Below are 46,479 nucleotides of genomic sequence, written 5' to 3' on the forward strand. Positions count from 1 at the left end.
TTCGGCGCGCCCCCGCGGGAGCAAGGGTGTAGCGAGGGTACCCGTAGCGAAGCGAAGGGCCGGATGCAGGGACACGGGTTTTGCCCACTTTTGCCTTCAAAAGTGGGTCGCCGTAAAGGGCGAAACCAGCCAGTGGCGCCACTGCAGGGAACGGATATGCCCATCGACTTCAGTGCCAGCGCTTTGGTCTGGCGCGTAGCGAGCTGATCCGTTCGCGGTGGTGACGCGAACTCACCGTTGCTTGTTTTACCTGACATGCTGAAGTCGCCAGCTTTTACGGTCGCTTCGCGACCGATCGCAGCCTGGCGGCAGCGGCTACACCATCAGGCAATCAAGACAGTTATTCCCACAATGGGCATCGCTTACTTCGCCTTATCTTTCATGAACAACCTGATCAACGGAACCAGACTGCTACCCAGGCGAATCATCCGGCTCAGGCTGCCATTTTTCGCACCTTTGCCCGTCAGGAATCCCAGCACCACCACCGCACCGATCCCCCACAAAGGCGCATGCTTGATCCCCAATCCACCCTGCAGGCTGCTACCCATGGCCCGCAAGCGCGTCAGGGGATTGAGCAGTTGCCCGGACTCATGACGGATCTCCTGCCGATGCAACTCCAGACGCAGGCGTACCAACGCCTTGCGCAATTCGCGCCGGTCATTGGTTTTCGGAAGTTCAGGCAGGCTCATGGCAACAGGCGCTCCCGGTCCTTGGCCAGTTCTTCCAGGGTCGAACTGAACGGTGACGATTCATCGTGCACAGCAGCCTTCAGGCGCAAGGCGCAGAACAGTGCCGCCACCCCATAGAACACGCACAGCCCGATCACCCCGGCCAGGCGATAGCTGTCCCACAGCAGCACCAACACCAGCGCCGACAGGGCGACCAGCAACAACAGGGCGAACACCAGGGCAAGGCCTGCGAACAGCAACAGGCTCAGGGTGCGCGCTTTCTGTTCCTGCAACTCGATGCCGAACAGTTCGACGTGACCATGCAGCAGCCCGAGCACCGCGGCGCCCAAGCGTTTGCTCGACGCACCGCTGGCGCCGATCGATTCACTTTCCATCGCCAGGACCTCAGCGCCGATTGGCCAGCAGACCGATCAGAAAACCAACCCCGGCGGCGATCCCGATCGATTGCCAGGGATTGCTCTGCACATAGTCTTCGGTAGCGGTCAGGGCCGCCTGGCCACGTTCACGCATCGAGTCCTGGGTCAGTTGCAGGGTTTCCCGGGCACGCAGCAGGCTGTCGTGGACCTGGCTGCGCATTTCGTCTGCCTGGTCACCTGCCAGGGTGGCGGTGTGCTCAAGCAACGTTTCGGTATCGCGTACCAGGGCCTGGAAGTCAGCCATCAATATTTCTTGAGCAGTCTTTGCCGATTTGCTGGCCATGGGGCTCTCCCTAAGGGTGTGTGGTTAATTCGAGTGACGGGTGCCAGCGAAGGTTCAGTGCAAATCGCTGGTACAGCTTTTGCTTTTCCCTGGTGCGCCGGGGCCGGTGCCTGCGCCGAATATGGGCGCGCGCGATTGCTGGTCCTGTAAACCTTAACCCAATCCACGACAAACCCAAGGAAAAACTCCAGTTATCAGCAGGATCGGCCAGGGAGGTGGCATAGCGATGATCCAGGCTGGTGCAAAAAGGAGTACCTGTGCGCTGTCCTGGTGCCATTTCGAAAGGCCTGCCGACTCCATGGATAATCTGCAAAGCGCGGTGGACACTCTGGTCCACGGCTCCAACACGCTGTTCATTCTGCTGGGCGCGGTCATGGTCCTGGCCATGCATGCCGGCTTCGCGTTCCTTGAAGTGGGCACCGTGCGCCACAAGAACCAGGTCAACGCCCTGTGCAAGATCCTCAGTGACTTTGCCGTCTCGACCCTGGCCTACTTCTTTGTCGGCTACTGGATCTCCTACGGTGTGAGTTTCCTGCAGCCGGCAGCGGTGCTGGCCAGCGACCATGGCTACAGCCTGGTGAAGTTCTTTTTCCTGCTGACCTTCGCCGCCGCGATTCCGGCGATCATTTCCGGGGGTATCGCCGAGCGGGCACGCTTTGCCCCGCAACTGTGCGCCACGGTGCTGATCGTGGCGTTTGTCTACCCGTTTTTCGAAGGCATTGTCTGGAACGGCAACCTGGGGATCCAGGCCTGGCTGCAGGCGCAGTTCGGTGCCGGCTTCCATGACTTTGCCGGCTCCGTGGTGGTGCACGCCATGGGCGGCTGGCTGGCCCTGGCCGCGGTGCTGTTGCTCGGCCCGCGCAATGGCCGCTACCGCGACGGCAAGCTGGTGGCGTTCGCCCCGTCCAACATCCCGTTCCTGGCCCTGGGGTCGTGGATCCTGATCGTCGGCTGGTTCGGCTTCAACGTCATGAGTGCCCAGACCCTGCAAGGGGTCAGCGGCCTGGTGGCGGTCAACTCGTTGATGGCCATGGTCGGCGGCACGGTGGCGGCCTTGCTGGTCGGTCGCAACGACCCGGGCTTTGTCCATAATGGTCCGCTGGCCGGGCTGGTGGCGGTGTGCGCCGGTTCCGACCTGATGCACCCGGTCGGCGCCCTGGCTACCGGTGCCATCGCCGGCGCCTTGTTCGTCTGGTGTTTTACCGCGGCGCAGAACGCCTGGAAGATCGATGATGTCCTGGGCGTGTGGCCATTGCATGGTGTGTGTGGTGTATGGGGTGGCATTGCCTGTGGAATCTTCGGCCAGACCGCCCTGGGCGGGCTGGGCGGTGTCAGCCTGATCGTTCAGCTGATCGGCAGCCTGGCGGGGGTGACGGTGGCATTGATCGGCGGCTTTGCCGTGTACGGCACGATCAAGGCGCTGCATGGCCTGCGCCTGAGTCAGGAGCAGGAGTACTACGGCGCCGACCTGTCGATCCACAAGATCGGCGCCACCAGCCAGGACTGACTGCGATGGTCAGCGCCCGGCGACCAGCCGTGCTTCGCAGGCATGCAGGGCCGACAGCGGGCCGCTGAGCAATACCGCGTCGCCGGCATGCAGGCAGGTGTCGGCGCTCACATCCAGCTCGGCACCGTCGCGTTGCACCGACTGCAGCTCGACACCCAGTTCTTCAAGGTCCAGGTCTGCCAGCGAGCGTCCGCAGGCGAAGGCCTCGGCGCCGAGGTTCACGGCATGCATCATGGCTTTGGGCTGGCCTTCGCTGTCCACTGGGCTGGTTTCGGCGCCCTGGTAGAAGGCCTGCAGCATGCGGTAACGGGTCTGGCGCACCTCGTCGATGCGTTGCTGCACCAGGTTCATGGGCAGGCCCAACATGACCAGGGCGTGGGAGGCGAGCATCAGGCTCGACTCCAGCAGCTCCGGCACCACGGCGCTGGCGCCGGCGGCGAGCAGCCCTTCGCGCTGGCTGTCGTCGCGGGTGCGTACCAGGATCTGGATCCGGGTGTGGCGCTCGCGCGCGGCCTTGAGTACGTCCCGGGCGATATCCGTCCCGTCGACGGCAATCACCAGCAGGCGCGCGCGCTCAAGGCCGACGGCGCTGAGCAGCTCGCCCCGGCGCGAGTCGCCGTAATGCACGCAGCTTTCGCCGGCGGCGGCTTCCTGGACACGTACGGGGTCATCGTCCAGGGCAACGAACGGAATGTCTTCGCGGCGCAGGAAGCGCCCGATCGACTGACCCACCCGTCCATAGCCACAGATCACCACATGACCATCGAGCGAGGCGCTCTGGGCTTCGATGGCTTCCAGCTGGACTTCCTGGTTGGGCTTGCGGTGCAGGCGTAAGGCAATCCCGGGGGCGGCGCGCAGCAGCAGCGGGGTGACCAGCATCGAGCAGAACGTGGCTGCCAGCAGGAGGTTGCCGATGGCCTCGGGCAATAGATGGGTTTGTTGCATCTGGGCCATCAGGGCAAAACAGAACTCGCCCCCCTGGGCCAGGGCCAGGCCGCTGCGCCAAGCCGTCTCGGCGTCGCTGCCGCGCACCCGGACCAGGGCCGCGACCACGCAACCCTTGACCACCAGCAGGCCCAGGGTGAGGGCGAGAATTTCCAGGCCGTGGCTGGCAAACAGCTGCAAATCGATGAGCATGCCGATACTGACGAAGAACAGGCCCAGCAGGATGTCGCGAAACGGGCGGATATCCGCTTCGATCTGGTGGCGGTAGTTGCTTTCACCCAGCAACATGCCGGCCAGGAACGCGCCCAATGCCGGCGACAGGCCCAGCAAGTGGGTCAGCCAGGCGGTCAGCAGGACGATCACCAGCGCCAGCAACACAAACAGCTCCGCCGAGTGGGAACTGGCCACTTCATGGAACAGGCGCGGCAGCAACCAGCGGCTGGCCAGCAGCAGGCCGACGAAGAGGATCACGGTCTTGCCCAGGGTCAGCGGCAGGGCCCAGTACCAGGCCTGGCCGCTTTCACCGGCAAACACCGGGACCAGGGTCAGCAGCAGCACTGCGACCACGTCCTGGAACAGCAATACGCCGATGGCGTTCTGCCCATGGCTGCTGAAGATTTCACCCAGGCTGGTCAACTCCTTGCTGACGATTGCCGTGGACGACAGCGCAAGCCCGGCACCGAGCAGCAGGGCGGCATTGGCCGGCATGCCCAGCAGGGCCAGCAGCCCGGCCAGCAGGATGGCCGAGCAGATCACCTGCAGACTGCCCAGGCCAAACACCACATTGCGCAGGGCGAGCATTTTCGACAGGGAGAATTCCAGCCCCAGGGAAAACAGCAAGAACACCACACCCATTTCCGCAAGGTCCGGTAGCTCTTCGCTTTCGTTTACCCAGTTGAGGGCCGTCGGCCCGACAAACAGGCCGACACACAGATAGCCCAGCACGGGCGGCAGCTTCAGACGCCGGAAGAGGGCGATGACGACCAGCGACGAGGCCAGGATGATCAGCAGGTTGGCAAACACAACGTACTCCATGTAGGAAAACTGCAGAAAACCAGCAAGTTTGAACGATAGCTGCTGTGTGAGTGCTGACCAGGATCAGAAGACAGGCAGGGCCGGGCAACTTTTTTCCCGCGCTCGACGGCCTCGGACAGCAGACCTAGAATAATGGTCCCCTGTGACTGTTGCCGGTACCCGTCGATGCTTCCTGAATGCCAATTGTTCGGCACCCTGGGTTGCCACTTGTGTGAAGTGGCCGAAGCCGTGTTGATGCCCTTTGTCGAGCATGGCCTGATGGTCGAGCTGGTCGATATTGCCGATGACGAGGCACTTGTACAGCGCTACCAACTGATCATCCCTGTGCTGCGTCGCTGTGATACCAGGGCGGAACTGAATTGGCCGTTCGATGCCGAGCAAGTGGTGGCGTTCCTGCGTTGAGCGGATAGGCCTGCGCATGATTTCCTGATGTGGCGGCGGTCCATGGGCATGGACAATCCCGGGTTCCTGTAATCATGCCAAGGATGGACCATGTACCTGACCGAACACTTCACCCTGTCCGAAATGACCGTGTCGGAGAGCGCCGCGCGCCTGGGTATCGACAACACCCCGGATGCCGCCGCCCTGGCCAATCTCCATCGCCTGTGCACCGTGTTGGAAAGCGTGCGCCTGTTGGTCGACAAACCGGTGCTGGTCAGCAGCGGTTATCGTAGCCGCGCGTTGAACAGTGCCATCGGCGGTTCGCTCGAGAGTGCCCATATCCAGGGGCTGGCGGCGGACATCAATGTACCGGGATTGTCAGCCGCCACCTTGGCGCAACGTGTGGCCGACAGCCCGTTGAGGTTCGATCAGTTGATTCTCGAGTACGACCAATGGGTGCACCTGGGCCTGTCCACGACCGGTGAGCGGCGACAACTGCTGACCATCCGCAGGGGGTCGGGCTACCTTCCCGGGCTGGTCTGACAGCGCTGTTGGATTGACGTGTCCGGTCACTCTGAATATGCTGTATATAAATACAGTATGTGAGGCAGGGTTTGCCTCAAGGGTGCGGAACATGGTCAACGTCGAACAACTGAAGTACAGCGTCAATCGAATGTCCACCGACAGGGTGAGCGAGGCGGTGCTCGAGTTGCGTCTCGATGGCCTGGTGCTGGAGGGCAAGACACCCTTCAGCAAGCTGCACTTCAACACCTGCTTCGCCGAGATCGAAGCCTTGTTCCAGCGTGCCGGTTATCACCGGCCGCTGGATGTGGTGGGCTACCAGGGCTTGATTTATGCCTTGTACGATCCCGGTCGTTGGGAGGCCGTGGACGTGCTGCGCTGGCTCAAGGAGTTCACCGAAGCCGCCGCAAGCCGGGCTGGCTGAGGCGCGGAGCTTGGGGGATAATGCCGGGTTTACTCCTCAGAGCGTTCCCATGGCCCTTGCCCCTTTCAACCCGGCCCAGCATCAAGCCAGTACTGTTTGCCTGCCGCACGGCAACTGGGCGACCGTGCTCGACTGTTTGAGCGAGCATTTCAAGGCCATCGGGCGTGAGCAATGGCTTGATCGGATCGTCCGGGGGCGGGTGCTGGATGCCCAGGGCCAGCCGATCAGCGCGACGCTGGCGTACAAGCCGGGATTGCGCATCCACTATTTTCGTGAAGTCCCCAACGAGAAGCCGATTCCGTTCCAAGAGCAGATCCTGCATATCGACGAGCACCTGGTGGTGGCCGACAAGCCACATTTCTTGCCGGTGACGCCGACGGGGGAGTATGTCGAGCACACCTTGTTGCGCCGGCTGATTCGCCGTCTCGACAACCCGCATCTGGTACCCCTGCATCGCATCGACCGACACACCGCTGGGCTGGTGCTGTTTTCCGCCAACCCCAGGAGCCGCTCGGCCTATCAGTCGCTGTTCCCCAACCGCCAGATCGACAAGCGTTACCAGGCCATTGCCTGGGCATTGCCGCAGCTCGAGTTTCCATTGGTGCACAAGAGCCGCATGGTTCACGGCGAGCCGTTCTTTCGCATGCATGAAGTGGAAGGGGCGAGCAACAGCGAAACCCTGGCCGAGGTGCTGGAGAAAAATGGCGAGCTCTGGCGCTATGGCCTGTCGCCGGTGACCGGCAAGACCCACCAGTTGCGGGTGCACATGACCGCGTTGGGCGCGAGCATTTGCAACGATCCCTTCTATCCACAAGTGGTGGAAGACGCGGATGACTACAGCAAACCCTTGAAGCTGCTGGCGCACAGCTTGCGCTTCAAGGATCCGCTCGATGGTCGGGAGCGTTACTTCGAAAGCAGCCTGACCCTCGACTGGTAGTCGGAAGGAGCGACTGTCCTTGTGGGGGGGCGGCAGCGCCGGCGATGGGGCCCGTACAACCCGTACATCAGGCGAGGCCTTGAATGCGACCGCTTCGCGGTCGATCGCAGGCTTCGCCGGCTCCCACAAAGGCAACGCCCCCACATTGCTCAGCGGTTGAAACGCTCCACCAGCGAGTACTGGCTGGTCGCGGTGCGGGTCAGCTCTTCACTGAGCAACGCCGAATGCTGTGCCTGTTCGGACGTCTGGTCGGCCAGCTGGGCGATGGTGCTGATGTTGCGGCTGATCTCGTCGGCCACCGCGGTCTGTTCCTCGGTGGCGGCCGCGATCTGGGTGGCCATGTCGGTGATATTGGCCACCGCTTCACTGATACCGACCAGCGCCTGGTCAGCTTCCATCACCCGTGCCACACCTTCCTCAGCCTGGCGATGGCCGGTCTCCATGGTCTGCACGGCATTGCTGGCGGTCTGCTGCAGCTTGGCGATCAGGCTGTGGATCTGACCGGTCGATTCGCTGGTGCGCTGGGCCAACTGGCGCACTTCGTCGGCCACCACGGCAAAGCCGCGGCCCATCTCGCCGGCACGCGCCGCTTCGATGGCTGCGTTGAGGGCCAGCAGGTTGGTCTGGTCGGCGATGCCTTTGATCACATCGACCACGCCACCGATTTCATCGCTGTCGCGAGCCAGCTGGGTGACGGTCAGCCCGGTTTCGCCCACCGCTGCCGACAGCCGCTGGATCGCTTCGCGGGTCTCGCCGGCGATATCGCGGCCTCGACCGGTCAGGCGGTTGGCTTCCTGTGTGGCGTCAGCGGTGCGCTGTACGTGGTTGGCCACTTCCTGGGTGGTGGCGGCCATCTGGTTGACCGCGGCGGCGACCTGTTCGGTCTCGACACGCTGGCGCTCCAGCCCCGAGGAGCTGTTGTGGGCCAGGGTGTCGGACTGCCGGGCCTGGTCGTTGAGGTGTTCGGCGGTGTCCTGCAGGCGGGTGAGGCAAGTCTTCATCCGCGCGTCCTGGCTGAGCATGGCCATTTCCAGGCGCGCCTGGACACCTCGGCTGTCGGTGTACATTTGTGCGATCAGCGGGTCGGAGGTGCTTTGTTCGGCCAGGCGCAGCAGGCGCTTGAGGCCGCGCTGTTGCCAGCTAAGGCCGAGCAGTCCCAGCGGTACCGACAGGCCGGCGGCCAGGGCGAAGCCCCAGGAATGACCGAGCCAGTTGCCGATCAGAAAGCCCATCTGGCTGATCAGGATGAACGGCAGCCAGTCCTGTACCACCGGCAGCCACTTGTCGCGCCGCGGAATGGCCGACTTGCCCTGGTTGATGCGCTGGTACAGGGCCTCGGCCCGACGGATCTGCTCGGCGGTTGGCTTGACCCGCACCGATTCGAAGCCCACCACCTGGTTGTTCTCGAACACCGGCGTGACATAGGCGTTGACCCAGTAATGGTCACCGCTCTTGCAGCGGTTCTTGACGATTCCCATCCACGGCAGGCCCTGCTTGAGCGTGGCCCACATGTGCGCAAACACCGCGGGGGGGACATCCGGATGGCGCACCAGGTTATGCGGGGCGCGCATCAGTTCCTCGCGGGAAAAACCGCTGATCTCGACGAAGGCATCGTTGCAATAGGTGATGACACCCTTGGTATCGGTGGTCGAGATCAAACGTTGTTGAGCAGGAAAAGTCCGTTCGCGCTGGGTAATCGGCTGGTTATTACGCATGAGCTGTTCAATCCGCAAGGCTTTGAGGGGTTATCGGCAGCGTGGGGTTTTTGTTGAACGATTATTTAACGACGGCTTACCCCGGAACGAGCATGGGGTAGGTAAAGCTGGTGAAGTGCACCAGGTTCAGGCCGAAATGGCACAACACGGCCGCGAACAGGCCGCCAAAACGATAGGCCAGGCCGTAGCCGATGCCGGCCAGGGTCGCCAGAGCGAACCACTGCCAACCTGCGCCCAGGTGGGCAAGGCCGAACAGGGTGGCTGCCAGCAGCAGCGCCAGGTGCTTGTTGTTGGTCAGACGTTCGAGCCCGCCCTGGATATAGCCGCGAAACAGCAACTCTTCGGTGAGGCTGACCAGCAACAGGTTGTTCAGCGTCCAGAGCCAGGCCTGCTCCGGCCACTTGGGGGCCCAGACGATCATCCCCATCAGCCAGGCGCCGCCCAGGCAAGCGGCTATGACGCCTGGCAGGGCCAAGGCCGTGCCTGCAACCAGGCGCTTGCCGCCCAGCGTCAGCACCCAGGGGCAGGCCAGCATCAGCCAGAAGCCGATCAATGGTTTGTCCAGGTTCAGGTACAGGGAAAAGGGCAGGGCACCGTCGCTGAGGACGGTTTTATCAATCACTTTGGCGCCGTGGAAACCCGGCAGCCAGTGCAGCGCCAGGGCCAGGGCCAGCAGCACGAACAGCCCGTGACCGAAGCCTTGCTGCCAGCGGCCGGGGCGATTGACCAGAAGCCCCGCGCAGAGCAGGGCAATCAGGCTGGGCAGTACCAGCAGGCCAAGGCTGCCATGGATGAGCGCAACGCTGTAGCCAAGGCCCAGCAGGGCCAGTCCAATCCATTGGGACACCAACATGGAAAATCCTTCAGCAGTGAAAACCTGAAGCCTACGACTTCCCAAGCGGTGTCCGAGACACGCGGATTGCTCAGGCTGCGATCAATTGTCGCAAGACATAATGCAGGATTCCGCCCGACTTGAAGTATTCCACTTCATTGAGGGTGTCGATCCGGCACAGCACTTCGATCAGCGCCTGGCTGCCATCCTGGCGACTGATCTTGAGCGTCAATGGCATGTGCGGCGTGATGCGTGCCTTGCTCAGGCCCAGGATGTCGATGCGCTCGCTGCCGTCCAGGGCCAGGGTCTTGCGGGTCTGCCCGGCCGTGAACTGCAGTGGCAGCACGCCCATGCCCACCAGGTTGGAGCGGTGGATGCGCTCGAAGCTTTCCGCCAGCACCGCCTTGATGCCCAACAGGTTGGTGCCCTTGGCTGCCCAGTCGCGGCTGGAGCCGGTGCCGTATTCCTGGCCCGCGATCACCACCAGTGGCGTGCGGTCGGCCTGGTAGCGCATGGCGGCGTCGTAGATCGCCATTTTCTCGCCAGTAGGCGCATACAAGGTATTGCCGCCTTCCTCGCCACCGAGCATTTCGTTGCGGATGCGGATATTGGCGAAGGTGCCGCGCATCATCACTTCATGGTTGCCCCGGCGCGAGCCGTAGGAGTTGAAGTCGCGCGGTTCCACGCCCTTGTCTCGCAGGTAGCGGCCGGCCGGGCTGTCGGCCTTGATGTTGCCGGCCGGGGAAATGTGGTCGGTGGTCACCGAGTCACCGAGCAGGGCCAGCACCCGGGCGCCGTGAATGTCGTCGATGACCGGTAGCGGACCGGTGATGTCGTCGAAGAAAGGCGGATGCTGGATGTAGGTCGAATCGTCCTGCCAGACATAGGTGGCTGCCTGGGGTACAGCGATCGCTTGCCACTGGGCGTCTCCGGCGAAGACCTCGGCGTATTCCTTGTGGAACATCGCGGTATCGACGCTGGCAACGGCCGCGGCGATTTCCTGCTGGCTCGGCCAGATGTCCCGCAGGTACACCGGCTGGCCGTCGTTGCCGGTGCCCAGTGGCTCGCAGGCCAGGTCCAGGCGCACGCTGCCGGCCAGGGCATAGGCCACCACCAGCGGCGGCGAGGCCAGCCAGTTGGTCTTCACCAGCGGATGCACCCGGCCTTCGAAGTTGCGGTTGCCCGACAATACCGAGGCAACCGTCAGGTCGGCACCGGTAATGGCCTTCTCGATCGCGTCGTCCAGCGGCCCGGAGTTGCCAATGCACGTTGTGCAGCCATAGCCGACCAGGTCGAAGCCCAGGTCGTTCAGGTAGGGGGTCAGGCCTGCCGCCTGGTAGTAATCGGTCACCACCTTGGAGCCGGGTGCCAGCGAACTCTTGACCCAGGGTTTGCGCTTGAGGCCCTTCTCAACGGCCTTTTTCGCCACAAGGCCGGCGGCCATCATCACGCTGGGGTTGGAGGTGTTGGTGCAGGAGGTAATGGCGGCAATCACCACGGCGCCGTCGCGCAGCAGATGTTGCTGGCCCTCATGCTCGTAGCTGACTTCGCCGGCCTGATCGGGATTGCCCACGGCGACCCCGCCACCGCCCTCGCTCTCCAGGCGACCGACTTCCTTGCTCGAAACGCGTAGTTGCAGGCCGAGGAAGGTATCGAAGGCCTGGCTGACCTGAGACAGGGCGACCCGGTCCTGCGGGCGCTTGGGCCCGGCCAGGCTCGCTTCGACCTCGTGCAGGTCCAGGGCCAGGGTGTCAGTGAACAGCGGCTCCTGGCCGGGCAGGCGCCACAGGCCCTGTGCCTTGCAATAGGCTTCGACCAGCTGCACCGTCGCTTCCGGTCGGCCCGACAGGCGCAGGTAGTCCAGGGTCACCTGGTCGACCGGGAAGAAACCGCAGGTGGCGCCGTATTCCGGCGCCATGTTGGCGATGGTCGCACGGTCGGCAAGCGGCAGGTCGGCCAGGCCGTCGCCGTAGAACTCGACGAACTTGCCCACCACACCTTTCTTGCGCAGCATCTGGGTGACCGTCAGCACCAGGTCGGTGGCGGTGATGCCTTCGCGCAGCTTGCCGGTCAGCTTGAAGCCGATGACTTCCGGAATCAGCATCGAAACCGGCTGGCCGAGCATGGCGGCTTCCGCCTCGATGCCGCCAACGCCCCAGCCGAGCACACCCAGGCCGTTGATCATGGTGGTGTGCGAGTCGGTGCCCACCAGGGTGTCGGGGAAGGCATAGGTGCGGCCGTCTTCGTCGCGGGTCCACACCGTGCGGCCGAGGTACTCCAGGTTGACCTGGTGGCAGATGCCGGTGCCCGGCGGCACCACGCTGAAATTGTCGAAGGCATTCTGGCCCCAGCGCAGGAAGGCATAGCGCTCGCCATTGCGCTGCATCTCGATGTCGACGTTCTCGGCGAAGGCCTGCGCATTGGCATAGCGGTCGACCATCACCGAATGGTCGATCACCAGGTCCACCGGCGACAGCGGGTTGATCCGCTGCGGATCACCGCCCGCCCTGGCCATGGCCGCACGCATGGCGGCCAGGTCGACCACCGCCGGCACGCCGGTGAAATCCTGCATCAGCACCCGCGCCGGGCGGTACTGGATCTCGCGCTCGGAGCTGCGCGCCTTGAGCCAGTCGGCCAGGGCTTTGATATCGTCGCGGGTGACGGTCTTGCCGTCTTCCCAGCGCAGCAGGTTCTCCAGCAGCACCTTCAGCGACATGGGCAGACGCTGCAGGTCGCCCAGGCTTGTGGCGGCTTCACCAAGGCTGAAGTAATGATAGGAACGGTCGGCGACCGTCAGGGTCTTGAGGGTTTTCAGGCTGTCGAGCGAGGGCATACCAACTCCTTCTGCGTCGGTGAACGGCAATCTTCCCTGCTGTCGCCGGTTCACCGCCTCTGTGACGGTCCGCACGGCACGGACCCTGGCTGAATGGTCAGGTTAGTCCCGATTGGCGCGCCTGACCAAGTACTGGACCGGCGGGGCATGTCACCGGTTTCGAACTTCCTTTATCATTCGCCGATTTACCGGCGCAGTGCATTGCGCCCGGTCAGGGTTGGCGTGATTGGCCGCCAACCGTCCTGGAGTGAAGATGAATACCCTGTTTATGCATTGCCGGCCCGGTTTCGAGAGCGAAGTCTGTGCCGAGATCGCCGAGCATGCCGCCCGCCTGAATGTCGCCGGCTATGCCAAGGCCAAGCCGCAGAGTGCCTGCGCCGAATTCATCTGCAACGACGCCGAAGGCGCCGAACGGCTGATGCGTGAGCTGCGCTTTGCCCAGTTGATCTTCCCGCGCCAGTGGGCGCGCGGCAGTTTCATCGAACTGCCGGAAACCGACCGCATCAGCGTGCTGCTTGAGCACCTGGCCGATTACCCGGTGTGCGGCAACCTCTGGCTGGAAGTGATGGACACCAACGAGGGCAAGGAGCTTTCCACCTTCTGCCGCAAGTTCGAAGTGCCGTTGCGCAAGGCGCTGGTCAAGGCCGGACGGCTGGTCGAGGAGGGCGCCAGGCCGCGTCTGTTGCTGACTTTCGTCAGTGGTCGGCGGGTGTTCGCAGGCCTGGCCGATGCCGACAACTCAGCAATGTGGCCGATGGGCATCCCGCGCCTGAAGTTCCCCCGCGAGGCACCGAGCCGCTCGACCCTGAAGCTGGAAGAGGCCTGGCACCATTTCATTCCCCGGGACCAGTGGGATGCGCGGCTGTCCGACGACATGACCGGCGTTGACCTGGGGGCCGCGCCTGGGGGCTGGACCTATCAACTGGTCAAGCGCGGGATGCTGGTCACCGCCATCGACAATGGCCCCATGGCCGAGAGCCTGATGGACACCGGCCTGGTCCAGCACCTGATGGCCGACGGTTTTACCTACAAGCCCCGGCAGACGGTGGACTGGATGGTCTGCGATATCGTCGAGAAGCCAGCACGCAGCGCTGCCTTGCTGGAGACCTGGCTGGGCGAGGGGCTGTGCCGCGAGGCGGTGGTCAACCTCAAACTGCCGATGAAGCAGCGCTATGCCGAGGTGCGGCGCTTGCTCGAGCGCATTGAAGAGGGTTTCAAGGCGCGCAAGGTCAAGGTCTCGATTGGCTGCAAGCAGCTGTATCACGATCGTGAAGAGGTGACGTGTCACCTGCGGCGCCTGGACCTGAAACCGCGTTGAATCTATCGCCGGCTTTGCCGGCTCCCACAGGGATGGGTATCACTCTTGTGGGAGCCGGCAAAGCCGGCGATGAGGCCCTCAAGGATGACGAGCGAGCCCCCTTGCGCGACAATAGCTGATTGTTTCCGGAGTTCTACATGACCGATTTCACCCCAGACGCCATCCTCGACGCCACCGGCCTGAACTGCCCGGAGCCGGTGATGATGCTGCACCAGCACGTGCGCGACCTGGCCGCCGGCGGCCTGCTCAAGGTGATCGCCACCGACCCGTCGACCCGCCGCGATATCCCCAAGTTCTGCGTATTCCTCGGCCATGAGCTGGTCCAGCAACAGGAAGATGCCGGCACCTACCTGTACTGGATCCGCAAGAAAACCGACTAAGCGCGCTCAGCCCGGCGAATGTGCCGGGCGCTGCTGCGCGCCAGGCGGATCGACAGCATCAGCGCCGCACAGGTCAGGCCGGCAATCAGGCCTTCCCACAGGCCGTTGGGCCCGCTGGCCGGGCCGAAGTGGTCGGTCAGGCCGAGCAGATAGCCCACCGGCAGGCCGATCCCCCAATAGGCGAACAGGGTCAGGATCATGGTCACCCGCGTGTCCTGGTAGCCGCGCAGCGCGCCTGCGGCAATCACCTGGATCGCATCGGAGAACTGGTACAGCGCGGCATACACGATCAACATCGCAGCAATCTGGATCACCGCGGTGTCCGGGGTGTAGATCGAGGCGATCGGTTCGCGCAGCAACAGGATGAACCCTGCCGAGAAACAGGCGAACACCAGCGCCGCACCCAGGCCGACCAGTGCGGCGAAGCGGGCCTGGCGTGGCTGGCCGGCGCCGACCGCCTGGCCGACCCGCACCGTTACGGCCATCCCCAGCGAATAGGGAATCATGAACAGCAGCGAGCTGATGTTCAGGGCGATCTGGTGCCCGGCCACCACGGTCGGGCCGAGGCTGCCGATCAGCAGGGCGATCACGGCGAAGATGCTCGATTCGGCGAATACCGCGATACCGATGGGCAGGCCGATGCCCATCAGGCGCTTGATCACCGCCCACTGCGGACGCTCGAAGCGCACCAGCACCCGGCTGTTCTCATAGGCCGGGGCCCAGCGGGTCCAGGCGGCCATGCCCAGGGCCATGAACCACATGACGATGCCACTGGCCCAGCCACAACCGACGCCGCCCAGGGCCGGCAGGCCGAAGTGGCCGTAGATCAACACGTAGTTCAGCGGGATGTTCAGCAACAGGCCGAGCAGGCCGATGACCATGCTCGGTCGAGTGCGACCCAGGCCATCGCTGTAGCAGCGCAGCACATAGTAGAGGGCGATACCGGGGAAGCCGAAGGCGATGCCCTGCAGGTAACCCATGCTCGGTGCGACCAGTTGCGCATCGACCTTCATCACCTGCAACACCGGCTCGGCGCAAAGCAGCAGGGCGCTGCCGATCAGGCCGACGCCCAGGGCCAGCCACAGGGCCTGGCGCACCAACGGGCCGATCTCGGCATGCTGGCCGGCGCCGAAGCGCTGGGCGACCTTGGGCGTGGTGGCCAGCAGGATGCCGGTCATCAGCAGGAACAGCGGAATCCAGATCGAGTTGCCCAGGGCCACGGCCGCCAGGTCACGCGGGCTGACCCGCCCGGCCATCACGGCATCGACAAAGCCCATGGCGGTGGTGGCCAGCTGCGCGATGATGATGGGCGTGGCCAGCCACAACAGGCTGCGCAGCTCGGTGCGAATACGGGCGGGCCGGGAGAGGGGGAGCGGAAGGGTGTCGGCGGTCATGGGTGTCACAAGGCAGGCGTCCACAGGAAAAGTGCGCGGAACAGACCAGTATACGCCTTGACGCATCGGTCAGGAAACAAACCGGGCAGGTGTGTGCCTCGCTGGATTCGCCCCCGGCAAGGGCCTACACTGCGGTCCCCTGATAGGAGAGCGCCATGCTGATTGTTGCCGACGAGAATATTCCGCTGCTCGATGCTTTCTTTGCCGGATTCGGCGAGATCCGCCGCTATCCCGGGCGCGCCATCGACGCGGCCTGTGTCAGGGATGCCGACGTTCTGCTGGTGCGCTCGGTGACCCGGGTCGACCGGGCGCTGCTCGAAGGCAGCAAGGTGCGCTTCGTCGGCACGTGCACCATCGGTACCGATCACCTGGCCCTGGACTACTTCGCCGAAGCCGGGATCCAGTGGTCCAGTGCGCCGGGCTGCAACGCGCGCGGCGTGGTCGACTATGTGCTGGGCAGCCTGCTGACCCTGGCCGAGCTGGATGGTGCCGAGCTGTCCCAGCGTACCTATGGCGTGGTTGGCGCGGGCGAAGTCGGCGGGCGCCTGGTCGAGGTGCTGCGTGGGCTGGGCTGGAAGGTGCTGGTCTGTGACCCACCACGCCAGGCCCGTGAAGGCGGGGACTATGTCGGCCTGCAGCGGATTCTCGACGAGTGCGATGTGATCAGCCTGCATACTCCGTTGAGCCGTGAGGGTGAGCACGCCACCTGGCACCTGCTGGGTGATGCGCAACTGGCGCGCCTGCGCCCGGGGGCGTGGTTGATCAACGCCAGCCGCGGGCCGGTGATCGACAACAGGGCGCTGCGCGATGCGTTGCTCGAGCGCGAGGATGTCCTGGCGGTGCTGGACGTCTGGGAGTCCGAACCCCAGGTGGACCTGGAACTGGCCGACCTCTGCGTGCTGGCGACCCCGCACATCGCCGGCTACAGCCTGGACGGCAAGCAGCGCGGCACCGCGCAGATCTACCAGGCGTTCTGTGCCTGGCGCAGCGAGCCGGCACTGGTGCAACTGGCCGACCTGTTGCCGCAACCCTGGCTGGCCGACATCGGTCTGCAGGCTGAAACCGACCCGGCCTGGGCCCTGGCGACCCTGTGCCGGGCGGTCTACGACCCGCGCCGCGACGATGCCGATTTCCGCCGCAGCTTGAGCAGTGATGTGCAGGCGCAGAAGGCCGCCTTCGATGCCTTGCGCAAGCACTACCCACACCGTCGCGAGATCGAAGGGCTGGCCGTGCGCCTGCATGGCGACGCACCGCAGCTGGCGCAGATGGTCAGGGCACTGGGTGGCGTGCTGGTTTGATGCAGGCAATAAAAACCCGGCCTGGTGCCGGGTTGATGAATTCGGGTGGTTCAGGCTTTCTTGGTCGGTTCTGCCCGGCTTTTTTCCAGCTTCTCGCAAGCTTTCTGGATCATGTCCTCGGTGATCGGGACCTCCTGACCATCCGGACCGATGATCGAGCCGCACACCGGCACCTTGGGCGCCTCGGATTTTGGCGCAGTTGCTTGCTCAGTTTTCCCTTGCTGCAAGCTCATTTCCTGTCTCCTCATCAGGTTGCCAGCTAAGACTAGGTGCGTTGGGTGACCGGCGTGTGACAGCGCGGGGCTGGCCACTCCACGACCTTGTTCAAGTCCAACAGAAAGCAGGGTAAAGCTCCAGTGGTACTTTAGACCAAAACGGTCTATCAGCCATCGGCGCGGACCTTAAAGGTGTAGGCTGAATCAAAACCACGGAGCTTCGGTTTGTTCATGTTCAACCGCTTTTCTGTCCGCCAACGCCAGGCCATGCGCCTGGGCTGGCGCTTTATCCGGCCCTATCGCAAGCAGGTGATGCTGGCGCTGCTGGCGCTGGTAGTGACTGCCGGCATTACCCTGTCCATGGGCCAGGGCATCCGCATGCTGGTCGACCAGGGCTTCATGACCGGCTCGCCGCAGTTGCTCAACCAGTCCATCGGCGTGTTCCTGGCGCTGGTAGTGGCGCTGGCCATCGGCACCTTCAGCCGCTTCTACCTGGTGTCGTGGATCGGCGAGCGCTGCGTGGCCGATATCCGCCAGCAGGTATTCGATCACCTGATCTACCTGCACCCGGGCTTCTTCGAGAGCAATCGCAGCTCGGAGATCCAGTCGCGCCTGACCGCCGACACCACGTTGCTGCAATCGGTGATCGGCTCGTCGCTGTCGCTGTTCCTGCGCAACGTTTTGATGGTGCTGGGCGGTATCGTGCTGTTGTTCGTCACCAACCCCAAGCTCACCAGCATTGTGGTGCTGGCCCTGCCGCTGGTGCTGGCGCCGATCCTGATCTTCGGTCGGCGAGTGCGCAGCCTGTCGCGCCAGAGCCAGGACCGTATCGCCGACGTCGGCAGCTATGTGGCCGAGACCCTGGGGCAGATCAAGACCGTACAGGCTTACAACCACCAGGGCAGCGATCAGCAGCGCTTCGCCGAGACCGTGGAGGCGGCGTTCAGCGTGGCCCGCAAACGGATCCGCCAGCGTGCCTGGCTGATCACCCTGGTGATCGTGCTGGTGCTCGGCGCCGTGGGCGTGATGCTCTGGGTCGGTGGCATGGATGTGATCGCCGGGCGGATTTCCGCCGGCGAGCTGGCAGCCTTCGTGTTCTACAGCCTGATCGTCGGCAGTGCCTTTGGCACCGTCAGCGAGGTGATCGGCGAGTTGCAACGGGCCGCCGGGGCGGCGGAGCGAATCGCCGAGTTGCTGGCCGCGCGCAGTGAGATCGCCGCGCCTGTCCAGGGGCTGGAACGCTCGGCGCCGCGGGTCAGTGGGCGGATCGAGTTGCAGGCGGTGCGCTTTGCCTACCCCTCGCGGCCTGAGCCTGCCGCCATCGATGGCTTGAGCCTGACGGTTGAGCCCGGGGAAACCCTGGCCCTGGTCGGGCCGTCGGGGGCGGGCAAGTCGACCCTGTTCGACCTGCTGCTGCGATTCTACGATCCGCAGCAAGGCCGCATCCTGCTCGACGGCCAGGCACTGAACTGCCTCGATCCGCTGGACCTGCGCCGGCACTTCGCCCTGGTGGCGCAGAACCCGGCACTGTTCTACGGCACGGTGGAGGAGAACATTCGCTATGGCCGGGCCGATGCGACCATGGTCCAGGTCGAAGCCGCCGCGCGCAGCGCCCACGCCCACGATTTCATCCAGCAACTGCCCAAGGGCTACCAGACCCACCTTGGCGATGCCGGCCTGGGCCTTTCCGGCGGCCAGCGGCAACGCCTGGCGATTGCCCGGGCGCTGCTGGTGGATGCGCCGATCTTGCTGCTGGACGAAGCCACCAGCGCCCTCGATGCCCAGAGCGAGTACCTGATCCAGCAGGCGCTGCCGACTCTGATGAGCGGGCGCACCACCTTGGTGATCGCCCATCGGCTGGCGACGGTGCAGCACGCCGATCGCATCGCGGTGGTCGACCAGGGGCGCCTGGTGGCGATTGGTACCCATCGTCAGCTGCTCGCCGAGAGCCCGTTGTATGCACGCCTGGCGGCGTTGCAATTCAACACCGTTACGGATTTGTGACAGCGTTCCGCGAGTTGTCACATTTCTGTAGCAATCCCCTGAGACTATCTAGTCCAGCTGTTGCGTAACGCTCGAACCTGGCTGCTATCAATCGATGGCAGCTTTTTTTTGGCTCTCATTCCTTGTTTCTGGATTCCTTCCGATGTTGCGTAAATCCCTGAGAATGCAAATTCTCGCGCTGCTGGCTGGCAGTCTGTCGGCCATGTTGATCATCGCGCTTGTCTGCTTTCAACTGCTGTCGTCCAGTGTCCGTGGCTATGGCCAGTTGATCGATGGGCCGCTGCAGGCCTCGCAGTTGATCGACGAAGCCAACCTGCAGTTCAAGGTCCAGGTCCAGGAGTGGAAGAATGTGCTGTTGCGCGGCAAGCAACCGGCCGAGCTGGACAAGTACTGGCAGCAGTTTCTCGCCCGTGAGCAGCAGGTACAGGGCATTCTCGAGCAGTTGATCGAACACAGCGAAGCGCCGCTCAAGGCGCGCGCCGAACAGCTTAAGGAAAGCCACCGCCAGTTGGGCCAGGCCTATGCCCAGGGTCGTCAGGCGTTCCTGGCGGCTGGGGGCGATCCGGTGGTGGGGGACCAGGCGGTCAAGGGCGTTGATCGCGCTGCCAGCGAGCAGATGAGCGCGCTGGTCAGCCAATTGCGCGCCGATGCCCAGGCTCGCGCCGGGGCTATCAATCAGTCGGCGCAGCGCACCGTATGGCTGGGCCTGCTGGTGATGTTCGGTTCGGCGCTGCTGGTCGGCCTGCTCAGCCTGTGGCTGGTCAATCGCAGCCTGATCGAGCCGATCCGTGGCCTGATCGACTACGTCGCGCAATTGAGCCAGGGCCGCTTCGAGGCGCGGGTGCCCAGCGACCGCCAGGATGAACTCGGCCGCCTGGCCGTGGCCGCCAATACCTTGCGTGACTTTCTCGCCGATACCGTCAGCCGCCTGCAGCGCAATGCCGGCGAGCTGGAAACCGCCAGCGGCGAGCTGCGCAACATCGCCGGGAGCATGGCCGTGGGCACCGACGATCAGTTCCAGCGCACCGACCAGGTGGCCACGGCGATGCATGAAATGTCCGCCACCGCCCAGGAAGTCGCCCGCCATGCCGCACAAGCCGCGCGGGCAGCCGATGATGCCGACCACAGTGCCCAGGCGGGCGAGCAGGTCATGCAGGCCACCATCGACACCATTGCCACTGTCAACCAGGAGATCGCCGGCACGGCGGCGGTGATTCGCGATCTGGAAGCCGACAGCGCCCGCATCGGCAAGGTACTGGAGGTGATCCGCGGGATTGCCGAGCAGACCAACCTGCTGGCGCTCAATGCCGCCATCGAAGCGGCGCGGGCAGGGGAGGCCGGGCGCGGCTTTGCCGTGGTCGCCGACGAGGTGCGCAGCCTGGCCCAGCGCACGGCGGCGTCGATTGCCGAGATCAACCAGATCATCAGCGCCGTGCAATCCGGCGCCGTGGATGCGGTCAGGGCCATCGAAAGCGGCCAGCAGCGCAGTGAAGAGGGCGCCGAGCAGGTCCAGCGCGCCGGGCAGATGCTGCAGCGCATCACCCTGGCGGTAGAGGCGATCCGCGATATGAACCGGCAGATCGCCACGGCGGCCGAAGAGCAGACCAGCGTGGCCGAGGACATTTCCCGCAACCTGGTGGAAATCACCCGTATCGCCACCGCCAACCAGCAGGCGGTGCAGCACACCGAGCAGGCCGGTCATCGCCTGCACGGGCTGTCGGGGCAGCTCGGCGAAGTCACGGCGCGCCTGAGCGCCTGACACACGATTGGGGGAAATCCGCCACATGACGCCAAAAGCGGCGATCAATGTGGCGGATTGTCGCCAGAAAAACCGCTAACAATGGGGTGCGACGACGCGTCCCGGGTATTAGCCCTTGGTCTTGGCGAAGTTGGCCTGCTTTGTGCTTAAAGGCGGGCAGGCCTAGGCCTCGCAAGCACCCGGCGTGTTGTCAAACGCCCGGGTGACCGTTCCCCGATCCATCGAACAACCCCAGCCGCCAACCATCGCGCGTGCGTCCAGGCCGATTGCCTGACTACCGTGCTCAGCTAAGCTTTGGTCTGCGCGAGCAACAACAAGAATCCGGGCGTGCACAACGGGACCAGCGGTCATTGCCAATTACTTCACCTCAATTGGATTGAACTATGAAAAAAATCCTGCTGACGCTCCTGTGCCTGAGTGTCATCGGCTGCTCCAAGCCCAGTGAGCCAGAAAAGAGCGTAGACGTGCTGCTGATCGGCGGCGGCATCATGAGTGCAAGCCTGGGGACCTACCTCAACGAGCTGGAGCCGGGCTGGTCGATCGACATCTACGAGCGCCTGGACAAGGTCGCCGAAGAAAGCTCCAACGCCTGGAACAACGCCGGTACCGGCCACTCCGCCTTCTGCGAGCTGAACTACACCAGCGAAGGCGCCGACGGCAAGATCGACATCAGCAAGGCGGTCGGGGTCAACGAACAGTTCGAGATCTCCAAGCAGTTCTGGGCCTACCAGGTCGAACAGGGCGTGCTGAGCAACCCGACTTCGTTCATCAACAACGTGCCGCACATGAGCTTCGTCTGGGGCGACAAGAACGTCGAGTTCCTCAAGAAGCGCCATGAAGCCCTGCAGCACAGTTCGCTGTTCCGTGGCATGGAGTACTCCGAAGACCACGCACAGATCCAGAAGTGGGTCCCGATCGTGATGGAAGGCCGTGCCGCCGATCAGAAGATCGCCGCCACCCGCATGAACATCGGTACCGACGTCAACTTCGGCGAGATCACCCGCCAACTGATCGCCTCGCTGACCAAGCACGACAACGTCAAGCTGCACGTGCAGCACGAAGTGCGCGACATCGTGCGCAATGCCGACAACACCTGGACCGTGGTCGTTGCCGACCTCGCCAACAAGGGTGCGGAGCGTAGCGTCAAGGCCAAGTTCGTGTTCATCGGCGCCGGTGGTGGTGCCCTGAAACTGCTGCAGAAGTCCGGTATCCCTGAAGCTGATGGCTATGCCGGCTTCCCGGTCGGTGGCCAGTTCCTGATGACCGACAACCAGGCCATCGTTGCCCGTCACAAGGCCAAGCTGTACGGCAAGGCTTCGGTGGGCGCGCCGCCGATGTCCGTTCCGCACCTGGACACCCGCGTGATCGATGGCAAGGAAGTGCTGCTGTTCGGTCCGTTCGCGACTTTCTCCACCAAGTTCCTGAAGAACGGTTCGCTGCTCGACATGTTCGCTGCGCTGACCACCCACAACATCATGCCGATGACCCACGCCGGCATCGACAACATCGACCTGAGCACCTACCTGATGGGTCAGCTGATGCTCAGCTTCGATGACCGCATGGACGCCCTGCGCGAGTACTTCCCGAACGCCAAGAACGAAGACTGGAAACTGCTGCAGGCCGGTCAACGGGTCCAGGTGATCAAGAAGGATCCGGTGCACGGTGGCGTTCTGCAGTTCGGTACCGAAGTGGTTGCCGCCCAGGATGGCAGCATCGCTGCGCTGCTGGGTGCCTCGCCAGGTGCCTCGACGGCCGCGCCGATCATGCTGAGCGTGCTGGAGAAGACCTTCAAGGATCGCATCAAGACCCCTGAATGGCAGGCCAAGCTGAAGGAAATCGTGCCGACCTACGGCCAGAAGCTCAACAACAACCTCGAGCTGACCAACAAGACCCGTGAGTGGAGCAGCTCGCGTCTGGGTCTGCTGTACGTTCCGGTGCTGCCGGAAGCGGCCGCTGCGGTACAGGCTGAGCCTGCACTGTAAGTGTTGAAACGCTAGAAACGAACAGCCCCCTATTCAGGGGACTGTTCGTTTCCGGGGCTCAAATGCATCGCGGGGCAAGCCCGCTCCTACAGCGTTATGTAGGAGCGGGCTTGCCCCGCGAAAAGGCCCTGAGGCCGGGCGTGATCAATGACGCTTCTTGTCCGCCACGTGGTTGCCCAGGGCACCGCCCGCCGCGCCACCCAGGCCGGCGCCGATGGCAGAACCTGTGCTGCCGCCGAGCGAGCCGCCTACCAGCGAGCCGCCGGCCGAGCCCAGGCCGCCACCGATGGCCGCCTTGGTCTTGTTGCCGTTCTTGGCTGCCATGGCGCTACCGGCGGCGCCGCCGACACCGGCACCGATCGCAGCACCGGTGCGACCGCCCAGTTGTTGCCCGACCACGTTACCCAGTACACCACCCAGGCCACCGCCCAGTGCGGTCTGGCCATCGCCGGCCACGGCGCCTTGTGCGCACAGCAGGCCCAGAGTCAGGGCGGCAAGAGTCTTACGCATGTGAATCAACCTCCAGGTTCGAAAGGCGCGCATTCTCCTGTTACCGCCACAACTACGCAATGCTGGCCACTAGGGGGCAAACTGCGAGCACGAAAAAGCCCGCTCTAGGGCGGGCTTTTTGCTGAGGGTATGGTCGGAGAGACAGGATTCGAACCTGCGGCCTTCTCGTCCCGAACGAGACGCGCTACCTGGCTGCGCTACACTCCGATGGAGAAAATATTACTCAAAAATGTCTCCCCGACAAGCCCCCTTCACAAGGCTTGTTGCACGTCTCAGAGATCCTTGACGGTTCGTACCTGGTCCTTGTTGATGCGGGTGCGCTTGCCATCCAGTTGTTCGAACTCGTAGAAGCCGGTTTCGTCGTCGTACTGCGGCGTATCGACTGCCTGGATTTCGCGGCCATCGTTCAGGGTAATGACGGTAGGCGATGCGCAACCTGCCAGGGTGCCAAGACCAAGGGCGAGCAGGAAGGCGGGGAGGGTCCGTTGAATCATCGTGTTTCTCCGGTAATGGATAGTGCGTAATGTTCCTCAGACGCGGGGCGACGGTGCAAGTTCCTTGCACTTACCAGCATAGCGGTTGCGCACCTTTATTGACGGGCGACAATCCCCGACAGGGTAGCGGGCGCGAGCCGGGCAGGGCTGTGATATAACACCGTCCATCCTCCCTCTAGCAATGGATCAAGGTCCCATGAAAGCCAAGGCAGATGTACCTTTCGTGCCGCTGAACATCGCGGTGTTGACGGTCAGTGACACCCGCACCCTGGAAACCGACACCTCCGGCCAGGTCTTTGTCGATCGCCTGACCGAGGCCGGCCACGGCCTCGCTGCACGGGTGCTGCTCAAGGACGACCTGTACAAGATCCGCGCCCAGGTCGCTACCTGGATCGCCGATGACCAGGTGCAGGTGGTGTTGATCACCGGCGGCACCGGCTTCACCGGTCGCGACAGCACCCCCGAGGCCGTCGCCTGCCTGCTCGACAAGCAGGTCGATGGTTTCGGCGAACTGTTCCGCCATATTTCGATGGCCGACATCGGTACCTCCACCGTGCAATCCCGCGCCCTGGCCGGGCTTGCCAACGGCACCCTGGTCTGCTGCCTGCCTGGCTCGACCAACGCCGTGCGCACCGGTTGGGACGGTATCCTCGCCGAGCAGCTGGATGCCCGTCACCGCCCGTGCAATTTCGTCACCCACCTCAAGCAGGCCGAGCCCTGCGCCAGCCGTGGTTGATGCGTCCATGAGCACGTCGCTGATGGCGGTCGAGGACGCACTGGCACGATTGCTGGCGCTGGCCGAGTCGGCGCCGATCATCGAGACCGAGCAGGTGGCCCTGGCCGAGGCAGAAGGCCGGGTGCTGGCCCGGGAGCTGGTCGCCAGCCTCGACCTGCCGCCCTGGCCGAACAGTGCCATGGACGGCTACGCCTTGCGCCTGGCCGACTGGCAGGGCGAGGCGTTGCCGGTCAGTCAGCGGATCTTCGCCGGCCATGCCCCCGAGCCGCTGCAACCGGGTACCTGTGCACGGATTTTCACCGGTGCACCACTGCCCGTCGGGGCCGACTGTGTCGAGATGCAGGAGAACGCCGAGGTGCTGGATGACCAGCGGGTGCGTTTCACCGAACCGTTGCGCGTCGGTCAGAACGTTCGTCCGCAAGGCCAGGAAACCCGCAGCGGTGAAACGGTGCTGGCCGCGGGCACGCGCCTGGGCCCGATCGAGCTGGGGCTGGCCGCAACCCTGGGCTGCGCCGAGCTTACGGTGGTGCGCAAGATCAAGGTGGCGGTGCTCTCCACTGGCGATGAGCTGGTCGAGCCCGGCCTGCCGCTGGGGCCCGGGCAGATCTACAACAGCAACCGTCGCCTGCTGGTCAGCTGGTTGCAGCGCCTGGGCTGCGAGGTGATCGATGCGGGAATCCTTGCCGATGACCTGCAAAAGACGCGCGACTGCCTGGCGGGGCTGAACCAGGTCGACCTGATTCTGTCGACGGGCGGGGTCTCCGTGGGTGAGGCCGACTACCTGGGCCTGGCCCTGCGCGAAGCCGGCGAGCTGGCGCTGTGGAAGCTGGCGATCAAGCCCGGCAAGCCACTGACCTTCGGCCACTACAAGGGCGTGCCGGTGATCGGCCTGCCCGGCAACCCGGCGTCGACCCTGGTGACCTTCGGCCTGTTGACCCGCCCGTACCTGTTGCGCCGCCAGGGGGTTGCCGAGGTCACGCCGTTGCAGTTCCCGGTACCTGCGGGTTTCGACTGGCCCAAGGCGGGCAATCGCCGCGAATACCTGCGGGCCCGGCTGGAGCAGGGCCAGGCGCTGATCTACAAGAACCAGAGCTCCGGTGTCCTGCGCAGCGCCGCCTGGGCCGAAGGCCTGGTGGAGGTGCGCGAGGGCACCACGCCGGCCAGGGGCGACACCGTGCAGTTCATTCCCTTGAGCGAGCTACTCGGCTGAGCGACTGAGCAGGCCGTTGCCCTCAAGGCTCGCCAGTGCCGGCGTACGCTGGCTCAGGCGGGCATGCACGCTTTCCAGCTGGGCAGCGGCGATGCTCCAGTCGTGGTGCTCGGTGACGAACTGGCGCGCCGCCTCCGACAGCTGGCGCATGCGCCAGGGCTGGTTGAGCAACTGGTTGATCAGCAGGGCCAACTGGTCGCTGTCGTCGCTGCTCAAATAGTGCTCGCCCTGGATCGCCTGCAGGCCGGACATGCCGTTTGTGGTGGTTACCACCGGCAAACCGGCGGCCATGGCTTCCAGCACCTTGATCTTCGAGCCGCCGCCATAGCGCAGTGGCGCGAAGAAAATCGCCGAATGCCGTTGCAGCTCACGCAAATCCGGCAGATAACCCACCCATTCGATGCGCGGATCGGTCCAGCGCGACTTCCAGCTGTCCGGCAGGGCGTGGCCGACCACGGCAAATCGCACGGCCGGGTTGCTTTGCCAGACCTGTGGCAGGATGTCTTCCAGCGCCCACTCGATGGCTTCAAGGCTGGCGCCATATTCGAAGTTGCCGACAAACAGCAGTCGCTGGCTGTGCATCGCCGGCTGGATGTTGCGGTAGTGGGCGCAGTCCACGCCGTTGATCACCAGGGTGGCGGGGTAGCCGGTCAGGTGGGTGATGTGTTCGGCATCGGTGGGGCTGACCGCGACCACTTCGTGGGCCTGGCTCAGCACCCGGTTTTCCCAGCGCCGATAGCGCCAGCGATCGAAGGCATTGAAGGGGCGCAGCCAGAGGGGCAGGCGGTCATGGCAGGCGGCGCCGGCCACCGACTCGATGGTGTGCTCGCTGACCATGAAGGGCAGGCCACGCTCCTGCAGGGCTTTCTCGAAGGGCTGGAAGCTGTAGCTGTGCTCGATCTGGATCACATCCCAGCGCTCCTCCAGCAGTTGCTCGAAGCAATGCCTGAGGTGGGGTGCCAGGCCGTTGACACTGGCGCGCATCGGGTAGCCGGCATAGACCGCGGCCAGCAGGTTCAACGGGCTGTGCAAGGGGCGCCTGGGCAGCACGATCAAGCGTTCGAGCAGCGGTTCGAGCGCCGCTCGCGCCGCCTCGCAGGGCGGTGTCTTGGATTGCACCAGCAAGGTGATCTGGTGACCTCGCTGCGCCAGGCTGCGCAGCAGGTGATATTGTCGGGTTTTGCCGCCACTGGTGGTTGGCCAGGGCAGGTAAGGCAGTGTCCAGAGTACGCGCATGACCCCTTTCCTCTTCACCAGGCGGGCTACGGCATGCAGATATGACAGGACGCGCCCGGGGTCAGTCGCTGGCTGGCTCCGGGGCGCGTCCATAGCTATCAGTAAAGCGCACGATGTCGTCTTCGCCCAAGTATTCGCCACTTTGTACTTCGATCATGATCAAGTCGATCACGCCGGGATTGGTCAGGCGATGTACCCGCCCCGGTTTGATAAAGGTCGATTCGTTGGAACCGAGCAGGAATTCTTCGTCACCCTGGGTCACGCGGGCCATGCCGCTGACCACGATCCAGTGCTCGCTGCGATGGTGGTGCATCTGCAGTGACAGCGACGCCTGCGGGCGGACCATGAGGCGCTTGATCTTGAAGCGCGGACCTTCCTCCAGCACCGTGTAGGTTCCCCAGGGGCGGTTGACCGTACGGTGCAGGCGACAGGCATCGTGGCCCTGGCGCTTGAGCTGCTGGGCGATCACCTTGACCTCCTGGCTGCGTGAGGCATCGGCGATCAACAGGGCGTCGGGGGTGTCGATGATGATCAGGTTGTCCAGGCCCACAGCGCCGACCAGGCGGCGTGGCGAGTCGATGTAGCAGTTGGATACGTCATGCAGCACGGTTTCGCCCGTGCAGCGGTTGCCCTGGGCATCGGCTTCCTGCAGTTCGCGCACGGCCTGCCAGCAACCGATATCGCTCCAGCCCAGTTCCGCGGGCAGGACAGCTACCCGGCTGGAGACTTCCATGACTGCGTAGTCGATGGAAATGTCCGGCACCGGCGCGAACGACGCCGATTCGAGTTCCAGTTGCAGTTCGCCCTGGCCCTGTTTGCTCGGACTGCGCTGCAGGCAGTGGTTGACGGCAGTGAGCAGGTCGGGGGCGTGCTGTTGCAGTTCGGCCAGGATCGCGTCCACGCGCATGCAGAACATGCCGGCATTCCACAGGTGCTGGCCGCCTTCGAGAAACTGCCGGGCGGTCGGGGCGTCCGGCTTTTCGACGAAGCGTGCGACCTGGTAGCCGTGCTCGCCCAGGGCCGGGCCCTGCTCGATGTAGCCAAAGGCGGTTTCCGCACGATCGGGTACCAGGCCGAAGGTGGTCAGCCAGCCTTGTCGTGCAAGCACGCGGGCCTCCTTGACGGCGTTCTCGAAGGCTGCAAGCTCGGTGATCAGGTGGTCGGCCGGCAATACCAGCAGCTGTGCGTCTTCGCCGTACAGGCGGGCGCAGTGCAGGGCGGCGGCGGCAATGGCGGGGGCGGTGCTGCGGCCGAAGGGTTCGAGGATGAAGTCCAGGGCCACGCCCCGATGGTTGACCTGGCGGTATTCGTCCTGGGTGCTGAAATACACCTCACGGTTGGTAACGGTCAGTACGCGGGTGACATCCGGCAGGCTGCAGGCGCGCAGGAAGGTCTTTTGCAGCAGGCTCTGGCCATCGGGCAGGCGCATGAACGGCTTGGGCTGGGTCTCGCGGGAAACCGGCCATAGGCGGGTGCCGGCGCCGCCGGCGATGATACAAGGAATCAGCGCGCTCATTTCACAGCCTTGAGTTGCAAAGCGTCAATAAAATGCCTTTTATTTTTTCCCTGCTGCGTAAAGCCAAATATTTGTCGAATGATGCGCTTGGGTACGGGCGCTTTCAATGGTTTCGTATCCACGGAATCGTTTTTTCGTGATTGTCGCGACCAAAGGTGAAACAAGGGGCCAGGCCGTGCGGTCGAGATAGTCGGGATCTATTGCAAGGGGCGGCATGATGGCACATTACAAGGCGCTGGTGATCCTGCATGGCAAGCAGGCCACGAACGAGCAGGTGCGATCGGCGGTCGGCGCCATGCGTGAGCGTGGCTGGCAGCTCGATGTGCGCCTGACCTGGGAGGCCGGTGACGCCGCCCGGCTGGTGCAGGAGGCCCTGGCGGCCGGCTATGGGCAACTGGTGGCCGGCGGCGGGGATGGCACCTTGCGTGATGTCGCCGAGGCCATGGTGAGGGCCGGGAGCCGGGCCAGCCTGGTGATGATGCCGCTGGGCACGGCCAATGACTTTGCCCGGGCCGCTGGCGTGCCGCTGGAGCCGGAGTCGGCATTGGCCATGCTGGAGGCGCCCGCGCGGGCAATTGATGTGGGGCGGGTAGGCGAGCAGGTGTTTCTCAACATGGCCACGGGCGGATTTGGCAGCCAGGTGACGGCCAATACCTCCGAAGACCTCAAGAAAGTCCTGGGCGGTGCGGCCTATCTGTTCACCGGCCTTACCCGCTTCAGTGAGCTCAGTGCCGCGTCGGCGAGGCTGCAAGGGCCGGATTTCGACTGGCAAGGCGACCTGCTGGCCCTGGGGATCGGCAACGGTCGCCAGGCTGGGGGCGGTCATGTGCTGTGCCCGCAGGCGCAGGTCGATGACGGCTTGCTCGACATCAGCATCCTGCCGGCCCCCCAGGAGGTGGTAGGCACCTTGCGCAGCTTGCTCAGCGACGGCCTGGGCCTGGAAAACCTGTTCGTGCGGGCGCGCCTGCCCTGGGTCGAGATCCACAGCTCCCAGGGCCTGGACATCAATCTAGACGGCGAGCCCCTGCAGGCTGACAGCCTGCGCTTCGAGGTGCTGGCGGGGGCCTTGCGTGTGCACCTGGCGGATGATTCGCCGCTGCTCAGTCGTCGAGGCTGATGATCTGCTCGCGCACGGCAAACAGCACCAGGCCGGCGACATCGTAGATCTGCAGGCGCTTCATGATCTGCGAGCGGTGGGTTTCCACGGTCTTGATGCTCAGGCCCAGGCCGTGGGCAATCTCGCGGGTGGACTTGCCGCGCACGATCAGGCGCAGGATTTCCAGCTGGCGCGCGGTCAGGTTGTGGTTTTCCGCCGCTGTCGCCGGCGGCTTGCTGGCCTGGGCGCGTAGCAGGGCCTGGTTGATCACGGTGTGGGCAATGGCCGGGCTCAGGTAGCGCTCGTCGCTGCGCAGTGCCGCCAGTGCCTGTTCCAGTTCGGTGGCGGTGGTGTCCTTGAGCAGGTAGCCATGGGCGCCGCTTTCCAGCGCCTGCATGATCAGCTCAGGGTCGGTGTGCATCGACAGGATCAGTACCTTGCTGCGACAGCCACTGGCGCGCAGGTGGCTCAGGGCCTGCAGGCCGCTGGTCGAGCGCATGGAGATGTCCAGCAGGACGATGTCCGGGTCCAGCTGTTGCACCAGCTCGGCCACCCGGTTGCCGTCATCGCCCTCGCCGATTACGGTGTAGCCGGGAATATCGGACACCAGGGCGCGAACGCCGGCGCGAATCAGTGAGTGGTCATCCACCAGCAGCAAAGTACAGGTCATGGGGTGTTATTTGTCTTGGCGCGTTCGAGGGTACGGGGAGGCCAGGGAAACAGGGCGTCGATGCGTGTGCCTTTGCCGGGCTGGCTACTGACGGACAGGGTGCCGTCGAGCAGGGCGGCGCGCTCGAGCATGCCGGCCATGCCGCGCTGGCCCTGGTCGCCCGGGTTGCTGGCCGGCATGAAGCCCTGGCCGTCATCGCAGATGGACAACGACAGGCCTTCGGGCAAGCGCTCGATGCGCACCACCAGGTTGCGCGCACCGGCATGGCGAAGGATGTTGGTGACCGCTTCCTGGGTGATGCGAAAGGCTGCGATGGCCATGTCGTCGGCAATGCCGCCCAGGCGCTGGCGGCATTCCAGGCTCCAGTTCAGGTTGGTGTTTTCCAGGGTGCGCACCAGATGGGCACGCAAGCTGGCTTCCAGGCCCAGGCTGGACAGCTGGCGCGGGTTGAGAATCGCGGTGACGTCGCGCACGTTGGCCAGTGTGTCGTCCAATGTGTTGCGCAGGGTGCTGCAGTGTTCCTGCAGCTCCTGCGGCACGCGGCGTTGCAGCCAGTCGGCCTGGAGCTTGGCGGCCGTCAGCAATTGACCGATGTCGTCATGCAACTCGCGACTCAGGCGCTGGCGTTCGCTTTCCTGGACCTTGAGCAGGCGATTGGCAAGTTCGGCCGGGCGCATGGCGATCGAGCGCGCCCAGTGGCGCAGGTGCCAGCCAATGCTCAGCATCGCGACCAGGTGCAGGACCAGCACGCTGGCCGGCATCGCCTGGGCCCGCAGGTACAGCGCCAGGTTGGCGATGATCGAGGCCAGGCACAGGAGCGCAGTCAACCCGCGCAATAGAGCGGCCCCGGGACGCCAGTGCGTTAAAGTCTTGAGGCTTGGATGCATAGAAAATGAAGCCACTGAAATATCGCTGTAGAAAGCCTTGTAAAGGTCAAACCAGGGGCGTTGTCGTATTACCTTCACGATCAGTTGAATCGCGGTGATGAACTACCGGTAGCGTGATAATGAATCATCGAGAACGTGATCGGCCAGGCTGTCCAAACCTCAATCGGCGTGCATGGTATCACTTCAAGTTCAATTGGTCGCGGGCTCTTGTAACTGCCTGAATGGTCAGTTTTTACGGGCTGTGACGGGGGTTCTGTCGAGGGTAGAATTCTAGCATTTTGCCATCACCTTGTAGGTGGCAAAACATGCGCAAGATAAATAAACCTGCAAGTGCCTCAATGATTTGCAACTGTCATCGGCCGGTCGGCAAAGTTGGCACTTAAGTCCGCGGCGTAGAGCGCTGCGAACAGTCAGTGAACACTTTGCCAATTACGCCTTAGTTGCCCGGAGTTGAGCCTGCAGATGTGCTGTGCGGCCCGTGCGCAGGATGCACACAGGGCGTCATGCTCGAAGTGCAGGACGCACAGGTCGACGTCGGGTTGAGGGCCGTCGCCAGGTTGTCGAGCAATTCCAGCTGTTCTTCGGTGTCCAGGCTCAGGCGGCCGGTGTGCGGGTCGATCAGTTCCAGTTGCCATGCCAGCAGGGTCAGGCAGTTTTTGAGCGCCGGCAGGGCGCTGCCTGGCAGGCTCTCGGTGCTTCGAGCCGTTTCCAGCAGGTGCTGGAGTTGCTGGCTGTAGCTGGCCACTTCCACCAGGCCCAGGTTCCGGGCGCGAGCAACCAGAGTCACCAGGGTGTCGTTGAGGCAGTGGCAGGCATCCGGATCGTTGTCGATCAGGGCCAGGTGCTGCAGGCATTCTTCAGCTTGGGTCAGCAGGACCTGGGCGTCCGCCAGGAATGCCTGCAGGACGCTGCTGTTCATCGAGTCGTTGGCCATCAGTTGGCTCCAGCGCAAAGGGCTGGAGCAGAGGTTGGCCACGTTGAGGCGATCGCTGACAAAAGCCTGACTCCGTTCATGCAATGAGAATGGCGTCACATTAATGGCTAATGGATATTGCGAACATCAGGTCGCACCCGATTGCCGCTAGGGGTTTCCCTGATGGGGTGGTTTATTTACGACCCTTTGCGGGCCTTAGCGACAGGGAGGCGATGAACGCAGTAAAGCATGATGTTAAAATGACATCAATGATCGAGGCGGTATTTTCTTCGCCGGGTCAAGCTGAGCGCCAAGCGGCCGATACAGAGCCATTGGATTCATTTCTTGGAACAAACCTGGGGGTTCTTCAATGGCTGGCATTCTCGACACGGTAGACCAAAGAACGCAGCTGGTGGGTGAGAACCGCCTGGAAATCCTGATGTTCCGCCTGGCCGGCCGACAGCTGTTCGCCATCAACGTGTTCAAGGTCCAGGAAGTGCTGCAGATGCCCAAGCTGACCTTGATGCCGCAACGGCATGCGTTCGTCTGCGGGGTGGTCAACCTGCGCGGGCAGACCCTGCCGGTGATCGACCTGTCCCAGGCCATCGGCATGCGTCCCCTGACGCCGGGGCCTGGCAGCACCATCATCGTCACCGAATACAACCGCTCGGTGCAGGCGTTCCTGGTGGGTGGCGTCGACCGCATCGTCAACATGAACTGGGAAGCCATCATGCCGCCGCCCAGCAGCGCCGGTCGCCAGCACTACCTGACGGCGATCAGCAAGGTCGACGATCAGTTGGTGGAAATCATCGACGTGGAGAAAGTGCTGGCCGAAATCGTGCCGTACAGCGCCAAGGTTTCGCGCGACAAGCTCGAGGACCCGGTACTGTCCCGTGCCCGTGGTCGCGAAGTGCTGCTGGTGGACGACTCCACCGTGGCCCTGGCCCAGTTGCGCGACACCCTGTCGCAACTGGGGGTGAAGATGCATGTGGCCAGTGACGGCCTCAAGGCCTTGCGCCTGCTCAAGGGCTGGGCCGATGCCGGGGAAGACGTCTGCGAAAAACTGCTGATGGTGTTCACCGATGCCGAAATGCCGGAAATGGACGGTTACCGCCTGACCACCGAAATCCGCCACGACCCGCGCTTGCGCTCGCTGCATGTGGTGTTGCACACCTCGTTGTCCGGCAGCTTCAACGAGTCGATGGTGAAGAAGGTCGGTTGCGATAACTTCCTCTCCAAGTTCCAGCCCGACAAGCTGGTCGATGTGGTGCGTCAGCGCCTGATGCTGGATGAAGTGGCTGTCTGAGTCGGTATAAGCTAGCGCCTCGACTCTCAAGGAAGGTTGACCGCCATGCGTCTGAGTGCCCTGTACCGTTACCCGCTCAAATCCGCCCGCGCCCAAGCGCTGGAAACGTCCTCCGTGGGCCTGCTGGGCTTGAGCGGCGATCGCCGCTGGATGCTGGTGGAGGGTGACAACGGACGCTTCCTGACCCAGCGTGCCTACCCGCAGATGAGCCAGTTGTCTGCCCTCTACAACGAGGAGGGCAGCCTGATCCTCGGCGTTGCCGGGCGTGACTCGCTGACGGTACCGGTGCCCGATGCCGACAGCAACCTGCGCGGTGTGACGATCTGGCGTGATACCTTTCGGGTGCCGGATGCCGGTGACGAGGCCGCGCAGTGGCTGAGCGAGTTCATCGGCAAGAATGTGCGCCTGGTGCATGTCCCCGAGCAGCGCACCCGCTTTCTGCCCGGTGGCTATGGCCACAATGACGACCGGGTGGCATTCGCCGATGGTTTTCCCTTGCTGCTGATCGGCCAGGCATCGCTGGATGACCTGGTGCAGAAGGTCGGGCGGCCGCTGGAGATGCTGCGTTTTCGTCCGAACCTGGTGGTGGAGGGTGCCGAGCCCTTTGCCGAAGATGGCTGGAAGCGCATTCGCATCGGCGAGCTGGAGTTGCGGGTGATCAAGCCCTGCGAGCGCTGCATCCTTACCACCATCGATCCGCAGACCGGCGAGCGCAGCCCGGACCGCGAGCCATTGACCACGCTCAAGACCTATCGGCAGAAGGAAGGGGATGTGCTGTTCGGGCAGAACCTGGTGGCTGATGGTGCCGGGGTGCTGGAGGCGGGGATGCCGGTGACGGTGCTGGAATAAGCCTGTGCATGCGACGTAGGAGCGGGCTTGCCCCGCGATGCGGCGGTACGGCCGATCGCGGGGCAAGCCCGCTCCTACAGTGGTTTATTGATCGTCGAAATACCGCTCATGCCAGTCCACCAGCGGCTGCGGCGAATTGAGCTTCTGCCCGTAGATCACCGAATACGACAGTACGTTCTGTACGTACTGGCGGGTTTCGTCGAACGGGATCGACTCGACCCAGACGTCGAAGCTCAGGTGGTCGGCGCCGCGCAGCCATTGGCGGACACGGCCCGGGCCTGCGTTATAGGCGGCTGATGCCAGTACCCGGTTGCCGTTGAACTGGCTGTGCACCTGGCTCAGGTAGGCCGCGCCGAGCTGGATGTTCTTGTCCGGGTTGAACACCTGCGCCGGCGATGCCAGCGGGATACTGAACTTGCGCGCTGTTTCCTTGGCAGTGGCCGGCATCAATTGCATCAGGCCGCTGGCGCCGACACTGGAGCGGGCGTCTTCCATGAACGCACTTTCCTGGCGGGTAATGGCGAACACCCAGCTCGAATGCAGGCCGCGGACCTTGGCTTCGCGCACCAGGGTGTCGCGATGGGCCATCGGGAAGCGGATGTCCAGGTCGTCCCAGTACTTGGCCTGGCTGATGGTGCGGATGGCCGGGAAGTACCAGCGCATGTCGTAGGCCAACTTGGCCTGGGCGACCATCTCGTCGCGGCTGAAGTGACGGCTGACGTGGTACCACTCGCGGCGACCGTCGACGATCTGTCCGCGGGCATGGAATTCCAGGGCGCGGCGGACGCCCGGGGTATTGCGCACCTTGTTCATCAGCGCCTGGCTCAACGGCAGTGGCTTGTTGTTCAGCTGGTACGGCGTTTGCGCCCGGTCGGCGGCGAGGAAACCATAGAAGTCACGCTCGTTGGCGACGGTCTTGTACAGCAGCGGCACCTGGGGGTTCTTCGGTTGGGCGAGCTCCAGGCTGCGGGCCTGCCAGTAACGCCAGCGGCTGCTGGTGGCCAGGTCCTGGGGCAGGCGTTGGGTCAGTTCGTAGGCATCTTCCCAGCGACCCAGGCGCAACAGCAGGCGCAGGCGCCATTCGGTCACGGTGTTGTCGCGCAGCTCGGGGTCGTAGCGGGTCATCAGGTCCAGGGCCCGCGGGTCGTAGCGACGGGCCAGGGTCAGGCCGATTTCCCGGGCGATGGCGACTTTCTCGTCGCGGGAGAAGTGCATGCGGTTGGCATAGTCGTCGAGCAGGCCCATGGCCCGCTCCGGATCCTGGCGTGCCAGGCGGCGCAGGCCCAGGCTGACAACATCGGACATGGCCTCGTTGACCGGGACGAAACGCCCGGGCTGGTTCAGCAGTTCGGGCCGCTGCGCGACGTCCACCAGCAGGCGCCCTTGTGGTGCCAGGGTGGTCAGGTCCCTGGTCAGGGCATTGGCCAGGGCGTAGTTGCGGGCCTGGGCTGCCAGCTTGGTGCGTGCCCAGCGCTTCTGTTCGGTGAGCTGGCCTTCAGCCGCCCAGCGGGCGAACAGGGCATCGCAGGCGGCCGGTTGGGACTTGCCCACCAGCCAGAGTTTTTCCGCCGTGGCATAGCCTTCGGCGCGCTGGCCCTGGATCAACTGGCGCTGGCCGTCGAGGCAGTCGAGCTCGGTGAAATTCAGCTTCGGATCGTAGTAGCGGCTGAAGGTGTTCCATTCACCACGTTCGGCCAGCCACCGCAGCCAGCGCAACTTCATCCAGTTGGCCTGGGGCAGGTCGCCGTGGGTGGCGAGGAATTTCTCGATTTCCGCGTTGCTGGCGGTTTTCAGCCGGGCGGTGAGCTCGTCGTAGGCCAGGTAAGGCGTCAACGGGTAGTCACGCAGTGCCTGGGCGTAGCGCAGGTACGGGCCTTTGTCGCCCTTGGCCAGGGCACGCTTGGCCTCGTCGTAATACTGGCGTTGTACGGTGATATCGGTGGCCTGGGCAACGCTGGCCGCGGAGGCCGAGAGAAGCAGGCAGGAAACAAGACTGAACAGGCGGCTGCGCATGAGACTTCCGGGCAGTTTGACCATGATAAGTGACGGCGAAGCCAGCACTGTTGAAATACATTCCGTAAGCTTAGCCCGTTGCCGCAGGCGGATGAAAGCATTGTGCTTGTATCGAGTTGTTTATTGGACGGGCTGTTGTCTGAATATTCCGTAGGATCGCCTGCTTAATGTGAAGCGGGCCCAAGTCGGGTAGAATGCGCGCCCGGTTTTTGGAGAAGATCATGACCCTGCTCAAATTAAGCGATGTGTCCCTTGCGTTCGGCGCCATGCCGTTGTTGGACAAGGTGTCCTGGCAGATCGCCCGTGGTGAGCGGGTGTGCATCATCGGCCGCAACGGTACCGGCAAGTCGAGCATGCTGCGCCTGGTCAAGGGCGACCAGAAGCCCGATGACGGCGAAGTCTGGCGCGCCCCGGGGCTGAAGATCGGCGAATTGCCGCAGGAACTGCCGCTGGCCGACGGCCGCACGGTGTTCGACGTGGTGGCCGAAGGCCTCGATGGTGTCGGCGCCTTGCTGGCTGAGTACCATCACCTGAGCCAGAACATCCACAGCGATGCCGACCTGGAAAAACTCATGCACGTCCAGCACGACCTGGAAGCGCGTGATGGCTGGCGCCTGCAGCAACTGGTCGACAGCACCTTGAGCCGCCTGCAACTGCCGGCCGACAAGACCCTGGCCGAGCTTTCCGGCGGCTGGCGCCGGCGCGTGCTGCTGGCCCAGGCGCTGGTCTCCGAGCCCGACCTGCTGCTGCTCGACGAGCCGACCAACCACCTGGACATCGGGGCCATCGCCTGGCTTGAAGAAGCCCTCAGCGGCTTTGGCGGCGCCGTGCTGTTCATTACCCACGACCGTTCCTTCCTGCAGAACCTGGCCACGCGCATCCTCGAGCTGGATCGCGGCGGCCTGATCGACTGGAACGGCGACTACGCCAGCTTCCTGGTGCACAAGGAAGCCATGCTGGCGGCCGAAGAAACCGCCAACGCCCTGTTCGACAAGAAACTGGCCCAGGAAGAAGTGTGGATCCGCCAGGGCATCAAGGCCCGGCGTACCCGCAACGAAGGCCGCGTGCGCGCCCTCAAGGCCCTGCGCGTGGAGCGCAGCGAGCGTCGTGAGCGCCAGGGCAAGGCCAACATCCAGCTCGACGTTGCGGAAAAATCCGGCAAGCAGGTGATGGTGCTGGAGAATGTCAGCTTCAACCACCCGGGTGGCCCGCAACTGGTCAAGGATTTCTCCATGGTCCTGCAGCGCGAGGACCGCATCGGCCTGCTCGGCGCCAACGGCACCGGCAAGACCACCCTGCTCAAGCTGATGCTGGGCGATCTTGAGCCCACCAGCGGCAAGGTCGAGTCCGGCACCCGCCTGGAAGTGGCCTATTTCGACCAGCTGCGTCACCAGCTGGACCTGGAAAAAACCGTGATCGACAACCTCTCCGAAGGTCGCGATTTCATCGAGATCGACGGGCAGAATCGCCACGTCCTCAGCTACCTGGGCGACTTCCTGTTCAGCCCGCAGCGTGCCCGTACCCCGGTCAAGGCCTTGTCCGGTGGTGAGCGTGCGCGCCTGTTGCTGGCCAAGCTGTTCAGCAAGCCGGCCAACCTGCTGGTGCTGGACGAACCGACCAACGACCTGGACGTGGAAACGCTCGAGTTGCTCGAAGAAGTGCTGTCGGCGTTCAAGGGCACCGTGCTGATGGTCAGCCACGACCGGGCCTTCCTCGACAACGTGGTGACCAGCACCCTGGTGTTCGAAGGCGAGGGCAAGGTGCGTGAGTACGTCGGTGGTTACCAGGACTGGATCCGCCAGGGCGGCTCGCCGAAGCTGCTCGGTGTCAGCGAAAGCAAATCGGGCAAGTCGGAGCTGAACACGGCGGTGGTCGAGGCTGTTGCTCCGGCGCCCGTGGCGACCCCGGTGGCAGCCGAAGCGCCGAAGAAAAAGCTCAGCTACAAGCTGCAGCGCGAACTGGAAGCCTTGCCGGGCCAGATCGACGAGCTGGAGCAGCAGATGGCTGCGGTGCAGGAAGAAATCTCCAATCCGGCGTTCTATCAGCGCCCGATCGAGCAGACCTCTGCCGTGCTGGCGCGCCTGGAGCAGATGCAGGCCGAACTGGATGTGCTGGTGGAGCGCTGGGCCGAACTCGACAGTTGAGGGCACAGGCCCGGCGCCTGAACTTGCGCCGGGCCTTGAGCGTTACTCTTTTTTCTGCAGGCGCACGGCCAGCACGTCGCAGGGCGCACCGTGCAGCACGTCGTTGGCGGTGGAGCCCAGTAGCAGGGCAAGGCCATGGCGACCGTGGCTGCCGACCACGATCAGGTCGCATTTCTGGTCCTTGGCCAGCTGGTGGATTTCCTGGCGCGGCTGCCCATAGGTCAGGTGCGAATCACCGCGGTTGATGTCCGGGTACTTGTTGAACAGCCGGTCCATGCGCTCCTTGGCCTGGTCGAACTGTTGCTGCTGCAGCTGAGAGAGGTCCATCGGCACGTCGCCGCCAAAGGCCATGGCCATGGGCTCGACGATATGCACCAGGGAAACTTTGGTCTGTGTCGGCTCGGCCAGTGTCATGGCGCGCTTGATGACCGGATCGCATTCTTCGGTCAGGTCGACGGCAACCAGTATGTGTTCGTAGGGCATGAGAGGCTCTCCTGACAGTCGCGATTATTCAAGTATGGTCGGTTTCAGGCTGATCGCTTGGGACCCCGGCTAACCAGCTAATTTGTAATGCTTTATGGGAACAACAGATATGACGGTCTGGCTAGTGGTGTCAATCCTTGCGCTGATTCTCAGCCCCTTGGCCTGGCTGCGTCCTTCACGCAACCAGAGTGGTCGGATGGCCCTGCGCATGGAAGCGAGGCGCATGGGGCTGAACATGCAACTGGCGCCCCAGGAGTGGCCGCACTGGCTGCCCAAGGAGCCGCCAAGCCCGTGCGCGCAGTATCTGCAGCCCCGGCGCCAGGGGCGCGCAGACAGCTGGAGTTACTGGCAGACTACGCCAGGCACCTGGCTCAACCAATGGCGCGAACCCTGCGCCGATCCCGTCCTGGCCGAACAGTTCGCCCGCCTGCCCGAGAGCGTCTACAAGGTCGAAGCCGGCCCGCAGATGATTGCCCTGTTCTGGGGTGAACGGGGTGAAAAAGCTGTATTGCAGGATATTGCAGCAGTGCTGAAAGCCCTGGCCTGACCACGCTCAATAAAAAGCCCGATTCACGTATCGGGCAGACGGGCCAGGCAGGCCGGAAATGTTGTCGATTCCCTCCCCAGTGTAGCGGGTTCCCCGCTGCACGCTGATTCTTCACATCCCTTGTGCACACTGGCAGGTGTTGAGCCAGCGAAGGTGCATGTAAGCCTTTGACCACTATCGCCGGCATGAATACGGCGTGATCACGGCTGGCCGGGTTTGCTCGTGTTTGGTGAAAAATGACCGCAAAGTCGCGTTTTCACGCAGCTTTCGGGTATTTGACAACGGCGATTTTTTCGTTGAATGTGTGCATACCCAAATCAAACGGGCGTATGAATTGAGCGTTTGTATTGTCAGACCTCTCTTACAGCATCCCGACTATCGCGCTGACGGGTGTGCCTGGCGCAAGGATTCGGCACCACACGGCCTCAGGCCTGCCGGGTCTTTCACCAGCGATCGGCGTGTACAGTTCAGCTTCCATATCGTGGAGATCAGTTGATGATTTACGAAGGTAAAGCCATCACGGTTAAGGCTCTTGAAAGCGGCATCGTCGAACTGAAGTTCGACCTCAAGGGTGAGTCCGTCAACAAGTTCAACCGTCTTACCCTGAACGAATTGCGTCAGGCCGTGGACACCATCAAGGCCGACGCCTCGATCAAGGGCGTGATTGTCAGCAGTGGCAAGGACGTGTTCATCGTCGGCGCGGACATCACCGAGTTTGTCGATAACTTCAAGCTGCCCGAGGCCGAGCTGGTCGCCGGCAACCTGGAAGCCAACCGGATCTTCAGTGACTTCGAAGACCTGGGCGTGCCGACCGTAGCCGCGATCAACGGCATCGCCCTGGGCGGCGGCCTGGAAATGTGCCTGGCAGCCGACTACCGGGTCATGTCCAGCAGCGCCAAGATCGGCCTGCCGGAAGTCAAGCTGGGGATCTACCCGGGCTTCGGCGGCACCGTGCGCCTGCCGCGCATCATCGGTGCCGACAACGCCATCGAGTGGATTGCCGCCGGCAAGGAAAACCGCGCTGAAGACGCCCTGAAAGTCGGCGCCGTCGATGCCGTGGTCGCCCCCGAGCTGCTGCAGGCCGCCGCCCTGGACCTGGTCAAGCGCGCCATCAGCGGCGAGTTCGACCACAAGGCCAAGCGTCAGCCGAAGCTGGAAAAACTCAAGCTCAATGCCATCGAGCAGATGATGTCGTTCGAAACCGCCAAAGGTTTCGTCGCAGGCCAGGCCGGCCCTAACTACCCGGCGCCGGTCGAAGCGATCAAGAGCATCCAGAAAGCCGCCAACTTCGGTCGCGACAAGGCCCTGGAAGTCGAAGCCGCCGGCTTCGTCAAGCTGGCCAAGACTTCGGTTGCCCAGAGCCTGATCGGCCTGTTCCTCAACGACCAGGAGCTCAAGCGCAAGGCCAAGGCCCACGACGAGATCGCTCGTGACGTGAAGCAGGCCGCCGTGCTCGGCGCCGGCATCATGGGTGGTGGTATCGCTTACCAGTCGGCGGTCAAGGGCACGCCGATCCTGATGAAGGACATCCGCGAAGAAGCCATCCAGCTGGGCCTGAACGAAGCCTCCAAGCTGCTCGGCAAACGCGTTGAAAAAGGCCGCCTGACACCGGCGAAAATGGCCGAAGCGCTGAATGCGATTCGCCCGACCCTGTCCTACGGCGACTTCGCCAACGTCGACATCGTCGTCGAAGCCGTGGTCGAGAACCCGAAGGTCAAGCAAGCGGTACTGGCTGAAGTGGAAGGCCAGGTGAAGGAAGACGCCATCCTGGCCTCCAATACCTCGACCATCTCCATCAACCTGTTGGCCAAGGCGCTCAAGCGTCCGGAAAACTTCGTCGGCATGCACTTCTTCAACCCGGTGCACATGATGCCGCTGGTGGAAGTCATCCGGGGTGAGAAGTCCAGCGAAGTGGCGGTTGCCACCACCGTTGCCTACGCCAAGAAAATGGGCAAGAACCCGATCGTGGTCAACGACTGCCCGGGCTTTTTGGTCAACCGTGTACTGTTCCCGTACTTCGGCGGTTTCGCCAAGCTGGTCAGCGCCGGTGTCGACTTCGTGCGCATCGACAAGGTCATGGAAAAGTTCGGCTGGCCGATGGGCCCTGCCTACCTGATGGACGTGGTCGGCATCGACACCGGTCACCATGGTCGTGACGTGATGGCCGAAGGCTTCCCGGACCGCATGAAGGACGACAGCCGTTCGGCCGTCGACGCCCTCTACGAAGCCAACCGCCTGGGCCAGAAGAACGGCAAGGGCTTCTACGCCTACGAGACCGACAAGCGTGGCAAGCCGAAGAAAGTCGCCGATGCCGCCGTGCTCGACGTGCTCAAGCCGGTGATCTACGAGCAGCGTGAAGTCACCGATGAAGACATCATCAACTGGATGATGGTCCCGCTGTGCCTGGAAACCGTTCGTTGCCTGGAAGACGGTATCGTCGAGACCGCCGCCGAAGCCGACATGGGTCTGGTCTACGGCATCGGTTTCCCTCCCTTCCGTGGCGGCGCGCTGCGCTACATCGATTCGATCGGTGTGGCCGAATTCGTTGCCCTGGCAGACAAGTACGCCGATCTGGGTCCGCTGTACCACCCCACCGCGAAGCTGCGTGAAATGGCCAAGAACGGCCAGAGCTTCTTCGGTTAAGCGCCCAACGATTAAGAGCGAGAGAGAATATGAGCCTGAATCCAAGAGACGTGGTGATTGTCGACTTCGGTCGCACGCCGATGGGCCGCTCCAAGGGTGGCATGCACCGCAATACCCGCGCCGAAGACATGTCCGCGCACCTGATCAGCAAGGTGCTGGAGCGCAACAGCAAGATTGACCCGAGTGAAGTCGAGGACGTGATCTGGGGCTGCGTCAACCAGACCCTGGAGCAGGGCTGGAACATCGCCCGCATGGCCTCCCTGATGACCCAGATCCCCCACACCGCGGCCGGCCAGACCGTCAGCCGCCTGTGCGGCTCGTCCATGAGCGCCCTGCACACCGCAGCCCAGGCGATCATGACCGGCAACGGCGACGTCTTCGTCGTCGGCGGTGTCGAGCACATGGGCCACGTCAGCATGATGCACGGTGTCGATCCGAACCCGCACATGTCGCTGTACGCGGCCAAGGCCTCGGGCATGATGGGCCTGACCGCCGAAATGCTCGGCAAGATGCACGGCATCAGCCGTGAGCAGCAGGACCTGTTCGGCCTGCGTTCGCACCAGCTCGCCCACAAGGCGACGGTCGAAGGCAAGTTCAAGGATGAGATCATCCCGATGCAGGGCTACGACGAGAACGGCTTCCTCAAGGTCTTCGACTACGACGAAACCATTCGCCCGGACACCACCCTGGAAAGCCTGGCGGCCTTGAAGCCTGCGTTCAATCCGAAGGGCGGTACCGTGACTGCCGGTACCTCCTCGCAGATCACCGACGGCGCCTCGTGCATGATCGTGATGTCGGCCCAGCGCGCCCAGGACCTGGGTATCCAGCCTCTGGCCGTGATCCGTTCCATGGCCGTGGCCGGTGTCGACCCGGCGATCATGGGCTACGGTCCGGTGCCAGCGACCCAGAAAGCGCTCAAGCGCGCTGGCCTGACGATCGCCGACATCGATTTCATCGAGCTCAACGAAGCCTTCGCCGCACAGGCCCTGCCGGTGCTGAAAGATCTGAAAGTGCTCGACAAGATGGATGAGAAGGTTAACCTGCACGGCGGCGCCATCGCCCTGGGTCATCCTTTCGGTTGCTCTGGTGCGCGGATTTCCGGCACTCTGCTCAACGTCATGAAGCAGAATGGCGGGACCTTCGGTGTCTCGACCATGTGCGTCGGCCTGGGTCAGGGCATCACCACCGTCTTCGAACGCGTCTAAGCGTTTGGCGGGTGGAAGCCGGGGCCTGGTGCCCCGGTTTTTTGTTTTGTGCAGCAAATTTTTTTCAAGAGGGTGAGCAACATGCAGATACAACCAGGCGTATACCGTCATTACAAGGGGCCTGAGTATCGTGTGTTCGGCACTGCGCGTCATTCCGAGACCGAGGAATGGGTAGTGTTCTATCAGGCCCTGTATGGCGATTTCGGTCTTTGGGTGCGGCCGCTTTCCATGTTCATGGAGTCGGTCGAGGTTGACGGCGAGCAAGTGCCGCGCTTTGCTTTGGTCAAGGCTGAAACCGAGCTGTTCACCCGGCCCGATGCCGAGGGTGGCTAGCGCCTCGCGCTTGACCTCACTCTGTTGCCACTATATATAGCGGTGCCGCGTCAGGTACCTGCCGTGTTTTTATTTTCAGTATTCAGGAATATTCCGATCCATGGGCAAATCGCTGGTCATTGTGGAATCCCCGGCTAAGGCCAAGACCATCAACAAGTACTTGGGCAGCCAGTACGTGGTGAAGTCGAGTATCGGCCATATCCGAGACCTGCCCACCAGCGGTTCGGCCAGCGCCAGCAAGGAGCCTGCCGCCAAGCGTGGCAAGGCCGCCGCTGGCGAGGCGCCGGCCCTGTCGCCTAAAGAGAAGGCACGCAAGCAACTGGTTGCGCGCATGGGGGTTGATCCGGACCACGGCTGGAAAGCCAAGTACGAGATCCTCCCGGGCAAGGAAAAGGTCATCGACGAACTGCGTCGCCTGGCCAAGGATGCTGACACCATCTATCTCGCAACCGACTTGGATCGCGAGGGGGAAGCCATTGCCTGGCACCTGCGCGAAGCCATCGGTGGTGACGACAGCCGCTACAAGCGCGTGGTGTTCAACGAAATTACCAAGAAAGCCATCCAGGAAGCCTTCTCGCAGCCGGGCGAGCTGGATATCGACCGGGTCAATGCCCAGCAAGCCCGTCGCTTCCTCGATCGCGTGGTGGGTTACATGGTCTCGCCACTGCTGTGGGCCAAGATCGCCCGTGGCTTGTCTGCCGGCCGCGTGCAGTCGGTGGCGGTGAAGCTGGTGGTCGAGCGTGAGCGCGAGATCCGCGCCTTCATCCCGGAAGAATACTGGGAAGTGCACGCAGACCTTGGCACCGCCAAGGATGCCAAGGTGCGCTTCGAAGTGGCGCGGGAGAAGGGCGAAGCCTTCAAACCGCTCAACGAAGCCCAGGCCATGGCTGCCCTGGAGAAGCTCAAGTCCTCCAGCTACAGCGTTGCCAAGCGTGAAGACCGTCCGACCAGCAGCAAGCCGTCGGCACCCTTCATTACCTCCACCCTGCAGCAGGCCGCGAGCAACCGCCTGGGCTTCGGGGTGAAGAAGACCATGATGATGGCCCAGCGTCTGTATGAAGCCGGCTACATCACTTATATGCGTACCGACTCGACCAACCTCTCGGTCGATGCGGTGGAAATGGCGCGCACCTACATCGAGAACGAGTTCGGCAAGAAGTACCTGCCGCAAGAGCCGATCGTCTACGGCAGCAAAGAGGGTGCCCAGGAGGCGCACGAAGCGATCCGTCCTTCCGACGTCAACACTCACCCGACCAAGCTCAGCGGCATGGAGCGTGACGCCGAGCGTCTGTACGAGCTGATCTGGCGCCAGTTCCTGGCCTGCCAGATGCCACCGGCGCAGTACCTGTCGACCACCGTCAGTGTCACTGCCGGCGACTTCGAGCTGCGTGCCAAGGGCCGTATCCTCAAGTTCGACGGTTACACCCGTGTGCTGCCGCAACAAAGCAAGCCGGGCGATGACGACGTGCTGCCGGAAATGAACCAGGGCGAAGTGCTCAAGCTGATTCAGCTCGACCCGAGCCAGCACTTTACCAAGCCGCCGGCGCGTTACTCCGAAGCCAGCCTGGTCAAGGAAATGGAAAAGCGCGGCATTGGCCGTCCTTCCACCTACGCGGCGATCATCTCGACCATTCAGGATCGCGGCTACGTGACCCTGCACAACCGTCGTTTCTATTCCGAGAAGATGGGCGACATCGTCACCGAGCGCCTGTCCGAGAGCTTCTCCAACCTCATGGACTACGGCTTCACCGCCGGCATGGAAGAGAACCTCGATGATGTGGCCCAGGGCGAGCGTGACTGGAAAAACGTGCTGGACGAGTTCTACGGTGATTTCAGCAACAAGCTCAAGGCCGCTGAAGACACCGAAAAGGGCATGCGTGCCAACCAGCCGACGCTGACCAACATTCCTTGCAAGGATTGCGGTCGGCCGATGATGATCCGCACCGCCTCCACCGGCGTGTTCCTCGGATGCTCTGGCTACAGCCTGCCACCCAAGGAGCGCTGCAAGGCCACCGTCAACCTGGTGCCAGGTGATGAAATCGCTGCCGACGACGAAGGCGAATCGGAATCGCGCGTGCTGCTGGGCAAGCACCGTTGCCCGATCTGCTCCACGGCGATGGATGCCTATCTGCTCGACGAGAAGCGCAAGCTGCATATCTGTGGTAACAACCCTGATTGCACCGGCTACGAGATCGAAGAGGGCAACTACCGCATCAAGGGCTATGAAGGCCCGAGCCTGGAGTGCGACAAGTGCGGTAGCGAGATGCAGCTCAAGACTGGCCGTTTCGGCAAGTTCTTCGGTTGCACCAATACCGAGTGCAAGAACACCCGTAAGCTGCTCAAGAGCGGCGAGGCCGCGCCACCGAAGATGGATGCGGTGAAGATGCCGGAGCTCAAGTGCGAGAAGGTCAACGACACCTACGTGCTGCGTGACGGCGCTTCGGGCCTGTTCCTGGCGGCCAGCCAGTTCCCGAAAAACCGCGAAACCCGTGCGCCGCTGGTCATCGAGATCGTCCCGCACAAGGACGAGATCGATCCGAAGTACCACTTCCTCTGCGAAGCGCCGAAGAAGGATCCGGAAGGCCGTCCGGCCGTGATCCGCTACAGCCGCAAGACCAAGGAGCAGTACGTGCAGACCGAAGTCGACGGCAAGCCGACCGGCTGGCGTGCTTTCTACGACGGCAATGCCTGGAAGGTCGAAGACAAGCGCTGATCGCTTGGTTAGACCCAATCGCGGGGGCAGTGGGGGGGGGGGCCCCCCCCCCCGAGCGACGGTAAGGGGGGGGGGGGGGGGGGCCGCCGGGGCCCCCGCGGGGTGT

At 63.4% G+C, this 46,479-nt stretch carries 40 protein-coding genes, 1 tRNA gene and 1 pseudogene; 23 read left to right on the forward strand and 19 right to left on the reverse strand.

Annotated elements, in window-relative coordinates:
• Window positions 1-362 precede the first annotated feature (362 nt).
• From ACIQUS_RS13720 to ACIQUS_RS13730, 3 genes are read right to left on the reverse strand one after another with little or no spacing between them, the layout of a single operon-like run.
• Window positions 363-689: a hypothetical protein gene (locus tag ACIQUS_RS13720; protein WP_403047778.1), complete on the reverse strand. Its 327-nt coding sequence runs from the start codon at window positions 687-689 to the stop codon at window positions 363-365.
• Window positions 686-1,063 carry a phage holin family protein gene (locus ACIQUS_RS13725; protein WP_403047780.1) on the reverse strand — a complete coding sequence of 126 codons (378 nt, stop codon included), beginning with the start codon at window positions 1,061-1,063 and terminating at the stop codon, window positions 686-688. Before ACIQUS_RS13725 ends, ACIQUS_RS13720 begins: the two co-directional genes overlap by 4 nt.
• Window positions 1,064-1,073: 10 nt before the next feature.
• A complete protein-coding gene (locus ACIQUS_RS13730; protein ID WP_403047783.1) occupies window positions 1,074-1,388 on the reverse strand; it encodes a YqjD family protein in 315 nt (104 codons plus the stop codon).
• Window positions 1,389-1,686: 298 nt separating this feature from the next.
• Here ACIQUS_RS13730 and ACIQUS_RS13735 point away from each other — a divergent pair, with 298 nt between their 5' ends.
• The gene (locus tag ACIQUS_RS13735; RefSeq protein ID WP_403047785.1) at window positions 1,687-2,895 is read left to right on the forward strand and encodes an ammonium transporter; all 1,209 of its coding nucleotides are present in this window, start codon (window positions 1,687-1,689) and stop codon (window positions 2,893-2,895) included.
• Window positions 2,896-2,904: 9 nt separating this feature from the next.
• Here ACIQUS_RS13735 and ACIQUS_RS13740 read toward each other — a convergent pair whose 3' ends face one another.
• Entirely contained in the window at window positions 2,905-4,863 is a 1,959-nt protein-coding gene (locus ACIQUS_RS13740) for a monovalent cation:proton antiporter-2 (CPA2) family protein (RefSeq protein ID WP_403047787.1), read from the reverse strand.
• Window positions 4,864-5,040: 177 nt separating this feature from the next.
• Between ACIQUS_RS13740 and ACIQUS_RS13745 the strand changes: the two genes are divergently transcribed.
• The 4 genes from ACIQUS_RS13745 to ACIQUS_RS13760 all read left to right on the forward strand — a co-directional run bounded on the left by ACIQUS_RS13745 (window position 5,041) and on the right by ACIQUS_RS13760 (window position 7,139).
• Window positions 5,041-5,277 carry a glutaredoxin family protein gene (locus ACIQUS_RS13745; protein ID WP_403047789.1) on the forward strand — a complete coding sequence of 79 codons (237 nt, stop codon included), beginning with the start codon at window positions 5,041-5,043 and terminating at the stop codon, window positions 5,275-5,277.
• 90 nt (window positions 5,278-5,367) lie between these two features.
• Entirely contained in the window at window positions 5,368-5,799 is a 432-nt protein-coding gene (locus tag ACIQUS_RS13750) for a D-Ala-D-Ala carboxypeptidase family metallohydrolase (RefSeq protein WP_403047791.1), read from the forward strand.
• Window positions 5,800-5,890: 91 nt separating this feature from the next.
• A complete protein-coding gene (locus ACIQUS_RS13755; RefSeq protein WP_403047793.1) occupies window positions 5,891-6,202 on the forward strand; it encodes a transcriptional regulator in 312 nt (103 codons plus the stop codon).
• 49 nt (window positions 6,203-6,251) lie between these two features.
• Window positions 6,252-7,139 (forward strand): pseudouridine synthase, encoded by an 888-nt coding sequence (locus ACIQUS_RS13760; RefSeq protein ID WP_403047795.1) that lies wholly within the window; start codon window positions 6,252-6,254, stop codon window positions 7,137-7,139.
• A 149-nt stretch (window positions 7,140-7,288) separates the two neighbouring features.
• Here the strand turns inward: ACIQUS_RS13760 and ACIQUS_RS13765 are convergent, their stop codons facing one another.
• From ACIQUS_RS13765 to acnA, 3 genes are all read right to left on the reverse strand, one after another.
• On the reverse strand, window positions 7,289-8,854 hold the full coding sequence (locus ACIQUS_RS13765) for a methyl-accepting chemotaxis protein (RefSeq protein WP_403047797.1): 1,566 nt from the start codon (window positions 8,852-8,854) through the stop codon (window positions 7,289-7,291).
• Window positions 8,855-8,930: 76 nt separating this feature from the next.
• Complete coding sequence (locus ACIQUS_RS13770) at window positions 8,931-9,707, reverse strand: CPBP family intramembrane glutamic endopeptidase (protein WP_403047799.1); 777 nt, start codon at window positions 9,705-9,707, stop codon at window positions 8,931-8,933.
• 70 nt (window positions 9,708-9,777) lie between these two features.
• Entirely contained in the window at window positions 9,778-12,519 is a 2,742-nt protein-coding gene (gene acnA, locus ACIQUS_RS13775; protein WP_403047801.1) for an aconitate hydratase AcnA, read from the reverse strand.
• A 253-nt stretch (window positions 12,520-12,772) separates the two neighbouring features.
• On the opposite strand from acnA, the gene rlmM reads away from it, so the two are divergent.
• A complete protein-coding gene (gene rlmM / locus ACIQUS_RS13780; RefSeq protein ID WP_403047803.1) occupies window positions 12,773-13,837 on the forward strand; it encodes a 23S rRNA (cytidine(2498)-2'-O)-methyltransferase RlmM in 1,065 nt (354 codons plus the stop codon).
• A gap of 137 nt (window positions 13,838-13,974) precedes the next feature.
• Window positions 13,975-14,217 (forward strand): sulfurtransferase TusA, encoded by a 243-nt coding sequence (gene tusA / locus ACIQUS_RS13785; RefSeq protein WP_403047805.1) that lies wholly within the window; start codon window positions 13,975-13,977, stop codon window positions 14,215-14,217.
• Here tusA and ACIQUS_RS13790 read toward each other — a convergent pair.
• The gene (locus ACIQUS_RS13790) at window positions 14,214-15,611 is read right to left on the reverse strand and encodes an MATE family efflux transporter (RefSeq protein ID WP_403047807.1); all 1,398 of its coding nucleotides are present in this window, start codon (window positions 15,609-15,611) and stop codon (window positions 14,214-14,216) included. The two genes, tusA and ACIQUS_RS13790, sit on opposite strands and share 4 nt — an antisense overlap.
• Window positions 15,612-15,766: 155 nt before the next feature.
• Here ACIQUS_RS13790 and pdxB point away from each other — a divergent pair, with 155 nt between their 5' ends.
• Window positions 15,767-16,909: a 4-phosphoerythronate dehydrogenase PdxB gene (pdxB, locus tag ACIQUS_RS13795; protein ID WP_403047809.1), complete on the forward strand. Its 1,143-nt coding sequence runs from the start codon at window positions 15,767-15,769 to the stop codon at window positions 16,907-16,909.
• Window positions 16,910-16,959: 50 nt separating this feature from the next.
• On the opposite strand, the gene ACIQUS_RS13800 is transcribed toward pdxB, so the two are convergent.
• Complete coding sequence (locus ACIQUS_RS13800; RefSeq protein WP_403047811.1) at window positions 16,960-17,142, reverse strand: PA1571 family protein; 183 nt, start codon at window positions 17,140-17,142, stop codon at window positions 16,960-16,962.
• A gap of 213 nt (window positions 17,143-17,355) precedes the next feature.
• Between ACIQUS_RS13800 and ACIQUS_RS13805 the strand changes: the two genes are divergently transcribed.
• The 4 genes and pseudogenes from ACIQUS_RS13805 to mqo all read left to right on the forward strand — a co-directional run bounded on the left by ACIQUS_RS13805 (window position 17,356) and on the right by mqo (window position 22,869).
• Window positions 17,356-19,128, forward strand: coding sequence for an ABC transporter transmembrane domain-containing protein (locus ACIQUS_RS13805; protein ID WP_403048042.1), 1,773 nt, complete (start codon window positions 17,356-17,358; stop codon window positions 19,126-19,128).
• Between the two features lie 715 nt (window positions 19,129-19,843).
• A pseudogene (locus ACIQUS_RS13810) lies at window positions 19,844-19,954 on the forward strand (hypothetical protein); the annotation flags it as partial.
• Between the two features lie 228 nt (window positions 19,955-20,182).
• The gene (locus tag ACIQUS_RS13815) at window positions 20,183-20,887 is read left to right on the forward strand and encodes a methyl-accepting chemotaxis protein (protein WP_403048043.1); all 705 of its coding nucleotides are present in this window, start codon (window positions 20,183-20,185) and stop codon (window positions 20,885-20,887) included.
• A 383-nt stretch (window positions 20,888-21,270) separates the two neighbouring features.
• On the forward strand, window positions 21,271-22,869 hold the full coding sequence (mqo, locus tag ACIQUS_RS13820; protein ID WP_403047813.1) for a malate dehydrogenase (quinone): 1,599 nt from the start codon (window positions 21,271-21,273) through the stop codon (window positions 22,867-22,869).
• Between the two features lie 144 nt (window positions 22,870-23,013).
• Here mqo and ACIQUS_RS13825 read toward each other — a convergent pair whose 3' ends face one another.
• From ACIQUS_RS13825 to ACIQUS_RS13835, 3 genes are all read right to left on the reverse strand, one after another.
• Complete coding sequence (locus ACIQUS_RS13825; protein ID WP_403047815.1) at window positions 23,014-23,379, reverse strand: glycine zipper domain-containing protein; 366 nt, start codon at window positions 23,377-23,379, stop codon at window positions 23,014-23,016.
• 130 nt (window positions 23,380-23,509) lie between these two features.
• Window positions 23,510-23,586, reverse strand: a tRNA-Pro gene (locus tag ACIQUS_RS13830).
• Window positions 23,587-23,651: 65 nt separating this feature from the next.
• On the reverse strand, window positions 23,652-23,873 hold the full coding sequence (locus tag ACIQUS_RS13835) for a YgdI/YgdR family lipoprotein (protein WP_403047817.1): 222 nt from the start codon (window positions 23,871-23,873) through the stop codon (window positions 23,652-23,654).
• 196 nt (window positions 23,874-24,069) lie between these two features.
• Here ACIQUS_RS13835 and moaB point away from each other — a divergent pair, with 196 nt between their 5' ends.
• Together moaB and glp are read left to right on the forward strand one after the other, a co-directional pair.
• Window positions 24,070-24,609: a molybdenum cofactor biosynthesis protein B gene (moaB, locus tag ACIQUS_RS13840; RefSeq protein ID WP_403047819.1), complete on the forward strand. Its 540-nt coding sequence runs from the start codon at window positions 24,070-24,072 to the stop codon at window positions 24,607-24,609.
• A gap of 7 nt (window positions 24,610-24,616) precedes the next feature.
• Window positions 24,617-25,819 carry a gephyrin-like molybdotransferase Glp gene (gene glp / locus ACIQUS_RS13845; RefSeq protein ID WP_403047821.1) on the forward strand — a complete coding sequence of 401 codons (1,203 nt, stop codon included), beginning with the start codon at window positions 24,617-24,619 and terminating at the stop codon, window positions 25,817-25,819.
• Here glp and ACIQUS_RS13850 read toward each other — a convergent pair.
• Window positions 25,808-27,055: a glycosyltransferase family 4 protein gene (locus ACIQUS_RS13850; RefSeq protein ID WP_403047823.1), complete on the reverse strand. Its 1,248-nt coding sequence runs from the start codon at window positions 27,053-27,055 to the stop codon at window positions 25,808-25,810. The genes glp and ACIQUS_RS13850 overlap by 12 nt on opposite strands.
• A 61-nt stretch (window positions 27,056-27,116) precedes the next feature.
• Window positions 27,117-28,571, reverse strand: a complete 1,455-nt coding sequence (locus ACIQUS_RS13855; RefSeq protein WP_403047825.1) for a mannose-1-phosphate guanylyltransferase/mannose-6-phosphate isomerase — start codon at window positions 28,569-28,571, stop codon at window positions 27,117-27,119.
• Window positions 28,572-28,788: 217 nt separating this feature from the next.
• Here ACIQUS_RS13855 and yegS point away from each other — a divergent pair, with 217 nt between their 5' ends.
• Complete coding sequence (gene yegS, locus ACIQUS_RS13860) at window positions 28,789-29,688, forward strand: lipid kinase YegS (RefSeq protein ID WP_403047826.1); 900 nt, start codon at window positions 28,789-28,791, stop codon at window positions 29,686-29,688.
• Here the strand turns inward: yegS and ACIQUS_RS13865 are convergent.
• From ACIQUS_RS13865 to ACIQUS_RS13875, 3 genes are all read right to left on the reverse strand, one after another.
• Window positions 29,672-30,337, reverse strand: a complete 666-nt coding sequence (locus tag ACIQUS_RS13865; RefSeq protein WP_403047828.1) for a response regulator — start codon at window positions 30,335-30,337, stop codon at window positions 29,672-29,674. The genes yegS and ACIQUS_RS13865 overlap by 17 nt on opposite strands.
• Complete coding sequence (locus tag ACIQUS_RS13870; protein ID WP_403048044.1) at window positions 30,334-31,224, reverse strand: sensor histidine kinase; 891 nt, start codon at window positions 31,222-31,224, stop codon at window positions 30,334-30,336. Before ACIQUS_RS13870 ends, ACIQUS_RS13865 begins: the two co-directional genes overlap by 4 nt.
• A 436-nt stretch (window positions 31,225-31,660) precedes the next feature.
• Window positions 31,661-32,158: a histidine kinase gene (locus tag ACIQUS_RS13875; protein ID WP_403047830.1), complete on the reverse strand. Its 498-nt coding sequence runs from the start codon at window positions 32,156-32,158 to the stop codon at window positions 31,661-31,663.
• Window positions 32,159-32,507: 349 nt separating this feature from the next.
• Between ACIQUS_RS13875 and ACIQUS_RS13880 the strand changes: the two genes are divergently transcribed.
• Together ACIQUS_RS13880 and ACIQUS_RS13885 are read left to right on the forward strand one after the other, a co-directional pair.
• Window positions 32,508-33,443: a chemotaxis protein CheV gene (locus ACIQUS_RS13880; RefSeq protein ID WP_403047832.1), complete on the forward strand. Its 936-nt coding sequence runs from the start codon at window positions 32,508-32,510 to the stop codon at window positions 33,441-33,443.
• A gap of 45 nt (window positions 33,444-33,488) precedes the next feature.
• Window positions 33,489-34,292, forward strand: a complete 804-nt coding sequence (locus ACIQUS_RS13885; protein ID WP_403047834.1) for an MOSC domain-containing protein — start codon at window positions 33,489-33,491, stop codon at window positions 34,290-34,292.
• A gap of 84 nt (window positions 34,293-34,376) precedes the next feature.
• On the opposite strand, the gene ACIQUS_RS13890 is transcribed toward ACIQUS_RS13885, so the two are convergent.
• Window positions 34,377-36,305: a transglycosylase SLT domain-containing protein gene (locus ACIQUS_RS13890; protein ID WP_403047836.1), complete on the reverse strand. Its 1,929-nt coding sequence runs from the start codon at window positions 36,303-36,305 to the stop codon at window positions 34,377-34,379.
• A gap of 221 nt (window positions 36,306-36,526) precedes the next feature.
• Between ACIQUS_RS13890 and ACIQUS_RS13895 the strand changes: the two genes are divergently transcribed.
• Window positions 36,527-38,449, forward strand: coding sequence for an ATP-binding cassette domain-containing protein (locus ACIQUS_RS13895; protein ID WP_403047838.1), 1,923 nt, complete (start codon window positions 36,527-36,529; stop codon window positions 38,447-38,449).
• A 42-nt stretch (window positions 38,450-38,491) separates the two neighbouring features.
• Here the strand turns inward: ACIQUS_RS13895 and ACIQUS_RS13900 are convergent, their stop codons facing one another.
• On the reverse strand, window positions 38,492-38,932 hold the full coding sequence (locus tag ACIQUS_RS13900; protein ID WP_403047840.1) for a universal stress protein: 441 nt from the start codon (window positions 38,930-38,932) through the stop codon (window positions 38,492-38,494).
• A gap of 109 nt (window positions 38,933-39,041) precedes the next feature.
• Here ACIQUS_RS13900 and ACIQUS_RS13905 point away from each other — a divergent pair, with 109 nt between their 5' ends.
• The 5 genes from ACIQUS_RS13905 (at window position 39,042) to topA (ending at window position 46,373) form a co-directional block, all read left to right on the forward strand.
• The gene (locus tag ACIQUS_RS13905) at window positions 39,042-39,479 is read left to right on the forward strand and encodes a hypothetical protein (protein WP_285862505.1); all 438 of its coding nucleotides are present in this window, start codon (window positions 39,042-39,044) and stop codon (window positions 39,477-39,479) included.
• Window positions 39,480-39,974: 495 nt separating this feature from the next.
• Window positions 39,975-42,122 (forward strand): fatty acid oxidation complex subunit alpha FadB, encoded by a 2,148-nt coding sequence (gene fadB / locus ACIQUS_RS13910; RefSeq protein WP_403047843.1) that lies wholly within the window; start codon window positions 39,975-39,977, stop codon window positions 42,120-42,122.
• A 29-nt stretch (window positions 42,123-42,151) separates the two neighbouring features.
• Window positions 42,152-43,327 carry an acetyl-CoA C-acyltransferase FadA gene (gene fadA / locus ACIQUS_RS13915; RefSeq protein WP_403047845.1) on the forward strand — a complete coding sequence of 392 codons (1,176 nt, stop codon included), beginning with the start codon at window positions 42,152-42,154 and terminating at the stop codon, window positions 43,325-43,327.
• Between the two features lie 81 nt (window positions 43,328-43,408).
• The gene (locus ACIQUS_RS13920) at window positions 43,409-43,660 is read left to right on the forward strand and encodes a DUF1653 domain-containing protein (RefSeq protein WP_285862508.1); all 252 of its coding nucleotides are present in this window, start codon (window positions 43,409-43,411) and stop codon (window positions 43,658-43,660) included.
• Window positions 43,661-43,760: 100 nt separating this feature from the next.
• Complete coding sequence (gene topA, locus ACIQUS_RS13925) at window positions 43,761-46,373, forward strand: type I DNA topoisomerase (protein WP_403047847.1); 2,613 nt, start codon at window positions 43,761-43,763, stop codon at window positions 46,371-46,373.
• Window positions 46,374-46,479 lie beyond the last annotated feature (106 nt).

This window comes from Pseudomonas sp. NPDC090755 (assembly GCF_044769005.1).
Classification (GTDB): domain Bacteria; phylum Pseudomonadota; class Gammaproteobacteria; order Pseudomonadales; family Pseudomonadaceae; genus Aquipseudomonas.

Bases quoted from the DNA above. Each gene is read 5' to 3' on its own strand.
- ACIQUS_RS13720 (WP_403047778.1), bottom strand. From the start codon at position 689: ATGAGCCTGCCTGAACTTCCGAAAACCAATGACCGGCGCGAATTGCGC.
- ACIQUS_RS13725 (WP_403047780.1), bottom strand. From the start codon at position 1,063: ATGGAAAGTGAATCGATCGGCGCCAGCGGTGCGTCGAGCAAACGCTTG.
- ACIQUS_RS13730 (WP_403047783.1), bottom strand. From the start codon at position 1,388: ATGGCCAGCAAATCGGCAAAGACTGCTCAAGAAATATTGATGGCTGAC.
- ACIQUS_RS13735 (WP_403047785.1), top strand. From the start codon at position 1,687: ATGGATAATCTGCAAAGCGCGGTGGACACTCTGGTCCACGGCTCCAAC.
- ACIQUS_RS13745 (WP_403047789.1), top strand. From the start codon at position 5,041: ATGCTTCCTGAATGCCAATTGTTCGGCACCCTGGGTTGCCACTTGTGT.
- ACIQUS_RS13750 (WP_403047791.1), top strand. From the start codon at position 5,368: ATGTACCTGACCGAACACTTCACCCTGTCCGAAATGACCGTGTCGGAG.
- ACIQUS_RS13755 (WP_403047793.1), top strand. From the start codon at position 5,891: ATGGTCAACGTCGAACAACTGAAGTACAGCGTCAATCGAATGTCCACC.
- ACIQUS_RS13760 (WP_403047795.1), top strand. From the start codon at position 6,252: ATGGCCCTTGCCCCTTTCAACCCGGCCCAGCATCAAGCCAGTACTGTT.
- ACIQUS_RS13765 (WP_403047797.1), bottom strand. From the start codon at position 8,854: ATGCGTAATAACCAGCCGATTACCCAGCGCGAACGGACTTTTCCTGCT.
- ACIQUS_RS13770 (WP_403047799.1), bottom strand. From the start codon at position 9,707: ATGTTGGTGTCCCAATGGATTGGACTGGCCCTGCTGGGCCTTGGCTAC.
- acnA (WP_403047801.1), bottom strand. From the start codon at position 12,519: ATGCCCTCGCTCGACAGCCTGAAAACCCTCAAGACCCTGACGGTCGCC.
- rlmM (WP_403047803.1), top strand. From the start codon at position 12,773: ATGAATACCCTGTTTATGCATTGCCGGCCCGGTTTCGAGAGCGAAGTC.
- tusA (WP_403047805.1), top strand. From the start codon at position 13,975: ATGACCGATTTCACCCCAGACGCCATCCTCGACGCCACCGGCCTGAAC.
- ACIQUS_RS13790 (WP_403047807.1), bottom strand. From the start codon at position 15,611: ATGACCGCCGACACCCTTCCGCTCCCCCTCTCCCGGCCCGCCCGTATT.
- pdxB (WP_403047809.1), top strand. From the start codon at position 15,767: ATGCTGATTGTTGCCGACGAGAATATTCCGCTGCTCGATGCTTTCTTT.
- ACIQUS_RS13800 (WP_403047811.1), bottom strand. From the start codon at position 17,142: ATGAGCTTGCAGCAAGGGAAAACTGAGCAAGCAACTGCGCCAAAATCC.
- ACIQUS_RS13805 (WP_403048042.1), top strand. From the start codon at position 17,356: ATGTTCAACCGCTTTTCTGTCCGCCAACGCCAGGCCATGCGCCTGGGC.
- ACIQUS_RS13815 (WP_403048043.1), top strand. From the start codon at position 20,183: ATGTCCGCCACCGCCCAGGAAGTCGCCCGCCATGCCGCACAAGCCGCG.
- mqo (WP_403047813.1), top strand. From the start codon at position 21,271: ATGAAAAAAATCCTGCTGACGCTCCTGTGCCTGAGTGTCATCGGCTGC.
- ACIQUS_RS13825 (WP_403047815.1), bottom strand. From the start codon at position 23,379: ATGCGTAAGACTCTTGCCGCCCTGACTCTGGGCCTGCTGTGCGCACAA.
- ACIQUS_RS13835 (WP_403047817.1), bottom strand. From the start codon at position 23,873: ATGATTCAACGGACCCTCCCCGCCTTCCTGCTCGCCCTTGGTCTTGGC.
- moaB (WP_403047819.1), top strand. From the start codon at position 24,070: ATGAAAGCCAAGGCAGATGTACCTTTCGTGCCGCTGAACATCGCGGTG.
- glp (WP_403047821.1), top strand. From the start codon at position 24,617: ATGAGCACGTCGCTGATGGCGGTCGAGGACGCACTGGCACGATTGCTG.
- ACIQUS_RS13850 (WP_403047823.1), bottom strand. From the start codon at position 27,055: ATGCGCGTACTCTGGACACTGCCTTACCTGCCCTGGCCAACCACCAGT.
- ACIQUS_RS13855 (WP_403047825.1), bottom strand. From the start codon at position 28,571: ATGAGCGCGCTGATTCCTTGTATCATCGCCGGCGGCGCCGGCACCCGC.
- yegS (WP_403047826.1), top strand. From the start codon at position 28,789: ATGGCACATTACAAGGCGCTGGTGATCCTGCATGGCAAGCAGGCCACG.
- ACIQUS_RS13865 (WP_403047828.1), bottom strand. From the start codon at position 30,337: ATGACCTGTACTTTGCTGCTGGTGGATGACCACTCACTGATTCGCGCC.
- ACIQUS_RS13870 (WP_403048044.1), bottom strand. From the start codon at position 31,224: ATGCATCCAAGCCTCAAGACTTTAACGCACTGGCGTCCCGGGGCCGCT.
- ACIQUS_RS13875 (WP_403047830.1), bottom strand. From the start codon at position 32,158: ATGGCCAACGACTCGATGAACAGCAGCGTCCTGCAGGCATTCCTGGCG.
- ACIQUS_RS13880 (WP_403047832.1), top strand. From the start codon at position 32,508: ATGGCTGGCATTCTCGACACGGTAGACCAAAGAACGCAGCTGGTGGGT.
- ACIQUS_RS13885 (WP_403047834.1), top strand. From the start codon at position 33,489: ATGCGTCTGAGTGCCCTGTACCGTTACCCGCTCAAATCCGCCCGCGCC.
- ACIQUS_RS13890 (WP_403047836.1), bottom strand. From the start codon at position 36,305: ATGCGCAGCCGCCTGTTCAGTCTTGTTTCCTGCCTGCTTCTCTCGGCC.
- ACIQUS_RS13895 (WP_403047838.1), top strand. From the start codon at position 36,527: ATGACCCTGCTCAAATTAAGCGATGTGTCCCTTGCGTTCGGCGCCATG.
- ACIQUS_RS13900 (WP_403047840.1), bottom strand. From the start codon at position 38,932: ATGCCCTACGAACACATACTGGTTGCCGTCGACCTGACCGAAGAATGC.
- ACIQUS_RS13905 (WP_285862505.1), top strand. From the start codon at position 39,042: ATGACGGTCTGGCTAGTGGTGTCAATCCTTGCGCTGATTCTCAGCCCC.
- fadB (WP_403047843.1), top strand. From the start codon at position 39,975: ATGATTTACGAAGGTAAAGCCATCACGGTTAAGGCTCTTGAAAGCGGC.
- fadA (WP_403047845.1), top strand. From the start codon at position 42,152: ATGAGCCTGAATCCAAGAGACGTGGTGATTGTCGACTTCGGTCGCACG.
- ACIQUS_RS13920 (WP_285862508.1), top strand. From the start codon at position 43,409: ATGCAGATACAACCAGGCGTATACCGTCATTACAAGGGGCCTGAGTAT.
- topA (WP_403047847.1), top strand. From the start codon at position 43,761: ATGGGCAAATCGCTGGTCATTGTGGAATCCCCGGCTAAGGCCAAGACC.